Raw genomic sequence first — 55,280 nt, 5'->3', positions numbered from 1 at the left:
CGGCTTGCGCCGCCATGGCCTGGGCCGCCGTCAGCAGCAGGCCGCAGAAGACGAGGGAGAGTCGGTGGGGTGAAAGGGACATGGTGAGCTCCGTGGGTGTTGAGGGGGTTGAAACTGGAGGCGATGGTAGGAGTGCCAGGGCCGGCGCGGGGGTGGATTGCGACGGAACGGCCGGGCCGCGGCGCGAGATGCTGTTTCGGGCGGATGAGAGGTAACCGGGCGATGGGCTTGACTGCCGGTTTGCCGGTGAAGTCTGCCAGTCGCTCTTTTTTTGATAGCTGCCGGCGCCCGTCCTGATTGGACTACAGCCGTTTTTTGCATGAATGGTTCGCATGGACGCGGCTATTTGAAGGCCTGCAACAGGCCTGCAGGGGCTGAAACGCATAACATGCGCTTCAAGCTTCCCGACAAGACTCGACCCTGCCCATGGGTCCGGAAATACCAAGACATGAACCACGACCTCCCTTCCCTGACCCAGTCCCTGCGCGACTTTGCCCAGGCGCGCGACTGGGCGCAGTTTCATTCGCCCAAGAACCTGGCGTCGGCCCTGTCGGTGGAGGCGGCGGAGTTGCTGGAGCACTTCCAGTGGCTGACGGAAGAACAAAGCCGCCACCTGGCCGCACCCAAAAAAGCCGAGGTGGCCGCCGAGGCGGCCGATGTGCTGCTCTACCTGCTGCAGCTGTGCGACAAGCTGCAGATCGATTTGCTGGAAGCGGCGCGGCTGAAGCTGGCTGTCAATGCCGAAAAATACCCGGTGGACCGGGCGCGCGGCTCCAGCCGGAAATACACGGACCTCACCGACCCGGAGCAGGGCGGGTGAGGTCAGTAAATCGCTCTTGATTTGATAGCTGCTTGCGCAATACCAGTAAGGGCTATTGGCCAATTTGATTCAATAAAAACCATGCAAACCCTCCCCATCCGCCTGAACCCCGGCGAAGACTTGCGCAGCGCCATCGAGGCGGCCGTGCGCGGCGCCAACTGCCGCGCGGCGTTTGTGTTGTCTGGCATAGGCAGCCTGTCGAGCGCGGGCCTGCGCTTTGCGGGCGCGGAGCAGCCGCGGCGCCTGACGGGCGACATGGAAATCCTGAGCCTGTCGGGCACGGTGGCCTTCAACGGCACGGGGGAGGGCGCACGCAGCAGCTCGCACCTGCACATGGCGCTGTCCACCGCCACTGGCGACGTGCTGGGCGGCCACGTGGCGCCGGGCTGCACGGTGCGCACCACGGCAGAGGTCTTGCTGGCGCTGCTGCCGGAGTGGGAGTTCTCCCGCGAGCCGGATGCGGCGACGGGCTACCTTGAGCTTCAGATCACACAGGCTGGGCGCCAGGCCGGCGACCGGGACGGGCTCAGAACAGCCTGACCCACCACAGGCGCAGGCGCATGCCCAGCTCGGTGGTGTAGCCGGCGCTGGCGCTTCGCAGCTGGCCTTGCCCGTCGATCACCACAAAAGAGGGCACAGACTGAAAGCCGAAGGCGCGCGTCAGCTCACCGCGCGTATCGATGGCGGTTTGCCAGGGCAACTGGCGCTGCTGCAGCACCTGCCCGACCTTGGTGGCCGGGCCGGACTGCATGGCCACGGTGAGCACCGGCCAGTCCTGCGCCAGCCGGGTGACGCTGCTTTCCTCGGCGCGACAGATGGGGCACCACTCGGCCCAGAAGTGCAGGGCGACCGGCTGGCCGGGGTGGGCCTGGCGCCACTGGGCCAGCGTGGTGCTGTGCGTCGTGCCATCGGGCTGCAGCACGCTGATGGCCAAGTCAGGCGCCGGCCCGGCCGGCACATGCCGCGTCTGCCAGGCCTGCACCGCCACCACGATCGCCACCAGCAGGGCCAGTTGAACCAGATGGCTTTTCCAGTTTTTACGCAGGTGCGCGGCGAAGCGGGGGATCAAGGGTTTGAGCATGGGCCTTGAGTATCGTTCGGGCGCTGCCGGCCCGTACCGCCGCTGCGGGAAGCCCCGGCCGCGGCAAGGTGGTGCGCCGGCGGGGCTGCGGGCGGCGCGTGATTTGCTATTAAAGGCATAGCTGCTCGCGCCCGTATTTATTGGGCTGGAGCCCGATTTCAATCTCTGATTTCGTGTTGCGTGTGGTTTTTGCAGGTTTTGGGCTGCTGGGAACTTGTATTTCAATATGCATATTGCAGACAATCATGATTTTGTTGTTGAATTTTAAAATTATTCATGGCATATTCTGTATGCATATTGAATACAAGGTTTGTTGATGAGTTCATCCGGAATCAAATCCCGCCTTGGCCATGCGCAGTGGTCGCTGAAACCGCAAGACTTGGCCATGGCGTTCAAGCTGGTGTGTCTGGCGGGGCAAAAGCTGCCCTACACAGCACTGGCGCAAGCCATGCACATGTCGCAGTTTGAAGCCCATGCCTGCATGGCGCGGCTCAGTGGAGCGCGCCTGTTGGCTGAGGTAAATGACATCCCCACGCTGGTGCTGGCGGCTTTCAGGCCCATGGTGTTGCAGGGGGCGCCTTACTTTTTTCCGGCGGTAAGGGGCGAGATCACCATGGGTTTTCCTACGGCCTATGGTGTGGAGCCGCTCAAATCCAAAGTGCTGTTTGCTGATGAGACGCCGCCCGTGTGGCCCCATGCAGACGGCCCGGTGCGCGGCAGTGCGCTGCTGCCTCTGTACCCCAAGTTGCCTTTGGCCGCCGCGCAGGACCCGGCTTTGTACGAGTTGCTGGCCTTGTTTGACGCGCTGCGCATAGGTCAGGCGCGTGAACGTGAAATGGCCCGCAAGCTGCTGGAAGAAAGGTTGAGCTGATGGCGGCATTCAACAACCCCAATCTGGCTATTCTGGAACTGGTGGCCCATGCCTTGGGCCCCGTACGGGAGCGTGTGATCTTTGTGGGTGGTTGCGCTACGGGCCTGTTGCTGACGCAGGAGCGGCCCGACCGTATCCGCATCACCGAAGACGTTGACATCGTTGCGCAAGCGTTGACGGTGCATGACTACCACGCCATTGAGAAGCAAGTCCGCGCTCAGGGCTTCAGCAACGACATGCGGCCCAATGCACCCATTTGCCGGTGGGTTTATAAAAATGTCACGCTTGACTTGATGCCCACGGTCAAGGACATCTTGGGCTTTGCCAACCGCTGGTATCCATTGGCCCTGCAGACTGCAGACTTGGTCACATTGCCAAGCGGCATGAATATTCGGCTCATTAGCGCCCCGGTTTTCATTGGCACCAAGTTGGAGGCGTTCAAGGACCGGGGCAAAGACGCCGATGGCAGGCCAGACTTTCTGGGTAGCCATGATCTTGAAGACATCATCACCGTGGCAGACCGGCGGCCCGAACTGCTGGGCGAGTGCCGTGCCGCAGCGCCTGAACTGCGCGCCTACCTGGCGGCAGGATTCACAGCGCTGTTTGCCAATCCCGAGTTCGAACAAGCCCTGTCAGGCCATTTGCCGGGCGACACTTTCAGCCAGCAGCGCGCCAGACCGCTCGCAAATACATTGCGCGAACTGGCAACGCTTTCAGCATGAAATACATGGAGGTCACAGACCCGAATCCAGGGGGTAAAGGGTGCGATTTGCTCATTATTTGATAGCTACTTGCGCGCGTATTTATTGGACTATGGGCCGATTTGACATTAAAAAAGCCGCCGGCAGTTGCCGGCGGCTTTTCTTTATGGAGCAGTCGGCGAACCGGTCAGACCGAACCCCAGACCTCCTGCGCCGTCTCGATCACCAGGCGCAGCTTGGCGCGCTGGGCTTCCACCGCGATGTCGTTGCCGTGCACGGTGCTGCTGAAACCGCACTGCGGTGACAGGGCCAGCTGCTCCAGCGGCGCGTATTTCGCGGCTTCCTCGATGCGGCGCTTCAGGTCGTCCTTGCTTTCCAGCGTGCCGAACTTGGTGGTGACCAGGCCCAGCACCACGGTTTTGCCCTTGGGCAGGAAACGCAGGGGCTTGAAGTCGCCGGAGCGGTCGTCGTCGTACTCCATGAAGTAGGCGTCGAGGTTCATTTCCTTGAGCAGCGCCTCGGCCACGGGCTCGTAGTTGCCGGCGGCGGCGTGGGTGCTCTTGAAGTTGCCGCGGCACAGGTGCATGGCCAGCAGCATGCCTTCGGGCTTTTGCGCCACCACCTTGTTGATGAAGCCGGCATAGCGGTGCGGCAGCTCGTCGGGGTCGTCGCCGCGCTGGCGGGCGGCTTCGCGCATCTTGGTGTCGCACAGGTAGGCGAGGTTGGTGTCGTCCATCTGCACGTAGGTGCAGCCGGCGGCAGCCAGGCTGCGCAGCTCGTCGCCGTAAGCCTTGGCCACGTCGTCATAAAACTGCGGGTCGAGCTCGGGGTAGGCTTCGCGGCTGATGCCGGCGCGGCCGCCGCGGAAGTGCAGCATGGTGGGCGAGGGGATGGTCACCTTGGGCGTGTTGCCCGCGCTCACCTGGCTCTTGAGGTACTGGAAGTCGGCGAGCTGGATGTCCTTGACGTGGCGCACTTTGTCGATCACGCGCATCACCGGTGGGGCCAGCTCCTGCGTGCCGTCGGGCCGGATGATGGTGACCGGAATGTCGGTTTTCACGCCGCCGATCTGCTCGAGGAAGTCAATGTGGAAGTAGGTGCGGCGGAACTCGCCGTCGGTGATGCTTTTCAGGCCCACGTCTTCCTGGAACTTGACGATCTCGGTGATGGCCTTGTCTTCCACCTTGCGCAGCTGCTCGGGCGTGATCTCGCCCTTGGCCTTCTGCTCGCGGGCTTCCAGCAGGTATTTGGGGCGCAGAAAACTGCCAACGTGGTCGTAACGGGCGGGGAGCTGGGTCATGTCTCTTTTTCCTTTGAGGTCGTTGAAATCGGGCAGGGGAAGGTGAATGATATTAGGGCACAACCGTCGATGGCCGGTCTACAGGTCCAGCACCAGGGTTCTGCTTTTGGCGCGCGAGCAGCAGGGCGTGAACTGGTCGTTCTTCGCCTTCTCCTCGTCGGTGAAGTACATGTCGCGGTGGTCGGGCTCGCCTTCGAGCACACGCGTGATGCAGGTGCCGCAGACGCCCTGCTCGCAGGAGGTGAGGATCTCGATGCCGTTGTCCTTCAGCACCTGGATGATGTTCTGCTCCGCGCCCACGGTGTAGCTTTTGCCGGTGCTGGCGATCTTCACCTCGAAGCCGGTGTCGCCAGCGGTGTCCTGCGGCGCGGCGCCGAAATACTCGAGGTGGATTTGCTCGCTGCGCCAGCCGCCGGCCTTGGCGCTGTCCACCACGTGGGTGATGAAACCGGCAGGGCCGCAGACATACAGCTGGTGCTCGGGGGTGGCACCGGCCAGCACGGCTGGCAGGTCGAGTTTCTGCTCGGCCGGGCCGGCGTCGTAGTGGAAATACACCTTGCCGGCAAAGGCCGAGTCGCCGATCTCCTGGCGGAAAGCGGTGCGTTCGGCCGAGCGGGTGCAGTAGTGCAGGGTGAAGTCCGCATGGATGGCCGCCAGCCGCTGCGCCATGCACAGCAGCGGCGTCACGCCGATGCCACCGGCCAGCAGCAGTGTGCGCGGCGCGTGCTGCAGCGGAAAGTGGTTTTTCGGTGGGCTGATGCGGATCACGTCGCCTTCGTTCACCGCCTCGTGCATGGCGACGGAGCCGCCGCGCGAGGCCGGGTCGCGCAGCACGGCGATGCGGTAGCGGTGCTGCTCGGTGGCGTCGTTGCACAGCGAGTACTGGCGCGTCAGCCCGCCGGGAATCTGCACATCGACATGGGAGCCCGCGCTGAAGGCCGGCAGCGGCGCACCGTCGGCGCGGGCCAGCTCGAAGCTGGTGATGCCTTCGGCTTCCATGGTTTTTCGGATGACCTTGACGTCAAGACTGTCCATGGTCAGGCGGCCTGCTGTTGAGCTGGGGCTTGCGCGGGTGCCTGCTCCTGCGCGATGAGGCGGTCGATGATGCGGCGCGACTGCACGCCGCCGGCGTCGATGTTGAGCATCAGCAGCTTGCGCTGCGGGAACAGCGTAAGGTTGCGCTGCTGCGCTTCCAGCACGGCGGTGTCTTCGGCAAACACCTTGCCCTGGCCCTCGCGGATCTGCGCGGTGAGGGCCTTGTCTTTCGGGTTGAAGTTGCGTGCCATGCCCCAGAAGTACCACATCGAGGTTTCGGTTTCGGGCGTGATGAAGTCCACCACGATGCTGCTGACCTTGTCTTTCGGGTCAGCGTTGTAGCCGCCCTTGCCGGCGTGGGCCACGCCGACCTCGATCAGGACGTGGCTGGGCGGCGTGAAGCGGCAGACCTGCCAGCGGTCCACCGGCACGTCGTCGGCCAGGTTGTTGCCGCGCAGGTTGGCGCGCCAGAAAGGCGGTGCCATCACGTTTTCCATGAAGCGGCTGGTCACCACGCTCTCGCCCTCGGTTTTGGTGCTGACGGGCGTTTCGTCGATTTCCTTCTGGCCGATGCTGGTGGTGTGGACGTAGGTCTCGTGCGTCAGATCCATCAGGTTGTCGATCATCAGGCGGTAGTCGCAGTTGATGTGGTACAGGCCGCCGCCATAGGCCCACTCGGGGTTGTCGGCCCAGTCGAGCTGGGGAATCTTGCTGTCGTCGGCCAGTTTTTCGTCGCCGGTCCAGACCCAGATGAAGCCGTGGCGCTCCACCACCGGGAAGCTGCGGTTGCGCGGGAAACCCTGCACGCGCTGGCCGGGCATGGAGGCGACCTTGCCGTCGCATTCCATCACCAGGCCGTGGTAGCCGCAGACCAGCTTGCCTTCGCAGACCGTGCCCAGCGACAGGGCCGCGCCGCGGTGCGGGCAGAAGTCGTCCATCGCAACGACCTTGCCTTCGGGGCCGCGGTAGAAAACAATTTTTTCGCCGCAGATCTGCCGGCCCAGCGGCTTGTCGTCGATTTCGGTGGGAGTGCAGGCAACATACCAGGTGTTTTTGGGAAACATGACGCTTGTCCGTAGAGGAGGGGGAGGGTGGGTGTGGGGGAGGTTTTTTGGGTGGCCCAGGCCGATTTGGACGGCTGATGGCTCAGGCGGCGATTATGCAAAAAAACGAGATTGATGTATACATTGATATCATTAATTTATCAAAATATACGCTGAATAGGGCAAAATTCAATCTGAACAGGTCATTGCTGTATACATTAAGAGATCCAGATGAACGACAAAACCACTTCCCTGGCCGCCGCCGACGTGCAGGAGCCGGGCGCTTCCCAGACCGTCAAGGCGCAGCTGCGCCTGCGCGAAATGATTCTGGCCGGCGAGCTGCCCGGCGGCGCGCGTATTGCCGAGCTGGCCATTGTTGAAAAGCTCGGGGTGTCGCGCACGCCGATTCGCGCCGCGCTGATGAGGCTGGAGCAGGAGGGCCTGCTGGAGGGGCTGGTCAATGGCGGTTATGCGGTGCGCACGTTTTCGGAGCGCGATGTGTCCGAGGCGATTGAACTGCGCGGCACGCTCGAAGGGCTGTCAGCCCGGCTGGCGGCCGAACGCGGGGTGTCTGGCGCGCTGCTGGCCGAGGCACGCGCCTGTCTCGGCCAGATCGACGGCGTGCTGAGCCAGCCGGCCCTCGACGACGAGTCTTTCCTGCATTACGTCACGCTGAACCAGCGCTTTCACAACCTGCTCAGCGAGATGGCCGGCAGCACGGTGATTGCGCGTGAACTCGAACGCGTCGTGAACCTGCCGTTTGCCTCACCCTCGGGGTTTGTCGTGGCGCAGGCCAACTCGCCGCAGGCGCGTGACATGCTGATCGTGGCGCAGGACCAGCACCGCCAGGTGCTGGACGCCATCGAGCGGCGCGAAGGCGCGCGCGCCGAAGCCATCATGCGCGAGCACTCGCGCATCGCCCAGCGCAACCTGCTCCACGCGCTGTCGGGCCAGACCGGCTCGCAGATGCCTGAATCGATGCGGGCGATCAAACTCATTCGCCGCCGCGACTGATCACAACCTTGGTCAACAAGCTGAGCGGTCCTTCATGACGGTCGGTGAAGGAACGGTATGGCGCGGACGGGTATTGAGATATCCGGATATTTGATATATCAAAAGCATATAACTGATAGAGCCCTGTCCGCCGTTCCATTGGCGGTTTTGCGGGGCGACAATCCGCAATGACCCCATGGAAGACCTGCCAACGCAGCAGTACCCTCTGTTTTCAACACTATTACCGGAGACTGAAATGAACAAAAGAGCCCTTTTCAAAACCGCCGTGGCGGTTGCTGCCCTGTGCGCTGCCGGCGCCGGTTTTGCACAACAGGTCACTCTTCGCCTGCACCAGATGCTGCCGCCGCAGGCAACCATTCCGGCCAAGGCGCTGATTCCCTGGGCGCAGAAGGTGGAGAAGGAATCCGGCGGCAAGATCAAGGTGCAGCTGTTTCACGCCATGCAGCTGGGCGGCGCGCCCCCTCAATTGTTTGACCAGGCCCGGGACGGTATCGTGGACCTGACCTGGACCGTGCTGGGCTACACGCCTGGCCGTTTCCCGAAGTCTGAAGTGTTCGAACTGCCGTTCATGACCACCACGGCAGAAGCCGGTTCGCGTGCGTTCCAGGAGTACATGGAAAAATTCGCCGCGGACGAGTTCAAGGACGTCAAGGTCATTGCCGTGCATACCCACGGCCCCGGCCTGTTCCACACCAAGGAGCCGGTCACCGGCCTGGAGTCGCTGCGCGGCATGAAGATTCGCGGCGGTTCGCGCGTCATCAACAACATGTTGACCAAGCTCGGCGCCATCCCGGTGGGCATGCCTGTGCCGGCCGTGACGGAAGCGCTGTCCAAGGGCGTGATCAACGGCACCACCATTCCCTGGGAAGTGACGCCGGCACTGAAGGTGTCCCAGCTCGTGAAGAACCACACCACCTTCGCCGGCAAATACGGCCTGTACACGCAGACCTTTGTGTTTGCCATGAACAAGGGTTCCTACGAAAAACTGCCGGCTGACCTGAAGAAGGTGATCGACGCCAACTCCGGCATCGAGGCTGCGGCCATGCTGGGCCGGGCCATGGACGCCGGCGACGTGGCGGGCCGCGAGATTGCCGTCAAGGCGGGCAACAAGATCGTCGCGCTGGACGTGGTCGAGACGCAGCGCTGGCGCCGCACGGCGAGTGTGGTCGAGTCGGACTGGATTGCCGAAATGAAAGGCAAGGGCATTGACGGCACCAAGCTGGCCGCCGAAGCCCGGGCGCTGGTGGACAAATACTCCAAATAAGAGATTCCCGACATTCAACTTCATGCAGCGGGGCACCTAGGTGCCCCGCGCCACATACAACATGGTCAAATTTGTTTACCGCGCGGCTGAGTGGCTGGCCTACATCGGCGGGCTGCTTCTGTCGGCGCTGGCGCTGATGGTGGTTGTCAGCGTCACGGGCCGCGCGCTCATCAATGTCGGGCTGGGCCCTGTTCCCGGCGACTTTGAAATGGTTGAAATGGCCACCGCGGTGGTTGTTTTCTTTTTCCTGCCCTGGTGTTACCTGAAAAACGGGCACGCCATGGTGGACCTGGTGTACATGCACCTGCCTGGCTGGGCGCAGCGCGCCGTCACCATAGGAAGCGACTTGTTGATGCTCTTGACCTGGACCGTACTGACCTGGCGCCTCGGCGTCTCATTGTTTGACAAGTATGGGGAAGGCGAGACCACCTTCATCCTGCAAATACCGGTGTGGTGGGCATTGGTGCTGTGCATGTTCGGCGCCGTGATGGGTTGCCTGACCTACCTGGCCAAGACGCTGGTGGAAATGGGTGTGGCCCGCCCGCCCGAGGGCTGGTCGGCCGGACCCGCAGGGGGACACGTATGAGCAGCGCCGTGGTACACGATGTGGCGGGTGCAGGGGGCCGGGCATGAGCGGTATTGAACTCGCGCTGTGGTCGTTCCCTGTCCTGCTGGTGCTGATTTTCCTGCGCGTGCCCATCGGGCTGTCCATGCTGCTGTGTGGTTTTGCCGGGGCATGGGTGGTTTATGGCAGCATCGCGCCGATTCTCAACCAGCTCAAGCAGGTGACCTATGTCACCTTCTCAAGCTACTCCCTGTCGGTCATTCCGCTGTTTTTGCTGATGGGGCAGTTCGCCTCGATTGGCGGCATGTCGGCGTCGCTGTTCAAGGCGGCCGAGGCTTGGCTGGGCCACCGCCGCGGCGGCGTGGCGCTGGCCGCCATCGGCGCCTGCGCCGGTTTTGGCGCCATCTGCGGTTCGTCGGTAGCCACGGCTGCCACCATGGGCCAGGTGGCCTTGCCCGAACTGCGCAAGAGCGGCTACTCGGGCGCACTGGCGACCGGCTGCCTGGCTGCGGGCGGTACGCTGGGCATCCTGATTCCGCCTTCCATCGTGCTGGTGATCTACGCCATCCTGACGGAGCAAAACATCGCCAAGCTGTTCCTTGCCGCGTTTGTTCCGGGCATCCTGGCCATGATCAGCTACATGATCGTGGTGGCCCTTTATGTGCGCGTCAGCCCCGGCAGCGCCGGCAAGCTGGCGCCCATGCCTATGCCCGAGCGCTGGCGTGCCACGCGCAAGGTCTGGCCGGTGCTGACCATCTTCATCGTGGTGGTTGGGGGAATTTACGGCGGCCTTTTCACACCTACCGAGGGCGCGGCCATAGGGGCCGCCAGCACCGGCCTGATGGCATTGGTCAACGGCTCGCTGGGGCGCAAGCAATTGCGCGAAGCGCTGGTGGGCACCGCCATGGCCACCGGCATGATCTTCATGATTGTGCTGGGCGCCGGCGTGTACAACACCTTCCTGGCACTCTCGCAGTTGCCGCAGGAGGCCGCCTCGATGGTGGCTGCCTCGGGCATGAGCCCATGGATGGTCATGGCGGCCATTCTTCTGTTGTACCTCGTGATGGGCTGCTTCATGGACTCGCTGTCCATGATCCTGCTGACCATCCCGATCTTCTTTCCCATCGTCACGGCGCTCGACTACGGCCTGCAACCTGAAGAGTTTGCGATCTGGTTCGGCATTCTGGTGCTGATCGCGGTGGAGGTGGGCATGATCACGCCGCCGGTAGGCATGAACCTGTTTGTGATCAACTCGATCGCACGGGACATACCCATGAGCCAGACCTTCAAGGGGGCCATGCCGTTTGTGGCCAGCGACATGGTGCGCATCGTGATCCTGGCGGCCTTTCCGTCCATCACGCTGTTTGCGTTGAGGCTGTAAGCGCGACACGCATGGCCCTCGCGGTGCTATTGAATCAATAGCTGCCTGCGCCCGGCTGTGATGGGCCGGGGCCACTTTGGGCTCATTATTTTTACAAAGCCGGCTGCACCCTTCAGGCCTGTTTGTGATGGCTGCCAGAAGGCGGGGCCGCTTTCGGTGCAGCGCGGTATACGCCAAAATGCCCCGTTACCAGCGATACGACACACGGGACACCCACATGACTTTTCAACGCCTTGCCACCGGTCTTCTGGCCTCCCTGCTGCTGGCTTCGCTGGCCGCGGCACAAACCTTCCCGAGCAAACCCGTCCGGATCGTGGTGCCTTTCGGGGCCGGCGGCGTGGCCGACCTGACCGCGCGCACGGTGGCGCAAAAACTCAGCGAGTCGCTGGGCCAGCCGGTGCTGGTTGACAACAAGCCCGGTGCCGGCGGCGTGGTGGCCGGCGAGATGGTGGCGAGGGCGCAGCCCGACGGCCACACCCTGCTGCTGATGTCCAATGGCACGGCGGTCAGTGCGGGTTTGTTCAAGTCGCTGCCGTTTGATGCGGTGCGCGACTTCGCGCCGGTCTCCACGCTGGGCTTTTTTGACATCGCCGTGGTCACCCCCGCCGATTCGAAATTCAGGACCCTGGGCGAGCTGCTGGCTTTTGCCAAGGCCAACCCCGGCAAACTCAACCTTGGAAGCATCAACATCGGCAGCACGCAGAACCTCGCGGCCGAATTGTTCAAGATCAGCTCCGGCGCCGACGTGCAGATTGTTCCGTTCAACGGCACGCCGGCGGTGGTCACGGCCCTGCTTGGCGGCCAGATCGATGCTGCCGTGGAAATCCTCGGCCCCATCCTGCCGCAGATCCGGGCCGGTGCCCTGCGTGCGCTGGCTGTCACCGGCGACAGGCGTGCCGCGGTGCTGCCCGAGGTGCCGACGGCCAGGGAAAGCGGCCTGCCCACCTTTGTGGCCTCCAGCTGGAACGCGCTGGCCGCGCCGGCCAGGACGCCGCCCGCCGTGATCGCCCGGCTGAACCGCGAAGTGGTGGCCGCCGTCAACGCGCCGGAGGTCCGCAGGAAGCTGGCCGAGCTCAACGTCGAAGCGCGCGGCAGTTCGCCCGAACAGGCCGCCGAACTGCTGGCCGGTGAAACCAGGCGCTGGGGCGAGGTGATCCGGCGCGCCAGGATTCCGACTCAGTAATGACGTTCATGAAGCGACCGGTCGGCCGCAGGTGAAGCAGAAAAAGCAGGAGAAACATCCGTGAAGTTTGAACATATCGGCATGATCGGCTACGGCGAGGTCGGAAAAATTTTCACCGCCGGCCTCAAGGACAGGGTGGCGGGCATCAGCGCCTGGGACCTCACCTTCGAGGCACCGGCCCTGCGCGAGGCGCAGCGTGCCCATGCGGCGCAGGCCGGTGTGGCGGCGTGCGCGTCCATGGCGGCGCTGTGCGGGCGGGCTGACCTGATCATCTCTGCGGTCACGGCGTCCAACACGCTGGCGGTCGCGCAGGCCGCCGCCGCCCATGTCCGGCGCGGCACGGTTTTTCTGGACCTCAATTCCGCCTCACCCGGTACCAAGCAGCAGGCCGCGGCCCTGATTGATGCGGCGGGTGGGCACTATGTCGAAGCCGGTGTGATGACCTCGGTGCCGCCTTATGGCATCCAGGTGCCCATGCTGCTGGGCGGCACGCGTGCGGCTGAACTGGCCGGCGTGTTCATGGCCTGGGGCATGGATGCGAAGGCGGTCAGCGAAAAGCTGGGCGTGGCCAGCGCCATCAAGATGTGCCGCAGCGTGATGATCAAGGGCCTGGAGGCGCTGGTGATCGAGAGTTACACCACGGCCCGTGCCTACGGCGTGGAGGACCACGTGTTGCCGACGCTGGCCGAAACCTTCCCCAGCATCGACTGGGAGAAGCAGGGCGCCTACTTTTTCAGCCGGGTGGTGCAGCACGGCCAGCGCCGTGCCGAGGAAATGCGCGAGGCGGCCAACACCGTGCGCGAGGCCGGCGGCGGCTTCGAGCCTTTCATGGCGTCGGCGATTGCCGACAAGCAGCAGTGGGTGGCCGACCAGGCCCGGGCCGGTGTGTTTGCCGGTCTGGGCAAGGACGCCCGCTGGCAGGACTACGCGGACCGGCTGTTGCAGTAACCGGGTCAGGCATAAGGCTTGATGGCCTCGACCACCACCGACTTGACCACCTCGACCGCCATTTTCTGCGTGTCGGTACTGGCGCGGCGTGAGGAGCGCGCGAGCATCAGCTCGCTCATGATGCGCGGCGAGTGGATGCTGCGCAGCAGGAAGGGTTCGGGATCATCGACGTTGCTCAGCGTGTAGCTTGGCAACACGGCATGTCCCATGCCTTCCTTGACCAGGCTCAGGATGGCGTTCAGGCCGTCCACCTCCAGCGTGATCTGCGGCTTGCGACCTATCGTGATCATTTCGCTCTCGATCAGGATGCGGAAGGCATTGGGGCGGCTGGGCAGGATCAGCGGCAGCTCGGCCACCTCGGCGAGGCTGATGGGCTGCCGCTTGCCGGCCCGGCCTTTTTTCGCGGCACCGGCCTTGACGCTGGTCTTGGGGGAAATCAGCACCAGCTCTTCGGAGTGCAGCGTGGTGATTTCCAGCTCGGGTGAACGCTCGGAGTTGTAGAGCACGGCCATGTCGAGGTTGCCCACACGCAGGCCCTCGTGCATCAGCACGGAAAAGCCTTCGGTCAGCGTCAGCTGGGCGTGCGGCAGCTGCTGGCGGAAAGCCCGGGTGAGCGGCACCGTGATGAGTTTGGACAGGCTGGGCGGCAGGCCGATGGACACGCGCCCGGCCAGGGCGCCGCGCGCAGCACCCAGTTCTTCGCGGGCCACCTCTACCTGGTGCAGGATGCCCCGTCCGTGCTTGAGCAGCAGCTTGCCCGCTTCCGTCGGGAGGGCGCCGCGCCCGTTGCGGGTCAGCAGGTTCTGCCGCAGCTCCACCTCCAGCAGGCGGATCTGGCGGCTCAGCGCCGGCTGGGCAATGTCCAGCGCAATGGAAGCGCGCGTGAAGCTGCCGAGTTCGGCCACGCGTACGAAATATTCAAGCTGCTTGAGGTCCATGACGGGGAAGGGTGGCGGGTTGTCCTGTAGTTGTCCTGAATGGATATAACAGGCGTCGATCAATGCCGGTATGTTATATCAGCTAGAAACCGCGCTGCCTTGGCGGGAGGCAGGGCCGTCGTCACAATCAATCGCATGACCCTCCACGCTGACCGACTGCCATGACGACCGACCTCAAGGGCATTTCCTCCATGGCCACCCGCCTGGTGCTGGCCGACCTGGTGACGGCTTTCGAGCAGCAATCGGACTGCCGCGTGGCCATCGAATCGGTCGGCGGCGTCGATGCGGCCAGGCGCGTGCAGGCCGGCGAGGCCTTTGATGTCGTGATCCTGGCATCCGACGCGATCGACAGGCTGATCGCTTCCGGCCATGTGCTGGCCGGCAGCAGGGTGGACCTGGTCCGCTCGGGTGTGGCCGTTGCCGTGCGCGCCGGCGCGCCCAGGCCCGACATCTCGACGGAAGACGCATTGCGCGAGGCGGTGCGCGCCGCGCGCAGCATCAGCTACTCGACCGGGCCCAGCGGCGTGGCGCTGGCCGGCTTGTTCGAGCGCTGGGGCATCGCCGGCGAGATCCAGAACCGCATCGTGACTCCGCCGCCGGGCATTCCGGTCGGTTCGCTGGTGGCGTGCGGCGAGGTCGAGCTGGGTTTTCAGCAACTGAGCGAACTGATGCACCTGCAGGGCATCACCGTGCTGGGCCCCTTGCCGCCGGCCATCCAGATCATCACCACTTTTTCTGCCGGCGTGTGCACCGGCACCCGCAACGCAGAAGCGGTGCGCGCCATGCTCGCATCCATGAACACGCCGCAGGCCGCCGAGGCCAAGCGCCGCCAGGGCATGGACCCCGCCGCCTGACCGACACCCCCTTGCATTTCCAGGAGACCTGTATGAAAAAATCATTGATCATCGACTGCCACGGCCACTACACCACGGCCCCCAAGGCGCTGGAAGAGTGGCGCAACCGGCAGATCGCCGGCATCAAGGACCCGGCCATGATGCCCAGGGTGGCTGAGCTGAAGATCAGCGACGACGAGCTGCGCGAGTCGATCGAGACCAACCAGCTGCGCCTGATGAAAGAGCGCGGCAGCGACATCACGCTGTTTTCGCCGCGTGCCAGCTTCATGGCTCATCACATCGGTGACTTCAATGTCTCGTCCACCTGGGCGGCCATCTGCAACGAACTCTGCTACCGCGTCAGCCAGCTGTTTCCCGACAACTTCGTGCCGGTGGCGATGCTGCCGCAGTCGCCCGGCGTCGATCCGGCCACCTGCATCCCCGAGCTGGAAAAGTGCGTGAAGGACTACGGCAACGTCGGCATCAACCTGAATCCCGATCCTTCGGGCGGCCACTGGACCTCGCCGCCGCTGTCCGACAGACACTGGTACCCGATCTACGAGAAGATGGTGGAGTACGACATCCCCGCGATGATCCACGTCTCGACCTCCTGCAACGCGTGTTTTCACACCACCGGTGCGCACTACCTGAACGCCGACACCACGGCCTTCATGCAGTGCCTGACCTCGGACCTGTTCAAGGACTTTCCGACCTTGCGCTTCCTGATTCCACACGGCGGCGGCGCCGTGCCCTACCACTGGGGGCGCTTCCGCGGCCTGGCGCAGGAGCTGAAAAAGCCGCTGCTGTCCGAGCACCTGCTCAACAACATTTACTTCGACACCTGCGTCTACCACCAGCCGGGCATTGACCTGCTGAACACGGTGATCCCGGTGAAAAACGTGTTGTTTGCCTCCGAGATGATTGGCGCGGTGCGCGGCATCGACCCCGAAACCGGCAACTACTACGACGACACCAAGCGCTACATCGAAGCCAGCAAGATCCTCAGCGCCGATGACCGCCACCAGATCTACGAGGCCAATGTGCGCCGTGTGTTTCCGCGCCTCGATGCGCGCCTCAAGGCCAAAAGCCTTTAATTGACGGAGATACGAATCATGACCACTCTGGGCATTGTCAAACGCAACATCGTGCGCGCCGACCAGGCCGCCGTCGACCGGCTGACCCGCCTGGGCGCCGCCACCGTGCACGAGGCCATGGGCCGCGTCGGGCTGATGAAGCCCTACATGCGCCCCATCTACCGCGGCGCGCAGGTGTCGGGCACCGCGGTGACCGTGCTGCTGCACCCCGGCGACAACTGGATGATGCATGTGGTGGCCGAACAGATCCAGCCCGGCGACATCGTGGTGGCGGCCCTCACCGCCGACAACTGTGACGGCTTCTTCGGCGACCTGCTGGCCACGTCCTTCATGGCGCGCGGTGCGCGGGCGCTGGTGATCGACGCCGGTGTGCGTGACGTCAAGACGCTCGAGGAAATCGGCTTCCCGGTGTGGAGCAAGGGCATCAGCGCCAAGGGCACGATCAAGGCCACGCTGGGTTCGGTGAACATCCCGGTGGTGTGCGCGGGCGTGAGTGTCAACCCGGGCGATGCGGTGGTGGCCGACGACGACGGCGTGGTGGTGGTGCCGGCCGAGTGGGTCAAGAAGGTGGCCGACGCCGCCGAAGCCCGCGAAGCCAACGAAGGCGAAAAACGCGCCAAACTGGCCTCTGGCATTCTGGGCCTGGACATGTACAACATGCGGGAGCCGCTGGCCAAGGCCGGCCTCAAGTACATCGACTGACACACTGACTGAAAAACCGACTGAATGCTGACCATGGAAAAAACTGCGACGGGCGATTTCACCAAAACGCCAGGCTGGCTCGACTGGTACGACGGCCCCGCCAAACCCCGCTTCAAGCTGCCCGCCGGCGCGGTGGACGCGCATTGCCATGTGTTCGGCCCGGGCGCGCAGTTCCCCTATGCGCCCGAGCGCAAGTACACGCCGTGCGACGCCTCCAAAGACCAGCTGTTCGCGCTGCGCGACCACCTGGGTTTCGATAAAAACGTGATCGTGCAGGCCACCTGCCACGGCAGCGACAACCGTGCGCTGGTCGATGCGCTGCGGCACTCGAACAACAAGGCGCGCGGTGTCGCTACCGTCAACCGCAACGTCACCGATGCCGAGCTCCAGGAGATGCATGAAGCCGGCGTGCGCGGCACGCGTTTCAACTTTGTCCGGCGCCTGGCCGACTTCACGCCGCGCGAGGTGTTGCTGGAGATTGCCAACCGCATTGCGCCCCTGGGCTGGCATGTGGTGGTTTATTTCGAGGCACAGGACCTGCCCGAGCTGTACGACTTTTTCACCGCGCTGCCGACCACGGTGGTGGTGGACCACATGGGCCGGCCCGACGTGAGCAAGCCGGTGGACGGCCCCGAGTTCGAGCTGTTCGTCAAGATGATGCGCGAGCACGACAACATCTGGAGCAAGGTCAGCTGTCCCGAGCGCCTCAGCGTGAGCGGCCCGCCGGCGCTGAACGGCGAGCAGAACGCCTACCGCGACGTGGTGCCTTTTGCCCGGCGCCTGGTCGAGACCTTTCCCGACCGTGTGCTCTGGGGCACCGACTGGCCGCACCCCAACCTGAAAAACCACATGCCCGACGATGGCCTGCTGGTGGACTACATTCCCCATATCGCCACCACGCCCGAATTGCAGCGCAAGCTGCTCGTCGACAACCCGACCCGGCTTTACTGGAGCTGACTGCGTCAGGTTCAACCACTGGTCAAAGAGAAACCATCATGTCACTCGAAAAACCTTACCTCGATGTCCCCGGCACCACGATTTTTGACGCCGAGCAATCCCGCCTGGGCTACCACCTGAACCAGTTCTGCATGTCGCTGATGAAGGCCGCCAACCGCGAACGCTTCAAGGCCAATGAGCGCGCCTACCTCGATGAGTGGCCCATGACCGAAGAGCAGAAGCAGGCGGTGCTGGCGCGCGACCTGAACCGCTGCATCAAGGCCGGCGGCAACATCTACTTCCTGGCCAAAATCGGCGCGACCGACGGCAAGAGCTTTCAGCAGATGGCAGGCAGCATGACCGGCATGACCGAAGAGGAGTACCGCGACATGATGATCGGTGGCGGCCGCTCCGTCGAGGGAAACCGCGTGGTCGGCGAAGACGGCACTGCGCAGGCCCAGCACCAACCCCAAGGCAAAGCCGGCCAGAAAGCGAGTGCCTGAACATGGCCAAAATCACCGCATCCGTTTACACCTCGCACGTGCCCGCCATCGGCGCGGCCCTCGACCTGGGCAAAAGCGGCGAGCCTTACTGGCAACCCGTGTTCAAGGGTTACGACTACTCCAAACAGTGGCTCAAGGACAACCCGCCCGACGTGATTTTCCTGGTCTACAACGACCACGCCACGGCGTTCAGCCTGGAGATGATTCCGACCTTCGCCATCGGCACCGCGGCCGAGTTCACGCCGGCCGACGAGGGCTGGGGTCCGCGCCCTGTGCCCAAGGTCATCGGCCACCCCGAACTGGCCGCGCACATTGCGCAGTCGGTGATCCAGCAGGACTTCGACCTCACCATCGTCAACAAAATGGACGTGGACCACGGCCTGACCGTGCCGCTGTCGCTGATGTGCGGCCAGCCGCAAGCCTGGCCCTGCCCGGTGATTCCGTTTGCCGTCAACGTGGTGCAGTACCCCGTGCCGTCGGGCCGGCGTTGCTTCGAGCTGGGCAAGGCCATCCGAAAGGCAGTGGAGAGTTTTGACAAGCCGCTGAAGGTGCAGATCTGGGGCACAGGCGGCATGAGCCACCAGCTGCAGGGCCCGCGTGCCGGCCTGATCAACAAGGAGTTCGACAACGCCTTCCTCGACCAGCTGATCACCGACCCGGCAGGCCTGGCCGGCAAGCCGCACATCGACTATGTGCGCGAAGCCGGCTCGGAGGGCATCGAACTCGTGATGTGGCTAATCGCCCGCGGCGCCATGTCCGACGTGGCCGGTGGCCCCGCGCCCAAGGTCGCCCACCGCTTTTACCATGTGCCCGCCAGCAATACGGCGGTGGGCCACCTGATTCTGGAGAACAAGTAAATGAGCAAAACCATCAAAGTCGCATTGGCTGGTGCAGGCGCCTTCGGCATCAAACACCTCGACGGCATCAAGAACATCGATGGCGTGGAAGTCATCTCGCTGATCAGCCGCGATCTGGAGAAGACGAAAGAAGTCGCTGCCAAATACGGCATCGGCCATGTCACCACCGACCTGGCCGACAGCCTGGCGCTCAAGGAGGTGGACGCCGTGATCCTGTGCACGCCGACGCAGATGCATGCCGAGCAAAGCATTGCCTGCATGAAGGCGGGCAAACATGTGCAGGTGGAGATCCCGCTGGCCGACACCCTGAAGGGCGCCCAGGAGGTGGTGGCCCTGCAGAAGCAGACCGGGCTGGTCGCCATGTGCGGCCACACCCGCCGCTTCAACCCCAGCCACCAGTACGTGCACAAGGAAATTGCGGCGGGCCGCTTCAACATCCAGCAGATGGACGTGCAGACCTATTTCTTCCGCCGCAGCAACATGAACGCGCTGGGCCAGCCGCGCAGCTGGACCGACCACCTGCTGTGGCACCACGCGGCCCACACGGTGGACCTGTTCGCCTACCAGTGCGGCAGCCCCATCGTGAAGGCTAACGCCATCCAGGGGCCGATTCACCCGGCGCTGGGCATTGCGATGGACATGAGCATCCAGCTCAAGGCCGCCAACGGCGCGATCTGCACCTTGAGCCTGTCCTTCAACAACGACGGGCCGCTGGGCACCTTCTTCCGCTACATCGGCGACAGCGCCACCTACATTGCGCGTTACGACGACCTGTTCAACGGCAAGGAAGAAAAAATCGACGTGAGCAAGGTGGACGTGTCCATGAACGGCATCGAGCTGCAGGACCGCGAATTTTTCGCCGCCATCCGCGCGGGCCGCGAGCCCAATTCCAGCGTCGCCAAAGTGCTGCCGTGTTACCAGGTGCTGCACGACCTGGAGCAGCAACTGAACTAGGGCCTGTTAACAGGCCCTCGGGCCTTTATAATTGCGGCTCAGGCGCTGAGGGGCGCCTGCCCGCACAAGAGGCTCTCACCCTCCTTCATTTTTTATCAACCTGACAGATCACGGGTTCGCTGGCCAAGCGCGGGATTGGCATGTAGCGCACCCAGGAGTCTTGTCATGGCATCAACCCTTTCTTTTCCCCCTGTTCCCGCGCCGGCTTCTGCCGGCCGCACGCGCAGCGAGCTGAAAAAGCAGTACCGGGAAACCCCGCCGCCCATGGGCGTCTACGCCATCCGCAGCCTGTCCAGCGGCCGCGTGATTGTGGAAGCCAGCACCAACGTGCACGCGGCGATGAACCGCGCCCGCTTCGAACTGGACCGCAAGTCCTACCGCGACAAACACCTGCAACAGGACTGGCTGGCCTTCGGGCCGGACAACTGCCGCTTCGAAGTCATCGACCTCGTCAAGCGACGAGACGACCCGGCCTTCGACTACAAGGCGGAGCTGGCCGGGCTGCTGGCGATGTGGCGCGAGGAACTGGGTGTATGAAAGCCAATGCACTTGACGATTGCCTGCAGGTCAGCCTGGCGCATGCAAGCCTCACGCTGAAACTGGACGACGTTCTGGGCCTCTTCCATGGCCTGAGCCTGGGCGAGTTCATTCTGCTGCGCCTCCTGGCACAGGCAGAAGGCGGGCGCCTCCCGCTGGCCGGCCTGGTGCGACCCCTGGGGGTACGCATGTCGGCCGTGGTCCGGCAGCTTGCGCCCCTCGAAAAGACCGGCTATCTCCAGCGGGAGCCCGGGCGCATGGTGGCACTGCGGCCGGCCGGACGGGCGCGCGTGACCGAGGCTGCAGTGACCGCCGAGGCTGTTTGCTCGGAAGCGCTGGCGGGCATGGATGATGCGGCGCGGGAGCGTTTGAGGGCCATGCTGTCACAGCTTTGCCGCAGCACCGTGCTGGAGCTCACGTGAGCGCGCTGCTCGATGAATTGAAGACACGTGCGCGGCTTGGTCTCAACGCCGCCCGGCGGGGAGAGACGGGGCCTGGCGAGCTACGCCTGCGTCATTGCCTGAACCAGGTGGCGCGCGAGGTGGGCTTTGTCCACTGGGAACACGCGCGGGTCGTGCTGGGAGGCCTGGCGACGCGGGAGGATGACATGGGGACGTTCTGGCACGCGCCGCAGACCGGCATGTTGCTCAATCTGTGGCTGGCCAGGTACGAGGACGCGCAAACGGCTCTGAAAGCTGATCCGCGGGCGTTCCTGTTGCCGTACCGGCGCCAGTTCATGGTTGTTCAGGCAGATTTCATTGAGGAGTTGGGCATGGACGCCAGCCATCCCGCATGGGCCGAGACCGCCCATGACCTGGTGGCCGCCTATGGCGGCAGCGCCTGGCTGACATTGGCGGGCCGGCGGCTGAAGGCGCCACGATCCAGCTTCGTTTCCAGTAAGCTTGAGTGATGCAAGAACGAACCATAGGCCCCTTCCACGTTACAGCCATCGGCCTGGGCTGCATGAACCTGAGCCACGCCTACGGTGCGCCGCCATCGGCGGAGCAGGGCGAACGTGTGCTGCTGGCCGCTCTCGATGCCGGCGTCACGCTTTTCGACACGGCGGCGCTGTACGGCTTCGGTGCCAACGAGACGCTGGTGGGCAAGGTGCTGTCAAAGCACCGCAGCCGTTTCACACTGGCCAGCAAGGGCGGCATGGCGGGTGTGCAGTTCGAGGACGGCGTCAAACGCGTGATCGACGGCCGGCCCGAGACCCTTCGCAAGAACTGCGAAGACAGCCTGCAGCGCCTGCAGACCGACGTGATCGACCTTTACTACCTGCACCGCTGGGACAAGAAGGTGCCGATCGAGGACAGCGTGGGTGCCATGGCGGATCTGGTGCGCGCGGGCAAGGTGCGGGCCATCGGCCTGTCCGAAGTGTCGGCCGCCACGCTGCGCAAGGCCCATGCGGTGCACCCGATTGCGGCCGTGCAGACCGAGTATTCGCTGTGGACGCGCAACCCCGAGATCGCGGTGCTGGAGGCCTGCCGCGAGCTGGGCGCGACGTTTGTCGCCTTCAGTCCGGTTGCCAGAGGCTTCCTCTGCGATGCGCTGCACGACGTGAGCAGGTTGGACGCCAAGGACATCCGCAAGGCCATGCCGCGCTTCTCGCCGGAGAACTACGCGGCCAACCTTCAGCTGCTGCCGCCCTACAAGGCGCTGGCGCAGGAGGCGGGCTGCACGCCGGCCCAGCTCGCGCTGGCCTGGCTGCTGCACAAGGCACCGCATATCGTGCCGATTCCCGGCACCACCAGCATCGAGCATCTGCACGACAACCTCGGCGCGATGAACGTCCGGCTGGACGCGGGCCTGCTGGCCAGGCTGGAAGCGCTGGTCAACCAGGACACCGTCACCGGACACCGCTACAGCGCACAGAGTGTCAGCGAAGTGGACACCGAGGAATTTGCCGCTTGATCGGATTCCGGCGGAATGCTATTGTATTGATAGCTCCCTGCGGTTTATCCATAAGGGCTAGCGGCCTGTTTTACTGAAAATCTAGCCCGGTGCGGCGTCGGCCAGCGCCGGGCCCACCACGGCATCCAGCTGTTCGCGCAGCCAGCGGTGCGCCGGATCCTGCTGGTAGCGCAGGTGCCAGATCGCGTACATGGGCATGGAGGGGCAAGGCACAGGCGGCTGGCAACTGGCCAGGCCCTGGAAGCTGTGGTGCGCCAGCAGCCCCGGCACAGTGGCCAGCAACGGCGTGCCGCGCAGAAAGGCCGGCAGTGCGCTGAAGGACGGCACCATCACCGTGAAATGCCGCTTCAGGCCGCGCGCCGCCAGCACCTGGTCCAGCTCCAGGCTGCGGCGCGGCTCGTACACCACGGTGGCGTGGCTGGCGGCCAGGTAGTCGGCCTCGGTACGCGGCGCCTCGCGTTCCGCCGGGTCATAAAAGACCCGGTACTGGTCTTCGAACAGGCGTTTTTGCACGATGTCGCTGCCTTCGGGCGGGCGCGGGCTGATGGCCAGCTGGCAGTCGTCGCTGCGCAGTGTTTCCAGCCGCGGCACTGCGGAAGGGATCACGCGCAGCACCACGCCCGGTGCCTGCATGCGCAGGCGCGCGGCCAGCGCAGGCAGCAGCAGGTCGCGCTGGAAGTCATTGGCGGCGATCGTGAAGGTGGTTTGCCAGCGCGCGGGGTCGAAGCTGCCGAGCCGCGCAAAACGCTCCAGTGCGCCCAGCAGTTCGCGCGCCGGCAGGGCCAGGGCCTCGGCGCGTGCGGTGGCCACGATGCCGCGGCCGGCCTTCACGAACAGCGGGTCGCCGGTGATGGCGCGCAACCGGTCCAGGCCGTGGCTCACGGCGGACTGCGTCACGCCCAGGCGCTGCGCCGCCGCAGTCACACTGCCGGTGTCGAGCACGGTCAGCAGCAACTGCAGCAACCTGGCGTCCAGCCCGGATCCATCGGATTCATTCATGGGTTCCATCAGCATTCATCGGTTTATCTTTTGTAATCGGGCGGCAATACTGGGGTACTGATACAGGTCAACCCGAGGAGATTTCCGTGTCCCATTCCCCGCCAAAGCCGATTCCCGGCACCACGCTGTTTGACGGCGAGCAGGCCCAAAAAGGCTATGCGCTCAACAAGATGTGTTTCTCGTTCAACAACGCGGACAACCGTGCTGCCTTCAAGACCGATGAGGTGGGCTACATGCTTCGTTATGGCCTGAACGGGCAGCAGGCCCAAGCCATACGCACGCGCAACGTGCTGGGCCTGCTGGCGGCGGGCGGCAACGTGTACTACCTGGCCAAGTTCGCCGGCATCCTGGGGCTGGACGTGCAGGACCTGGGTGCCGCGCAGACCGGCCTGAGCAAGGAGGCCTTCAAGGCGCGGCTGCTCGCGCAGAACGATCAACCCGCCACACTGTTGGCCTGAGGAAAAGCAGCATGGCAAAAATCATCGGTGGCCTGACCACTTCCCACGTGCCCGCCATTGGCGGTGCGATCGCCCGGGGCGCCCAGCAGGAGCCCTACTGGAAACCCTTCTTTGACGGCTTTCTGCCGGTGCGGGCCTGGCTCGACGAGGTCAAGCCCGACATTGCGGTGGTGTTCTACAACGACCACGGCCTGAACTTCTTCCTCGACAAGATGCCGACCTTTGCCGTGGGTGCCGCGCCCGAGTACCGCAATGCCGACGAAGGCTGGGGCATTCCCACGCTGCCGCCGTTCCGGGGTGTGCCCGAGCTCTCCTGGCACATCATCAATGAACTGGTGGACAAGGAGTTCGACATCACGACCTGCCAGGAAATGCTGGTGGACCACGCCTTCACGCTGCCGCTCAAGCTGTTCTGGCCCGAGGGCCCGTGCCCGGTGCTGACGGTGCCGATCTGCATCAACACCGTGCAGTTTCCGCTGCCCAGCGCCAAACGCTGCCTGGCCCTGGGCAAGGCGGTGGGCGAGGCGATCGCGTCGTGGGACAGCGACAGGAAGGTGGTGGTGATAGGCACCGGCGGCCTGAGCCACCAGCTCGACGGCGAACGCGCCGGTTTCATCAACAAGGCCTTTGACCTGAAGTTCATGGACAGCCTGATCAGCGAGCCCGAGTGGGCCGCGCAATACAGCATCCATGAACTCGTCGAAAAAACCGGCACCCAGGGTGTGGAGCTGCTGATGTGGCTGGCCACGCGCGCCGCCGTGCCGGGCCGCGTGCGCAAGGTGCACACCAACTACCACATCCCGATTTCCAACACGGCCGCCGGCATGATGGCGCTGGCCGCGCTGGACTGAGCGAGGGTCAGGCCGCCGCAGCGCTCAGTCGGGACGGGCTGAGCATGGCGGCCGTGAGGCCGAAGGCGGCGATGCGTTCGGGAACGGGCAGGCCGCGCGCGAGTGCGGCGCAGGTCTCGCCCATCGCGGCCGAGGTCTGGATGCCGTAGCCGCCCTGGGCCGCGACCCAAAAGAAGCCCGGCGCGTGGACATCGAAGCCGCCCACCAGGTCACCGTCGGCAACGAAGGAGCGCAGCCCGGCCCAGGTGCGCGTGGGCCGGCGGATGGACAGCGTGGTCATCTCCTCGATGCGGTGGATGGCTAGGGCGATGTCCATTTCCTCCGGCTGCACGTCATGCGGCGCCACCGGGTCGGCATTGGCCGGCGAGCCCAGCAGCATGCCGGCGTCGGGCTTGAAGTACCAGTCTTCGGCTACGCCGCCGGTCAGCGGCCAGCCGCCCGTGTTCACGTCTTCCGGGGACGCAAAGATGAAGGCCGAGCGCCGCCGCGGCTCCAGGCCGATGCCGGGCAGGCCGGCGAGGGCGGCGACCACGTCGGCCCAGGCGCCAGCGGCATTGAGGACCACGGGCGCTTCGTACACTTGGCCGCCCGCCTTCGCCCGCCAGACGCCACTGGCGCGCTCAAGTGCCGTGACTTCTGCGTTGCACACCACCACGCCGCCTGCGCGGCGCAACCCGCGCAGATAACCCTGGTGGATGGCATGCACGTCCATGTCGGCGGCCTCGGGTTCGTACACCGCGCCCAGCACCTTGCCGGGGCGAAGCGCGGGCACCCTGGCGCAGGCGCCTGCGCCGTCCAGCAGCTGCGCATGCGGCGTCATGGCGCGCAGGATGTCCCAGTGTTCGGCGAGCAGCGCATCCTGTCCGTGGGTCGCCACCATCATGGCGCCGCGCGGGCCCAGCAGCGGGTGTTCGGCAAAACCCTCGGGCGGCGACTGCAGGAAGGCCCGGCTGGCCATGGTGAGGGCGCGCACCTGGGGCGTGCCATAACTTTCCATGAACAGCGCAGCCGAGCGGCCGGTGGAATGGTAGCCCGGCTGCGGCTCGCGCTCGAGCAGGGTGACACGGCCGTGCGGTGCCAGCCAGTAGCCGACGGAGGCAGCGGCGATGCCGCCGCCGATGATGAGGAAGTCGGTGGATTCAGACATGTCGTGCAGCGCTCATGGCAGTTTGGTGGACGAGTTCGGTGAACGCCAAGTGTAGGGTGGCGCAGGCGAAGGCCGCTTGCGCGGCACAGTTTGCTATCTTTTATGAAGCGCCCCAGGTCCAACCCATGAGGGCTGCAGCTCGTTCCATGCACAAAAAACAACGCCCCGGACCGCTGTGGGCGGGCCGGGGCGTTGGGCTGCCGTGCCGCTTGCGCGGCAAGGGGGCCGGGTGCTTACAGCGTGTCGATGAAGCTGCGCAGCTTGTCCGAACGCGAAGGGTGCTTGAGTTTGCGCAGCGCCTTGGCCTCGATCTGGCGGATGCGTTCACGCGTCACGTCGAACTGCTTGCCAACTTCTTCCAGCGTGTGGTCGGTGCTCATCTCGATGCCGAAACGCATGCGCAACACCTTGGCTTCGCGCGGTGTCAGGCTGTCGAGGATGTCCTTGACCACATCGCGCAGGCCGGCCTGCATCGCGGCTTCCAGCGGTGCGGTGTTGGCGCTGTCCTCGATGAAGTCGCCGAGGTGCGAATCGTCGTCGTCGCCGATTGGTGTTTCCATCGAGATCGGCTCTTTCGCGATCTTCATGATCTTGCGGATCTTGTCTTCCGGAATCTCCATCTTTTCGGCCAGGATGCTGGCGTCGGGCTCGAAGCCGAACTCCTGCAAGTGCTGGCGCGACAGGCGGTTCATCTTGTTGATGGTCTCGATCATGTGCACCGGGATGCGGATGGTGCGGGCCTGGTCGGCGATGGAACGCGTGATCGCCTGGCGAATCCACCAGGTGGCATAAGTCGAGAACTTGTAGCCGCGGCGGTATTCGAACTTGTCGACTGCCTTCATCAAACCGATGTTGCCCTCCTGGATCAGGTCCAGGAACTGCAGGCCGCGGTTGGTGTATTTCTTCGCGATCGAGATCACCAGGCGCAAGTTGGCCTCGATCATCTCTTTCTTGGCGTCACGCGAGTTGGTCTCGCCTTCGTTCATGCGCTTGTTGATGTCCTTGAGCTGGGCCAGCGGCACGACCACGCGGGCCTGCAGTTCGCCGAGCTTGGTCTGCAGTTCCTGGATGGGCGGAATGTTGCGCGCCATGATGACCGACCAGGGCTTGCCGGAAGCCACCTGTTTCTCGACCCATTTCAGGTTCAGCAGGTTGGGCGGGAAGTCCTTGATGAAGACTTCCTGCGGCATGCCGCACTTCTCGACGATGATGCGGCGCAGCTCACGCTCTTTCTTGCGCACGTCCAGCACCTGGCCGCGCAGCAGGTCGCACAGTTTTTCAATCGTCTTGGCGGTGAAACGCACGGTCATGAGCTCGTCGCTCAGGGCTTTTTGCGCTTTGGTATAGGTGGGCGTGCCCCAGCCTTCCTTGTCGTAGGTCTTGTGGACTTTCTCGAACAGGGAGGCGATGGTGTCGAAGCGGCTCAGCGCTTCCTTCTTCAGCTCTTCGAGCTTCTTGGTCAGCGCCTTGGAGCCGCCCTTGCCGTCGTCGTCGTCTTCCTCGTCGAACTCGTCAAAGTCTTCCTCGGCCACGTAATCGTCGGCTTCGTTGGGGTTGGAAAAACCGTCGACCACGGTGGAGATGACCACCTTGCCTTCGCGGATGTCTTCACCCAGGCGCAGGATCTCGGCAATCGTGGCCGGGCTTTCGGAGATGGCTTCCATCATCTTCATCAGGCCGCCCTCGATGCGCTTGGCGATCTCGATCTCGCCTTCGCGCGTCAGCAGCTCGACCGTGCCCATTTCACGCATGTACATGCGGACCGGGTCGGTGGTGCGGCCGAACTCGCTGTCCACCGTGGACAGGGCGGCTTCAGCGGCTTCCTCGGCTTCCTCTTCGGTGGAGCCGGCGGGCGCGTTGGCGGTGATCAGCAGGGTTTCCGCGTCAGGCGTCTGCTCGTACACGGCCACACCCAGGTCGTTCAGGGTGACGATGACCGCGTCCAGGGTTTCGGCGTCGATCAGCTTGTCGGGCAGGTGATCGGAAATTTCGCCGTGGGTCAGGTAGCCGCGGGTCTTGCCGAGCTTGATCAGTGCCTTCAGGCGTGCACGGCGCTTGGCCATGTCTTCTTCGGACAGGACGGTCTCGTCCAAGCCGAACTCTTTCATCAAGGCGCGTTCCTTCGCCTTGCTGATTTTCATGCGCAGCGGTTTGACCTTTTCGGTCGTTTCCACCACCGGTTCGCCGACCAGATCGTCCTCGATGTCGGACATGTCCTCGTCGCCGTCACCCTTGATGGCCACCTTGGGCTTGCGGCCGCGCTTGGCGCCGCCGGCTTCCACCGCGGCAGCGGGGTTTTTCGGCGGGCGACCGGGTTTCTTTTTCACAGGCACGTCGGTGCCGGCTGCGGTCGGGGTGACCTTCAGCTCGGCTTCTTTTTTGGCAGCAGGTTTGGCGGTGGAGGCAGGAGACTTGGTCGGCACAGGGGGCACTTTCTTGACAGGCTTTTCAGATTTCAGGGGCGCTTTGCTGGCTGCATCTTTTTTGCCAGGAACTGGTCTGGATATGGCGGTTTTTCCGGGTTTTTCAAGCTTGTTGCTGGCGGCTTTCCTGACCGGCGGTCGGGCGGCAGCCTTGGCTGCCGCTTTGGGCTTGGTCACGGTTTTGGCAGTCTTGCTGGACTTTTGAGCAGGCATGGCGAACTCCCCCGGTGTGAAACTTTCCTCAACAGACTTGGGTTCCTGACACCCGACAGCGGTCGGGCTACAGGCACAAAAAATGCCCGCGCCGGATGGCTGGGCATTCAGGAGTCTGTCGGACTTGAGAGGTGTCTCAAGCCCGTCAGGCTCCACAGCAAGTTGTTTGGGCGAACATTTGGTGTGCAGTCCTTGCGGGGAGGTGGCCCTTCAACCTGTGAGGTCCCGTTCTTGCGGGGGGCTGGTACCGGAGGTGCTGCTGTCGCGCTTGCCGTAGCGGAAAATCGGATTATACCCTGTTGCCTCATTTTTGGGCAACAAAAAAGGGCCAAATCAGCTATTTTTCAGCAGGGCGGACAACTCTTCGTAACGCTGCCTGGCCGCCGGGTCGGCCAGCACCCGGGGCAGCAAATCGACCATTTCCTGCTGGCGTTTGAGCTTGAGGAGCTGGTCCAGGATGGCGCGGACCTCGTTCCAGTCGCACTCGATGCCCTCGTGAAGCTGGGCGATCTGGTCCACCGCGTATTTTTCCTGGGGGTGTTCGCGCAGCCCTTCGCGCAGGGCTGCCCAGGGCTGCGGCCCGTGTTCGTGCAGCTGGCTCTCCAGCCAGACAAACAGCGGCCCGTGCGGCGCCGGCAGTTCCGACAGCAGCACGTGTTCTTCCCCGCTGAGCTTGTCCCAGCTTTGCGGGTCGGTCAGCATCAGCCGCAGCACCCGGTCTTCGCGGCCGGCCGGCAACACCCGCCCCGCGATGCGCCGCGGCGGGCGGCTGGCACCTGGCTTGGCGCCGAAGCTGCGGCCGGCAGACCCGCCCGCCGACGACGGGGCGGGCAGCGACGCGGCATAAGCGCCTTCATCGTGCAAGTCGGCAAAGTTGCCGGAAAACTCCTCGAAATGCGGAACGGCGTCGGCATATTCAGGCGCTTTTGGCCGCTGGCCCTTTCCCTGTGTTCGCGAGTTGCTACTGTTTTTATAGTGCGGCGCGGCCGGTTGCCAGATCTGCAGCAGTTCGCGGCTGTCGATCAGCACGGTGTCGGCGATCTCGGCGAGCAACTGGTGCTTGAGTGTGCCGTCGGGCAGCAGGCTCCACAGCGGACGCGCATTGCTGGCCATGTGGGCGCGGCCTTCGGCGGTATCCAGGTCGCAGCCTTCGCCGGCGGCGTCGAGCATGAATTTGCTCAGCGGCACGGCCTTGGCGACATAGGCCGCAAAGCCTTCCTGGCCGTGTTCGCGGATGTAGCTGTCGGGGTCGTGTTCGGCCGGCAGGAACAGGAACTTGACGGTGCGCACGTCGGTGGCAAAGGGCAGGGCGGCGTCCAGCGCCTTGCGCGCGGCCCGGCGGCCGGCGCTGTCGCCGTCAAAGCTGAAGACCACCGACTCGGTGAAGCGGAACAGCTTTTGCACATGGTCGGCGGTGCAGGCCGTGCCCAGGGTGGCCACGGCGTTGGCAAAACCGAGCTGGGCCAGCGCCACCACGTCCATGTAGCCTTCGGTGACCAGCGCGTAGCCGTGTTCGCGCAGCGCGGTGCGCGCCTCGAACAGGCCGTAGAGCTCGCGGCCCTTGCTGAACACCGGGGTTTCGGGCGAGTTCAGGTACTTGGGTTTTTCGTCGCCCAGCACACGCCCGCCGAAACCTATGCATTCGCCCTTGACGTTGCGGATCGGAAACATGATGCGGTCGCGGAAGCGGTCGTAACGCTTGGCTTCGCCTTGGGCATTTTCCTCGCCAGGCTCACCGGTGATGACCAGGCCGCTTTCCACCAGCAGCGGGTCGTTGTAGTCGGGGAACACACTGGCCAGCGCGCGCCAGCCTTCGGGCGCGTAGCCGAGGCCGAAGGTTTTGGCGATTTCGCCCGACAGGCCGCGACCCTTGAGGTAGTCGATGGCGCGCGGCGCGTTGCGCAGGTGCTTGATGTAGGCGATGCCGGCTTTTTCGAGCACGCTGGTGAGGGTGGCCTGCTGCTCGCGCGCCTGGGCGGCACGGGCGCGCTCCTGCGGCGAGACGTCGTCTTCGGGCACCTGCAGGCCGTATTGCTGGGCCAGGTCCTTCACGGCCTCAACGAAGGTCATGCCGCCGTGCTCCATCAGAAAGCTGATGGCATTGCCGTTTTTGCCGCAGCCGAAGCAGTGGTAGAACTGCTTGGACGGGCTGACGCTGAAGGAGGGCGATTTTTCGCCGTGGAAGGGGCACAGCCCCATGAAATTGGCGCCGCCTTTTTTGAGCTGGACGTAACGCCCGACGATGTCCACCACGTCGGCGCGCGCCAGCAGTTCCTGGATGAATGATTGGGGAATGGCCACGGCTGTATTGTGCCCCGAGGCCATCGCGTTCCGCTGCCGAGCCGGTGCGGCTACCATGGCTGCACAGACCGCCCAACCCCGAGGAGACTTTGATGCCCAGCATTTTTGACCAGGACTTAGCGCCCAACGAGGCGAATTACGCTGCGCTGTCGCCGCTGTCGTTCATTGAGCGCACCGCCGAGGTTTATCCGGACCGGCTGGCGGTGGTGCATGGCGGCCTGCGCCGCAACTGGGCCGAGGTCTTCACGCGCTGCCGCCAACTGGCCAGTGCGCTGCAGCAGCGCGGCATAGTCAAAGGCGACACCGTCGCCGTGATGCTGCCCAACACCCCGCCCATGGTGGAGGCGCACTTCGGCATTCCGGTGACCGGGGCAGTGCTCAATGCGCTGAACACCCGGCTCGACCCCGAAACCATTGCCTTCATGCTGGACCACGGCGAGGCGAAAGTGGTCATCGTCGATGCCGAGTTCGCCGGCGTCATGAAAAAGGCGCTGGCCCTGCGCCAGTCGAGCGCGCCGCTGCTGGTCATCGACGTGGAAGACGCGCTGTACACCGGGCCGGTCGAGCGCATCGGCAGCATCCGTTACGACGAGTTCCTGGCCAGCGGTGACGCGGGGTTTGCCTGGCGCCAGCCCGACGACGAATGGGATGCGATTGCGCTGAACTACACCAGCGGCACCACCGGCAACCCCAAGGGCGTGGTGTACCACCACCGCGGCGCGGCGCTCAACGCGGTGTCCAACATCCTCGAATGGGACATGCCCAAACACGCGGTGTACCTGTGGACGCTGCCGATGTTTCACTGCAACGGCTGGTGTTTCCCGTGGACGGTGGCGGCACGCGCCGGGGTCAATGTCTGCCTGCGCCGGGTCGAGCCACAGGCGATTTTCGACGCGATCCGCCAGCATGGCGTGACGCACTACTGCGGCGCGCCCATCGTGCACGGCCTGCTGGTCAACTCGCCGGCCAGCATGAAGCAGGGCCTGCCGCGCGGCGTCAAGGCCATGGTGGCCGGTGCGGCGCCGCCGGCGTCCATGATCGAGGGCATGGAGGCACTCGGGTTTGACCTGACCCATGTTTACGGCCTGACCGAGGTCTACGGCCCGGCGACCGTGTGCGCCGCGCAGGACGGCTGGGAAAAACTCGACATCGGCGAGCGCGCCCGCCTCAATGCGCGCCAGGGCGTGCGTTACCACCTGGAGCGTGATGTGCGCGTGCTCGATTCGCAGACCCTGCAGCCGGTGCCGCAAGACGGCGAGACCATGGGCGAGATCATGTTCCGGGGCAACATCGCGATGAAGGGCTATCTGAAAAATCCGAAAGCGACCGAAGAGGCTTTTCTAGGGGGCTGGTTCCACAGCGGCGACCTGGCCGTGATGTACCCCGACGGCTACATCAAGATCAAGGACCGCAGCAAGGACGTGATCATCTCCGGCGGCGAAAACATCTCCTCGATCGAGGTCGAAGACGTGCTGTACCGCCACCCCGACGTGCTGGCCGCCGCCGTGGTGGCCAAGCCCGACGAACGCTGGGGTGAAACCCCCTGCGCCTTTGTCGAGCTCAAGGTCGGGGCGACGGCGACCAAGGAGGACATCGTGGCGCACTGCAAGAAACACCTGGCCGGCTTCAAGGTGCCGCGCGCGGTGGTGTTCGGCGAGCTGCCCAAGACCAGCACCGGCAAGATCCAGAAGTTCGAGCTGCGCAAGCTGGCCGGCTCGGCCGCCGCGATCGACGTATGACGCCAGGCGGGTTTGCTATCAAGAAGATAGCTGCTTGCGCATGTCTGGCAAGGGATTGAGGCTTATTTGATCTTGAACAGGCCGCAGCCATGACCCCCGGACCCCAGGCCGCTTATGTGATCCGGCACCCTGGCGCGTTTGCGCTGCGCGTGTTGCTGGGCTTTCGGGCCAACCAGGGCCTGCTGCTGGCGGGGGCGGTGGCTTATTACGCCTTGCTGTCGATTGTTCCGCTGCTGATCCTGATGGCGATTGCGCTGTCGCATGTGATCGACCAGTCGGCGCTGCTGGAGGCGCTGGGCCGCTACATCGGCTGGCTGGCGCCGGGCCAGGCCGACTTCATCGTGGGCGAGCTGGAAAACTTTCTCGCCCATCGCGAGCTCATGGGCTGGGTGCTGCTGGCCACCATGCTGTTTTTCAGCTCCCTGGCCTTCACCGTGCTGGAAAACGCGATGTCGGTGATTTTCCTGCACCGCGTGGCGATCCGGCGCCGCCGCTTCCTGGTGTCCGCGCTGCTGCCTTACGTCTACATCCTGTGCCTGGGCGTGGGCCTGCTGCTGGTGACGCTGGTCTCCGGCAGCTTCCAGGCCCTGGGCGACCAGAGCCTGGAGTTTCTGGGCTACAGCTGGTCGCTCAGCGGTTTCTCGGGCGTGTTGCTCTACCTGCTGGGCCTGGCCGGCGAGATCTTTGTGCTGACCTCGGTCTACATGGTGATGCCGGTCGGCAAGCTCTCGCTGCGCCACGCGCTGATAGGCGGCATCACGGCGGCGCTGCTGTGGGAAGTGACGCGCCATCTGCTGGTCTGGTACTTCGACACGCTGTCGCAGGTCGGCCTGGTGTACGGCTCGCTGACCACGGCCATCATCGTCCTGCTGAGCCTGGAGCTGGCCGCGACGCTGCTGCTGCTGGGCGCGCAGGTGATTTCGGAATACGAACGTTTAGGCACCGGCAAGCAGGACGCGCCGGCCGAGCCGATGCGAACCAGCGCGCTACCAAAAAAATAGCTGCTTGTGCCCGCTAGAGAAGGGCTGCAGCCACTTTTTATACTCAATCTCCCATGACCACGCCTTCGCGGCGCGGGTCGGCGCCGGCCAGCCACAGCGGCTTGCCGTGCGCTTGGCCGCGGGTGATCGCCTGCAGGCCGCTGGTCATGGTCATCTCGCGCACTTCATGGCCGCGGGCTTTCAGCGCCTCGACGGTGGGCGGTGCAAAGCGTTTTTCTTCCAGCAGGGTCGGGCCGTTGAGCGAGCCGAAGTTGGGCAGGTTGATGGCCTGCTGCGGCATCATTCCCCAGTTCAGCACGCCATAGATCGTCTTGGCGGTGTAGTGGATGATCAGCGCGCCGCCCGGGCTGCCGCCGCTCATCACGAGCTGGCCGGAGGCCTTGTCGAACACCAGGGTGGGCGCCATCGACGAGCGCGGCCGTTTGCCCGGCTGCACGCGGTTGGCCACGGGCTTGCCATCGGCATCGGTGGGCGCAAAGCTGAAATCGGTCAGCTCGTTGTTCAGCAGGAAACCCCTGACCATCTGGCGCGCGCCGAAAGCGTCCTCGATCGTGGTGGTCATCGCAATCGCGTTGCCATACGCATCGACGATGCTGATGTGCGAGGTGCCGTATTCGGGCTGCTCGGGCATGGGGGCATAAGCCAGGCGCGTGCCGCCTGGTGTGCCCGGTTTGGCGACCTTCATGCTTTGTCCGCCGGGCTGCGTGGCGATCAGCTTCGCGCGTTCGGCCAGGTAGGCCGGGTCCAGCAGGCTCATCCAGTTGCCGCCCGGCGCTTGCACGAAGTCGGGGTCGCCCAGGTACTGCGCGCGGTCGGCAAAGGCCAGGCGCGAGGCTTCGGTGTACAAGTGCAGCCAGTCGGCCGACGGTGCCGCGCCTGTGGTCCCGGGCGTGCCGCCCATGCCGGTGTCCAGGGCCAGCGTTGCCGCAGGCGTGTGGTTCAGGATGCCCAGGATCTGCCCGACCGCAATCGCGCCCGAACTGGGCGGCGGCATGCCGCAGATGCGGTAGTCGCGTGCCTGCGCGCGGTAGTCGTGGCAGATCGGCTCGCGTTTTTTGGCCTGGTAGCCGGCCAGGTCGGCCAGGCTCAGCTTGCCGGGGTTGGTCGGGTGGCCTTGCACCTTGGTCACGATGGCCTGGGCGACGTCGCCCTCGAGCAGTGCTTTGGAGCCGCCCGCAGCGATTTTTTTCAGGACATCGGCCAACGGCTGGTTGCGCAGCAGGTTGCCGGCGGCCAGCGGCTCGCCATTGGGCTGGTAAAAGTAGGCGGCGGCGACCGGGTCTTTTTTCAGGTGTTGCTCGGTTTTCAGCAGGGTGGCCAGGCGGGCGCTGACCTTGAAGCCGCCCTCGGCCAGCGTGATGGCCGGCACGAACAGCTGCGCCCAGGGCAGCTTGCCGTGCTGCTTGTGCGCCATCTCCAGCATGCGCACCGTGCCCGGCACGCCAACCGACCGGCCGCCGACCACACCGTCGATGAAGGCCATGGGCTTGCCGTCGGCGCCGACAAAGAGTTTTTCGTCAGCGGCCGCCGGCGCGGTTTCGCGGCCGTCAAAAGCCTCGACCTTGCTGCCGCTGGCATGCAGCAGGAAAGCGCCGCCGCCTATGCCGCTCGATTGCGGCTCGACGAGCGCGAGCACCATCTGCACGGCAATCGCCGCGTCGATCGCCGAGCCGCCGGCCTTGAGCACCTGGTAGCCGGCATCGGTGGCCAGCGGGTTGGCCGCGGCGACGGCAAAACTCGCGTTCGCCCAGCCGGGTTTTTCGGTGTAGCCCGACGTGCCTTCGGGCTGCGCCGGCACGCTGTAGGCGAAGGGCGGGGCCGTGGCGCAGCCGGCCACCAGCAGGGCGGCGGCCAGAGCCAAGCCGGACAGGGGAGACAGGACAGCGGCTCGCTTGAACATGAACGCAGGGGCGATGGTTTTCATGGCTTCTCCAGAAGGGATGGGCCATGGTAAACCCAAGCCCGGCGCAGCGCTGCAGGGTCAGGCCGGGTGGGGCGGGCGATTTTGTAAGCAGCGGAAAAAAGGCCGAGCTGGCTGGGTTTTCAGTCAGATCGGCCTTCAGCCCAGGCGGAGTGGGCGCAAGTAGCTATCAATACGATAGCGTTGGAGAGGTGTTTAGCGCGGTGCCAGGCGGATCGCGCCGTCCAGGCGGATCACTTCGCCGTTGAGCATGTCGTTTTCAAAGATGTGCTGCGCGAGTTTGGCGTAGTCCTGCGGCGTGCCCAGGCGGCTGGGGAAGGGCACGGAGGCGGCCAGCGAGTCCTGCACTTCCTGGGGCATGCCGAACATCATCGGTGTGCCGAAGATGCCGGGCGCAATCGTCATGTTGCGGATGCCGTTGCGAGCCAGGTCGCGCGCGATCGGCAAGGTCATGCCGACAATGCCGCCCTTGGACGCGCTGTAGGCGGCCTGACCGATCTGGCCGTCGTAGGCCGCGACGGAAGCGGTGGAGATCATCACGCCGCGTTCGCCGGTGGCTTCGGGTTCGTTCTTGCACATCGCGTCAGCGGCCAGGCGGATCATGTTGAAGCTGCCGATCAGGTTGACCGTGATGGTCTTGCTGAACACGCCGAGGTTGTGCGCGCCGTTTTTGCCGACGGTTTTTTCGGCCGGTGCAATGCCGGCGCAGTTGACCAGGCCCATCAGTTTGCCCATGGACACGGCCTTGGCGACCACGGCCTGACCGTCGGCTTCCTGGCTCACGTCGCACTTGACGAAGGCGCCGCCGATGTCTTTCGCGATGGCTTCGCCTTTTTCGACCTGCATGTCGGCAATCACGACCTTGCCGCCCTTGGCCGCCAGCATGCGTGCCGTGCCTTCGCCGAGACCCGATGCGCCGCCGGTGACGATGAATACTTTGCCTGCGATGTCCATGAGATGTTCCTTGGGGAAATGATGAGGGGGAGGGTGTTGCGGAGTTGACGTTAACGTCAACGTCAATGGCAATTATCACGCATAAAAATCACCCATAAAAAAGCCCGGCGAACCGGGCTTTTCGATGAACGGGGTGCTCTCTTTTCAAGCGGGGGCCGCGGGTCCGGCTCTGCCGGCCCGCAGGCGCAGCGCCCCCTCGGGGGGCAGAAAGCTACGCGAAGCGAGCGAACGTGGGGGCGTTATTTGTACCCGACGCGGTCCAGCATCTGCTGCACCTTCACCTGGTTGGCGCCGACGGTGCTGATCGGGATGGTCTCGGACTTGAAGCTGCCGCCCGACATGGCCTGCAGGGCCGCATTGCTGACTTTCACGCCGGCGACGGCGGGCCACTCGTTGTTGCCGTTGGCAAAGTAGTTCTGCGCATCGGGGCTGGCTAGGTACTCCATGAATTTCACCGCGTTGCCGATGTTCTTGGCGTTTTTGGCGACGGCCGCACCGGCGATGTTCACATGGGTGCCCCAGGACTGCTGGTTGGGAAACACCACACCGACCTTGTCGGCGATGGCCTTGTCTTCCGGCGCGGATGACCGCAGGATGCGCGCGAGGTAGTAGCTGTTGGTGATCGCGATGCCGCATTCGCCGCTGGCCACGCCCTTGATCTGGTCGGTGTCGCCGCCCTTGGGCGGACGGGCCATGTTGGCCACCATGCCCTTGAGCCATTCTTCGGCCCTGGCGGCGCCAAGATGCTCGGTCACCGCGCCGAACAGCGACAGATTGTAGGGGTGCGAGCCCGAGCGGGTGCACAGCAGGCCCTTGTTTTTCGGGTCGGCGAGTTCTTCGTAGGTGTCGACGTCTGCTTTCTTGACCTTGAGCTTGTCATAAACGATGAGACGGGCGCGGGTGGAAAAACCGAACCAGGTCGTGCCTTCGGGCGTGGCCTGGGCGCGCAGCTGCGCGGGAATCGCCTTTTCCAGCAGGGGCGACTTGATGGGCTGGAACAGGCCTTCGCTGTCGCCTTTGGCCAGCCGCGCTGCATCGACCAGCAGAATCACGTCGGCGGGGGAGGCTGCGCCTTCGGCTTTCAGGCGCGCGAGAATGCCGGCATCGTCCGCGTCCACGCGGTTGATCCGGATGCCCGTGGTTTTGGTGAAATTGCTGTAAAGCGCCTCATCGGTCTGGTAGTGGCGGGCAGAATACAGGTTGACCACCTGTTCCTGCGCGCTGACGCCGCCAGCGCCGCCCATCAGGGTGGCAGCCACGGCCAGGGTGGCCAGAATCGGGAATTTTTTCAACATGGTGCGAACTGTGAAGGTTGGAATGGCAATCAGTGTAATACAAACACGAATTATTCTCAATAGCTTTGCGGTCGTGACGGCTGCCCTGGGTTGGGCGGGCGGCTCGCTGGGTCGCGGGGCAGCACGTGCGGTCGCCGTGGCCGGGCTGGTCATACTGGCCGGCTGCGCCGGCCTGCCGGCCGGCACGGTGGCGCCCGTTGTCGGTCCGGTCGTCGAGACCCCGGCCCAGCGCGCGCCGCGTATCGGCCTGGCGCTGGGCGGCGGGGCGGCGCGCGGTTTTGCCCATGTGGGCGTGATTGCGGTGCTGGAAGAAGCCGGCATCCGGCCCTCCGTGGTGGTGGGTACCTCGGCCGGCAGCCTGGTCGCAGCGCTGTATGCCAGCGGCAAAAGCAGTGCGCAGCTGCAGCAGACGGCCCTGAACATGGAAGAGGTCGCGATCACCGACTGGATGCTGCCGATTTTCGGCCGCGGCATGTTTCGCGGCGAGGCTCTTGGCCGTTACGTGAACGATCTGGTGGCCGGCCGTCTGATGGAAAACATGGCCATTCCGCTGGGCATCGTGGCGACCGACCTGGGCAGCGGCCAGCCGGTGCTGTTCCAGCGCGGTGACACCGGCATGGCGGTGCGCGCATCCAGCGCCGTGCCGGCGGTGTTTGTGCCGGTCAAAATCAACGGCCGCGAGTATGTGGACGGCGGCCTGGTCTCGCCGGTGCCGGTGCGATTTGCGCGGCAGATGGGTGCCGAGCTGGTGATTGCCGTCGACATCTCCAATCCGCCCGAAGCCAACACGGCCGACGGCACCTTGCAGATCCTGCTGCAGACCTTTGCCATCATGGGGAAAAGCATCAACCAGTACGAGTTGAAGGATGCCGATGTAGTGGTGCAGCCCTCGCAGGCAGGCCTGAAAAGCGCCGACTTCTCGGCCCGGCAACGTGCCATCGATGCGGGACGGGCGGCGATGCGGGCGGCGCTGCCCGCACTCAGGGCGAAGATGGCCACCGTGCGCACGGCAGCGCGCTGACGCTCTGTTTTTGATAGCTGCGTACGGACGACCAGCAAGGGCTCAAGGCCTTTTTTGGCCAAAAAAAAGCCCGATCTTGCGATCAGGCTTTGAAGGGGTCCGTGAAACTTGATTTCTGGAAGGACCCGAGGAGACAACCGGCTGGAACTTGCGCTCCGATACTTGTTTAACGGCAGCAGGCTCCGGAATCTACAGGATTTGAGTTTCTCAAACCCGACCTGAATCAGTTGGTGGCTCGGCCCGCTAATTCAAGCCCTGTTCATCAACGCTTTTTGGAAGCGGTTTTGGTGGCGTTCACGGCGGTGTTGGTCACCGCGGTGAGGTTGGCTTCGGCCATGTCGCTGGCTTGTTTGACGGCTTTCTGGACCGACTCGAAAGCGTTGGTGGCGGCAGCCACGGCGCTTTTCATCACGGCCACAGCGGACTCGGAACCGGCCGGTGCGTTTTTGGCGGCGCTGTCAACCAGGCCCATGAATTTAGCCTGGGCTTCGGCAGCCTGGCCTTCGAAGGCCTTGCCGACTTCAGCACCGGTGCCGGTGGCGATGTCGTACAGGTGGCGGCTGTAAGCAGCGGTTTTTTCAGCCAGGGGCTGCATCAGGCTGGCTTGCAGGGCCAGCAGTTCCTGGGCGTCTTTGGCGCCGAGCAGGGTCTGGGTGTGGTTGGCGGTTTCAGCCAGGGCAGCCTTGGAAGCCTGGACATTGAGTTCAACCAGTTTCTCGACGCCTTCGAAAGCCTTGCTGGTCAGACCAAACAGGGTTTCAACGGTTGCTTTGTGGGAAGCCATGATTTGTTCAGCGGTCAACATATTTAAATCTCCAATAAGTGGGTTAAGAATTCAATTAGTTGCGCTGCCGGACAATCTGCTGTTGGGCTTGTCTTGTCGATTGCTGCACTGCAACATAACTCAAGTATAGGGATCAGGCGCACGATTGCAAGCGATTTTTGTTGCAGTGCAGCATTTTAGAGATCAAGCTCTAGCGCCCGCCCTGTTGAGAGGCGGGAGGCGCAGAGGCGCCTGCCGGAGGGCCAGGCGCTGTCAAGGGGAGGGGCCTGGAACCCCGCCGGACTCAGTAGCGCAGCTGCCCCTCGTTGTCGATGATGGCCATCTCCACATAGGTGGACCCGTTGTGTGACTGCGGCGAGTACTTCGCCACAAAACGGCCGAAGCTGATTTCGCCGGCCCCCTCCATGGCCTTGATGAACGAGTCCGTGCTCAGTGGCCGGCCGGCCCTGCGCAGACCCTCGACCAGCAGTTTGGCGTGGACAAACCCCTCGAACTGCGAGGCCGAAGGGCGCGCGTCCGGCGATTTTTCGCGCAGGAGCTTCAGGTACTCGGCCACGGCCGGGATGGTCGTGTTGCGCAGCGACGGCATGATCTGGGTCAGGATGATCCCGCGCGCATCCTGCTTCAGCTCGCGGTTGATCACGTCCACACTCGCGACGGAAAAACCATAGAAGCTCGGCTTGACGGAAGTCTGCAGGACGGCCTTGACGTAATTTGTGAACGTGGTCCCTGCCGTGCCCAGTATCACGGCCTGCGGCTGAGCCTTTTCGGTGGCGGTAGCGGCTGCCTTGAAGTCGGGTTGGGCTGGATCGATCTTTGTTTCGACGACGAAGCTCATTTTTTCGAGGGTTGCGGCCTGGCGCAATTCGGCGAGGAGGGTTTTGCCGAGGCCGTCGTCCTGGTAGAACACCGCAATGCGCGAAATGCCCATCTGCTTCAATTGGGAAATGATGCGCCGCGCTTCATTGGCGTAGCTGGCGCGCACATGAAAAAGGTAGGGGTTGAACTTGTCCCTGAAAGCGGAGGCGCCCGTCACCGGCCCGAAGGCGATGGTCCGGGTTTCCTGCAGCAGCGGCAGGATCGCGCCCGTCTGCGCGGTACCGGTGCTGTTGTAGATCAAGAACACGCCGTCTTCCTCGATCAGCTTGCGGGTGTTGTCCACCGCGCGCTTGACGTCGAAGCCATCATCCAGCGTGGTGTAGCTGATCTTGCGTCCGTGCACACCGCCGGCCGCATTCACCGCGTCGAAGTACAGGCGCGAACCCACGCCGTATTCCTTGGTCTGGGCCCCCAATGGACCGCTGAGCACGGCCGACGCGCCAAGTCGTATTTCTGTGGGCGTCACGCCCTTGTCGCCTGCAATCGCCTGGGCGCCTGCAAACACCATCAATGCCATGAGTGTTGAACGAAACATGTGTTTCTCCCTTTAAAACTTGTTATTTGAAGTTGTTGAAGCCTTCGTGAAGCTCCCTTGCCAGCCTGGATCCCGTTCCCGAACCGGCTTGATGGCCCAGACCTGATGCCAGGCCCTCGGGCAACAGGTCGCGGAACATGCCAGTGACCAGCCGCAGCGTCTCGCCCGCGCGGGCCTCCCCCTGGGCGCTTCCCAGGGCTTTCATGAGTTCGCTTCGCAGGTCCCACATGCGCTGCGCGTCACCTGCGAACCGGATCCGGGTTTTCAGCCCCAGGAATCTGTCGTCACCGCTTTCATCCAGAGCCGCGAGCATGGCTTCGCGCACCTGCTCCATCCTGGCCTCTCGGGCAGGGTTTGGTAGCCGGCGAGCCCGAAGGCCTTCCAGGCGGACCGCCAGGCTGGATGCGAGCCAGGACATTGTTCGTTCCTCGATGTGGTTGAGAGGGGGGTCTCCCGTAAAAGCACCGCCGATGTAGTTGTTTTGTGTAAATATGGTTATTGACTGTAGTTATTTTGTATAACTAGTTCAAGTGCCAGGAACGCCATTTTTCCTAGGAGTTACCCTTGGCGCTCCGGGACTTCTCTTTGTTTTCTGGCTGTCATGCAAGCTTTCTATGCTGATCACTTTGTCCTGCCCTTGCCGGCCGGGCACCGCTTTCCGATGGCCAAATACCAGCGCCTGCGTGATCGCGTGGCCGGCGAGTTGCCGCAGGTGCGCATGGGCGTGGCACCGCGGGCCAGCGACGGCGAGCTGGCGCTGGTGCACGCACCGGCCTACATCCAGGCCGTGGCCGACGGCACGCTGGATGCCGCGGCCATGCGCGAGATCGGCTTCCCCTGGAGCACGGAGATGGTCGAGCGTTCACGCCGGTCGGTGGGTGCCACGGTGGCGGCGGCACGTGCTGCCCTGGGGCTGCAGGGTCGTGCCGAAGGCGTGGCCGCCAACATGGCCGGCGGCACCCACCATGCATCTGCAGGCAAGGGTGGGGGCTTTTGTGTGTTCAACGATGCGGCCGTCGCGGCTCGCCAGATGCAGATGGAGTGGGCACGCAGCCAATACACGCCGCTGCGGGTGGTGATCATCGACCTGGACGTGCACCAGGGCAACGGGACGGCCAGCATTTTCAGAAGCGATCCGGGTGTATTTACGCTGTCGCTGCATGGGCAAAAGAATTTCCCCTTTCGCAAGGAGGCGAGCGACCTCGACGTGGACCTGCCGGACGGCTGCACCGATGCGCCCTACCTGCAGGCGCTGGAACACGCGCTCGACGAGCTGGAACGGCGCTTCGAGCCAGGCCTGGTGATCTATCTGGCTGGCGCCGACCCGTTCGAAGGGGACCGGCTGGGGCGGCTCAAGCTCAGTTATGACGGCCTGGAGGCCAGGGACCGACGCGTGTTTGACTGGGCCTGGCAACGCCGCATTCCGCTGGCCTTCGCCATGGCCGGCGGTTACGGCATCAACATCGACGAGACGGTGCAGGTGCAGATGAATACCTACAGCGTCGCGATCGAGTACTGGAAACGCTGGAAGATGGCCCCCACGGTCGCTCACTGCGTGTAGCTTCCTTCCCCCCAAGGGGGCCGCTGCGCCTGCGGGCTGGCGAAGCCAGACCCGCGGCCCCGACTCGACGGAAGAATGCCGCTGGCCTGCTGGCAAAATAGCTCTCCATGACGTCCCCGACACGCCCCCAGGCCGAACCCCGCAGCGCTTACAAGGTTTTTCGTCCGATCGGCACGCGCTGGTCCGACAACGATGTGTACGGCCATGTCAACAATGTCGTGTACTACAGCTGGTTCGACACCGCGGTCAACGGCTACCTGATCGAGCGCGGCGCCATCGACATCCACGCCGGCGCCGTGATCGGTTTGGTGATCGAGACACAGTGCAATTATTTTGCGCCGCTGTCCTTTCCCGAGCCGGTGCTCGCCGGCATCCGCGTGGCGCATGTCGGCTCGTCCAGCGTGCGCTACGAGGTCGGGCTGTTCCCTGGCCAGGATGGCGCTGCCCTGAGCGCCGCCAGGGGCCATTTCATCCATGTGTACGTGGACCGTCACACCCGCCGGCCCGTGCCCTTGCCGCCCCAACTTCTGACCACCCTGGAGACCCTGAAGTGACCGAACCCCTCAATGCTGTGGATGCAGCCATCCACAGTCGCATGTCCGTGCGCGCCTTCCTGCCTAAAGCCGTGCCCCGCGAAACGCTGGAACAGCTGCTGGCGATCGCCAGCCGCGCGCCCTCGGGCACCAACACCCAGCCGTGGAAGGTGTATGTGCTGCAGGGCGACAGCCGTGACAGTCTGGTCGGCAAGGTCTGCGCCGCGCACGACGCGATCCGAGCCAACCCGGAGCTGGCCGCGCAGTACAAGGAGGAATATGACTACTACCCGGAAAAGTGGGTTTCGCCCTACATCGACCGGCGCCGCGAAAACGGCTGGGGCCTTTACGGCCTGCTGGGCATAGGCAAGGGTGACAAGGACAAGATGCATGCGCAGCACCAGCGCAACTACCGGTTTTTTGACGCACCCGTGGGCCTGATGTTCACGCTGGACCGCGTCATGGGCCGCGGCAGCCTGGTGGACTACGGCATGTTCATGCAGAACATCATGGTGGCTGCGCGCGGCCACGGCCTGCACACCTGTCCGCAGGCGGCCTGGAACGGTTTTGCCAAAATCATCCTGCCGCACATCGGCGCTGGGGGCGACGAAATGCTGGTCTGTGGCATGGCACTGGGTTATGCCGACGAATCCGCGCTGGTCAACACCTTCCGCACGCCGCGCGTCGGTGTGCAGGCCTTCACGACCTGGCTGGATTGAATGGCCCCCACGGTCGCTCACTGCGTGTAGCTCCCTGCCCCCCGAGGGGGCCGCTGCGCCTGCGGACTGGCAGAGCCAGATCCGCGGCCCCTGCTTGTATGGGAAGGCTCCACGCCAGCGTCCTTAACCCGCCTCTGGGTTGCTACTTGCGGGTAAAGTCAGGGGTTGGCGCCAAACAGCGCAGTTTCCATTTTTTTTACAGAAAGAGCCCTATGAACACCACTCCCTCCGGCCTGCAGTATGAAGACACCGTGTTGGGCACAGGCGCGATCGCCAAGGCCGGCCAGAACGTCAAGGTGCATTACACCGGCTGGCTCTACAACGACGGCGTGCAGGGCGCCAAGTTCGACTCCAGCAAGGACCGTGGCCAGCCTTTCGAGTTTTCGCTCGGCGCCGGCCAGGTCATCAAGGGCTGGGATGAAGGCGTGCAGGGCATGTCGGTGGGCGGCACGCGCCGCCTCGTCATTCCGGCCGACCTCGGCTACGGTGCACGCGGCGCGGGTGGTGTGATCCCACCGAACGCCACGCTGCTGTTCGAAGTCGATTTTCTGGGCTGAGTATTCTGTGATTCCTCGCGTCCTGGGCACTTCCAGAAATTCAGTTTTTTGGGATGAAGTGCAAGGCGCGCGGCGCGGAGGATACCGGAATGCACTTGGGTGCATGAGGATTCCGAGCACCGCGCAACGAAGCAATTCGCCCAAAAAATGGATTTATGGAGGTGCCCGACCATGATCATCACCAGCCTGCTGGACACCGATCTCTACAAGTTCACGATGATGCAGGTGGTGCTGCACCAGTTTCCCGGTGCGCAGGTCGAGTACCGCTTCAAGTGCCGCAACGCCGGTGCCACCGGCGTGAGCGATCTCGCGCCCTATGTCAGTGAAATCCGGGAGGAAATCCGCGCCCTGTGCAGCCTGCATTTCCAGGATGCCGAACTCGCCTACCTGCGCGGCATGCGTTTCATCAAAAGCGATTTTGTCGATTTCCTGGGGCTGTTTCACCTCAACGAAAAATACGTCAGCGTCAAGGCCTTGCCCTCGGGCGAAATCGAAGTCGTGATTGAGGGGCCGTGGCTGCACACCATCCTGTTCGAGATCCCGGTGCTGGCCATCATCAACGAGGTCTATTTCCGCAACACGCAAAAGCTCGCCGATGTGATGGAAGGGCGCAAACGGCTCGACGCCAAGATCGGGCTGCTGAAGGGCGAAGGCCTGGCCACCCTGAAGATCGCCGACTACGGGACGCGCCGCCGCTTTGGCCAGGCCTGGCACGAAGAAGTGCTGCGCACCCTGATTGCACGCCTGGGCGCCGGCAGTGCCGGCCAGTTTGCCGGTACCAGCAACGTGCTGTTTGCCATGAAGCTGGGCCTGACGCCGCTGGGCACCATGGCGCACGAGTACCTGCAGGCCTGCCAGGCCCTGGGTCCGCGGTTGCGCGACAGCCAGGTGTTCGGCTTCGAGTCCTGGGCCAAGGAGTACCGCGGCGATCTGGGCATTGCGCTCAGCGATGTGTATGGCATGAGCGCCTTCCTGCGCGACTTCGACCTCTATTTCTGCAAGCTGTTCGACGGCGCGCGTCACGACAGCGGCGACCCGTTTGCCTGGGGCGAGCGCCTGATCGAGCACTACCGCAAGAACCGGGTGGACCCCCGGACCAAAACGCTGATTTTCAGCGATGCGCTGACGGTGCCGCGCACCATTGAGCTCTACCAGCAGTTCAGGGACCGCTGTCAGCTTGCTTTCGGCATAGGCACCAACCTGACCAATGACCTCGGCTACGAACCGCTGCAAATTGTCATCAAGATGGTGCGCTGCAACGGTCAGCCGGTGGCCAAGCTGTCCGACACGCCGTCAAAAAACATGTGTGATGACGAGAAATACCTGGCTTACCTGCGTCAGGTTTTTGACATTGCATGACACGGACAATAAGAGGCAGGAGGCAACTGCCCTGCCTTACATAAAAACGACAGGAGACCTCATGAAAAAATTTCGCTGGATCACGCTCGCGGCCTTGTTGTCCTTTCTGCCTGGCTGGGCCACGGCGGCCGGCTTTGATGGCAGCCAGCTCTCGCCGCTCTGGGGTATTCCGTTTGCGGGGCTGCTGTTGTCGATCGCCTTGATGCCGCTGCTGCTTCCCTCGTTCTGGCACCACCATTTCGGCAAGGTGTCAGCGGCCTGGACCCTGGCGTTTTTCCTGCCGTTTGCCGTGCTGTTCGGCCCGGCACTGGCGGGCACCAGCCTCGTGCACGCGCTGGTTGCCGAATACATTCCCTTCATCATCCTGCTGACGGCGCTGTTCACGGTGGCCGGCGGCATCTTCATACGCGGCAACCTGCATGGCAGCCCCGGGCTCAATGCCGGCCTGCTGCTGATCGGCGCCGTGCTGGCGAGCTTCATGGGAACCACCGGCGCCTCCATGCTGATGATCCGTCCGCTGATCCGCGCCAATGACAACCGCAAACACGCCGCCCACATCGTGGTGTTCTTCATCTTCATCGTCTCCAATGCCGGCGGTTCGCTGACGCCGCTGGGGGATCCGCCGCTGTTTCTGGGCTTCCTCAAAGGCGTCGACTTCTTCTGGACGGTCAAGCACATTTTCCCGGAGACCCTGTTCCTGATCGGCAGCCTGCTGGTGATTTTTTACCTGCTGGACAGCTGGTACTACCGCCGGGAGGGCGTGCAGCCGGTGGACCCGACGCCGGATACCGGCCGCCTGGGTTTCGACGGCGCCTTCAATTTCGCGCTGCTGGCCGGCGTCGCCGGCCTGGTGCTGCTCAGCGGTTTCTGGAAGTCGTCGGTGGTGTTCGATGTTTTCGGCACCGAGGTCGGCCTGCCCGGCCTGGTACGTGACGCCGGCCTGATCGCCATCACCTTGCTGTCGCTGAAGATGACGGCCGACAAGGTGCACGAGGACAACCAGTTTTCCTGGGGCCCCATGGCCGAGGTTGCCAAGCTGTTTGCGGGCATTTTCCTGACCATCATCCCGGTCATTGCGATGCTCAAGGCCGGGACCGCCGGACCCTTTGGCGCGGTAGTGTCGGCTGTCACCCGGCCCGACGGCCAGCCGGACCCGGCCATGTATTTCTGGGCCACCGGCGCGCTGAGTTCCTTCCTCGACAACGCGCCGACCTACCTGGTATTTTTCAACACGGCCGGTGGGGATCCCGCCACCCTGATGACCACGCTGGCGCCGACGCTGGCCGCCATCTCGGCCGGCGCGGTGTTCATGGGCGCCAACACCTATATCGGCAACGCGCCCAACCTGATGGTCAAGGCCATTGCCGAGGACCGTGGCATGAAGATGCCGAGTTTCTTCGGCTACATGGCCTGGTCGGGCGCGGTGCTGATTCCGCTATTCATCGTCATGACCTTCATCTGGTTCCGGTAAATTCCTTTCAACGCATTGAAGAAGTCCCATGAGCAAACCCAACATCCTCGTCGCCCGCGCCGTCTTTCCTGAAGTCATCACGCATCTGCAGCAGCACTTCGAGGTGCATGCCAACCAGGCAGACGAAACCTGGTCCAAAGCCGAGCTGATCGAAAAACTGCGGGGCATGGATGGTGCCTTCACCACCGGTGGCGATCGCATCGACGCCGAGGTGTTGGCGGCCTGTCCGACACTGAAGATCTGCGCCAACATGGCCGTGGGTTACAACAACTTCGACATCGATGCCATGACGGCGGCCGGTGTACTGGCCACCAACGCACCCGATGTGCTGACCGAAACCACCGCCGATTTCGGTTTTGCGCTGCTGATGGCCACGGCCCGACGCATCACCGAGAGCGAACATTACCTGCGGGCCGGCAAGTGGAGCAAGTGGAGCTACGACATGTTTGCCGGCTCCGACATCCACGGCAGCACCCTGGGCGTACTGGGCATGGGCCGCATCGGGCAGGGCATTGCCAGGCGCGGTGCGCACGGCTTCGGCATGAAGGTGATTTACCACAACCGCTCGCGCCTGGACGCTGCGCTGGAAGCCGAGTGCAAGGCGAGTTACGTCAGCAAGGAAGAACTGCTCCGGACCGCCGACCATGTGGTGCTGGTGTTGCCGTATTCGCCCGCCTCGCACCACACGATAGGCGCTGCCGAGCTGGCGCTGATGAAACCGACGGCGACCCTGGTCAACATAGCGCGCGGCGGCATTGTGGACGATGCCGCGCTGGCTGCGGCGCTGCGCGACAGGCGTATAGCCGCGGCGGGCCTCGATGTGTTTGAAGGCGAACCCCAGGTGCATCCCGACCTGTTGACGGTGCCCAACGTCGTGCTGACGCCTCACATTGCCAGTGCCACGGTGCCCACCCGCATGGCCATGGCCATGCTGGCGGCTGACAACCTGATCGGGTTCTTCAAGGAAAAAAGGCCGCTGACGCCCTTGAATCCTGCGGTCCTTGCTGCGAAATAAATAGCACCGATGAACCCCTTGCAAGCCTGGCTGGTCTTCGCAGCGCTGCTGCTTGTCCTGCTCCTTCTGCTCTGGCTGTTGCTGCGCAAGCCGGCCGAGAGTGGCCGCGAAGAGCTGCTCGCCGGCCTGGCCTCCGGCAACGACAAGCTCGAGCGTGAGCTGCGGCGGGAAATCGGCGACAGCTCGCGCGCCAGCCGCCAGGAACTGGCGACGAGTTTTGCCACCTTCCAGCAAACCCTGGTGCAGCAAAGCGCCGAGGCCATCCGCACGCAGAATGCGCAGATCGACGCTTTTTCCCAGCAATTGACGCTGCTGCAGAAAACCCTGTCCGACACGCTGACCACGCAGCTCCAGTCGGTCAGCGAATCGAATGCGCGGCGTATGGGCGAAGTCCGGGAAACGCTGGAGAAACAGCTCGCGCAACTGCAGCAGACCAACTCGGCCAAGCTTGACGAGATGCGCCAGACGGTGGATGAAAAGCTCCAGACCACGCTGGAAACCCGCCTGGGCGAAAGTTTCAAACAGGTCGCCGACCGGCTCGAGCAGGTGCACAAGGGCCTGGGCGAAATGCAGACGCTGGCCCAGGGCGTGGGCGACCTCAAGCATCTGCTGACCAACGTCAAGGCGCGCGGCATTTTTGGCGAGGCCCAGCTCTCGGCGCTGCTCGAGCAGGTGTTCACGGTCGACCAGTACGCCGCGCAAGTCATCACGCGCCGCGGCGGCAAGAACCCGGTGGACTTTGCGATCCGGCTGCCGGGCCGTTCGGACAATGGCGATCCGGTCTGGCTGCCGATCGACGCGAAGTTTCCCAACGAAGACTACGAGCGCCTGCTCGATGCCCAGCAGCGCGCCGACGTGCTTGGCGCCGAAGTGGCGGGCAAGGCGCTGGAAGTGCGCATCCGCATGGAGGCCAGGTCGATCTCGGAAAAATACATCGAGCCGCCGTACACGACGGACTTTGCCATCCTGTTTTTGCCGACCGAGGGCCTGTATGCGGAAGTCCTGCGCCGGCCCGGCCTGATGGAGGTGCTGCAGCGCGAGCACCGCGTCACGCTGGCCGGCCCGACCACCTTGCTGGCGATGCTGAACTCGCTGCAGATGGGCTTTCGGACCCTGGCACTCGAAAAGCGTTCCAGCGAAGTCTGGCAGGTCCTGGGTGCCGTCAAGACCGAATTCGGCAAGTTCGGCGACGTGCTGGCCAAGGTCAAGTCGCAGACTGAAACCGTGCTCAATACGCTGAGCAGTGCGGAGCAGCGTAGCCGGGTCATGGGCAAGGCCCTGCGCAACGTCGAGGCCTTGCCAGAGCTTGACTCGGCGCGGCTGATTCCCATGGACAAGGACCCGGACGAGGGTTGAGCGCCATCCTGGCGACGCATGACACCTGAACTTGCCCGCCTGATCCTGGCCCAGATCTGCCTGCACGCCTGCATGGCCGGCACCCGCATGGCCGCGCCCTTGCTGGCGCTGCGCGAGGGTTACAGCCCGGCCGCGGTCGGCGTGTTGCTGGCCTTGTTTGCCCTGACCCAGGTGTTTCTGGCACTGCCCGCCGGACGTTTTGCCGACCGGCACGGTCTGCGCCGGCCCATGGGGTACAGCGTCGCGGCGGCCGTGCTGGGGGCCGGGGTGGCGGTGGCATTCCCGGTGTTTCCGGTGCTCTGCCTGGCGGCGCTGCTCACCGGCGGGGCCACGGGCGCCGCCGTGATTTCGCTGCAGCGCCACGTCGGCCGGGCCGCGACGGGAGGTTTGCAGTTGCGGCAGGTGTTCAGCTGGCTGTCGATCGGCCCGGCGATTTCCAATTTTGTCGGCCCGTTCTCGGCCGGTCTGCTGATCGACCATGCCGGTGCCATGCCCAACAGCACCTCAGGCTACCGTGCCGCTTTTTTCCTGATGGCGGTGCTGCCGCTGGCCAGCTGGTTTCTGGTGCGCAAGACGCGCGAGCTGCCGCCCGTGATCGCCGCGCACGGCGCCAGGCAGGGCAGCGCCTGGGACCTGCTGCGCGACACCACCTTTCGCCGCCTGATGCTGGTCAACTGGTTTCTGTCTTCCTGCTGGGACGTGCACACCTTTGTCGTGCCGGTGCTGGGCTTTGAACGAGGCATCAGCGCCTCGGTGATCGGTTCCATCCTGGGTGCCTTTGCCGTGGCCGCAGCCGCCATCCGCATGGTGATGCCGCTGGTGGCGGCGCACCTGTGCGAGTGGCGGGTGCTGGCGGTCGCCATGCTGGTGACCGCGGTGCTGTTCGCTGTCTACCCCTTCATGCAGACGGCGCTGGGCATGGGCCTGTGTTCAGTGCTGCTGGGTTTGGCGCTCGGCACGGTGCAACCCATGATCATGAGCATGCTGCACCAGATCACACCCGAGGCCAGGCACGGCGAGGCATTGGGCCTGCGCCTGATGGCGATCAACGCCTCGAGTGTGGTCATGCCCATGCTGTTCGGCACCCTGGGCGCCGTGATCGGCATCGCCGGCGTGTTCTGGGCTACCGGCGCGGTGGTGGGCGCGGGCAGCCGCGCCGCCTGGCTGCTGCGGCCGGCTACAGCTGATAAAAAGTCCTGATCGCGTCCCAAGCCACCTGCGGGTCATCGACGTACTGGAAGAGCTTGAGGTCGTCGGGTGAAATCGCGCCTTCATCGATCATCACGTCGAAGTTGATCAGGCGTTGCCAGTACTCCGAGCCGAACAGGATGATGGGCACCGGTTTGGCCTTGCGCGTCTGCACCAGCGTGATGACCTCGAACAGCTCGTCGAGCGTGCCAAAACCGCCCGGAAACGCCACCAGCGCCTTGGCGCGCATCATGAAGTGCATCTTGCGCAGCGCGAAGTAGTGGAACTTGAAGCTCAGCGACGGCGTCACGTAGGGGTTGGAGTTCTGCTCGTGCGGCAGCGCGATGTTCAGGCCCACCGTCGGCACGCCCATTTCCTGCGCGCCCCGGTTGGCCGCTTCCATGATGCCGGGACCGCCCCCGGTGCAGATGAACAGCTGCTCTTCGGGTGACCGGGTTTTGCTGTGGGCGCCGACCAGGCGCGAGAACAGGCGGGCCTGGTCGTAGTAGGCGGCGTTGCGCACCTGCCGTTCGGCCAGTGCCAGGGCCTGCGCGTCACCGGAGGCGTGGGCGAGTTTGAGTGCCTGCTCGGCCTGTTCCGGCGCCGGGAAACGCGCACTGCCAAATACCACGATGGTGTTTTCAATGCCCTGGGCCTGTTGCTCCATGTCCGGCTTGAGCATCTCCAGCTGGAAACGGATGCCGCGGGTCTCGCGCCGCAGCAGGAACTCGGGGTCGGCGAAGGCCAGCCGGTAGGCATTGGCCTCCAGCGGGATGCCCCTGTCGGAGTGGGCCTGCAGTTCCGCCCATGCGTCTGCAAGTCGGCTGCCGGATAAGTCGTCTGTTTGTTCCATACGTCGCTCTGAAAGTTTTCGGGATGCAAAAAGGCTCCGTCAGGAGCCTTTTTTCCAGGATGCCGGGAAGGGGCAGGTCAGACGCGTTTGCGGTATTCGCCGGTACGCGTGTCGATTTCAACCACATCGCCTTGCGCCACAAAAATCGGCACGCCGATTTCAAAGCCGGTGGCCAGTTTGGCCGGCTTGAGCACTTTGCCGGACGTGTCGCCCTTGACGGCAGGCTCGGTCCAGGTGATTTCGCGGTTGACGCTGGTGGGGAGTTCGACCGAGATGGCCTTGCCGTCGTAAAACACGACTTCGAGTTCCATGCCGTCCTGCAGGTAGTTCAGCGAGTCGCCCATGTTTTCGGCTTCGACTTCGTATTGGTTGTAGTCGGCGTCCATGCAGATGTACATCGGGTCGGCGAAGTAGGAGTAGGTGCAGTCCTTCTTGTCCAGGATGACCTGGTCGATCTTGTCGTCGGCCTTGAACACCTGCTCGGTGTTGAAGTTGGCGATCAGGCTTTTGAGCTTCATGCGCACGGTGGCCGAGTTGCGGCCGCCGCGGCTGTATTCGGTCTTGAGGACGACCATGGGGTCCTTGCCGTGCATGATGACATTGCCAGCGCGTATTTCTTGAGCGATTTTCATAACAGTTTCTAGTAAAGTGTTGGCCGCCAAATGCGTCTGGGGTGATGCGGGTCTGCGGCGGGAGTGCGGCATCGGCCCGATGCCGGGCCATGCAAAGCCCTGTATTTTAACGTTTTTTTCCGGCAGCCACCCAAAAGCGCCGCGGCCGTTCCGGGCCGCCCCTGCCGTGCAGCAGCTGGTTTAAGGGCGGGTTAAGGGTCAAGGCTGCAAGCTCCAGGCTTCCCTGACTCCAGGGTGCCCGCCGCCCGGTCACCCACCAACCCCGATGATGACCGTTTCTTCCACCGGCGCCCTGGTGCCGGCCTCCGCCTTGCCCCGCAAATCGTGGTTGCAGCGACCGTCCCTGCAGGTCGAAACGCTGGTGTTGCTGTGCGTCGGCTTTCTGCTGCTCAGCGGCAACGGGCCGTTCTGGCGCGCCGCGCTGGCCGGCCGGGGCTGGGAACTGCTTGCGACCTGGGGTTTTGCAACTGCCCTGTTTACTGCCTTTTCGGCGTTCTACTTCGCCTTCCTGGCACTGCTCGCGACACGCCTGACCGTCAGGCCGCTGCTGAGTCTGCTGGTGCTGTGCACGGCTTTCGCCGCGTGGTACATGGACCATTACGCCATCTACATGGACCGCGCGATGCTGCGCAATGTGCTGGCCACCAATGTCAACGAAGCCAGGGAACTGCTGGTCTGGGGCATGGTACCGCGCGTTGTGCTGCTGGGCGCGCTGCCGGCGGCGCTGGTCTGGTGGCCGCAGTTGAAGCGGCGCAGCCTGGGCCGCGCGCTGGTCGTCCGCCTGGGCTGGATTGCGGCCGCGCTGGCGGTGGGCGCGGCCAGCCTGCTGCTGGTGTTTGCCGACTTTGCCTCGCTGATGCGCAACCACAAGGAGGTGCGTTATCTGCTGACCCCGGGCAATGTGGTGGCCGCCCTGGCCGGCAATGCGCTGGGCGGCGTGCAGCGGCCGTCGCAGCCCAAACTGCCGGTCGGCGAGGATGCCCGGCTGGGCGCCAGCTGGAGCGGCCGGCCCCGGCCGGTGATGTTCGTGCTGATCGTTGGCGAGACGGCGCGCGCGCAGAATTTCTCGCTCAACGGTTATGCGCGCCAGACCAACCCCTTGCTGGCCCGGCAGGACGTGATCAGCTTCCCGCATGCGACCGCCTGCGGCACCTCGACCGAAGTGTCATTGCCCTGCATGTTTTCCCCTTACGGCCGGATTCATTACGACGAGGGGAAGATACGGTCCCATGAGTCGGTGCTGCATGTGCTGGCCCGCGCCGGTTTCAAGGTGCTCTGGCGCGACAACCAGTCGGGCTGCAAGGGCGTTTGCGAGGGACTGCCCGCCGAGCAACTGGACCATGCGAAGGTGGAGGCCCTCTGCGCCGAAGGGCAATGCCTGGACGAGGTGCTGCTGCAGGGCATGGAAGGCATTGCGCGCGACACCCAGGGCAACCTGCTGGTCGTCATGCACCAGCTCGGCAGTCACGGGCCGGCTTACTTCAAGCGTTATCCGGCGGTGTTCAGGCAGTTTGCCCCGGCTTGCCAGAACGAGGACCTGAGCGCCTGCACGGCCGCGGAAATTGTCAATGCCTATGACAACTCGCTGCTCTACACCGACTTCTTTGTTTCCAGGGTGATTGATTTCCTCGCGGGTGCGCAGCAGCATTACGACACGGCCATGGTGTATGTGTCGGATCACGGCGAGTCGCTGGGGGACGGCGGCCTGTACCTGCATGGCATGCCTTACCCGATCGCGCCCGAGGTCCAGAAACGCGTGCCGCTGGTGATGTGGCTGTCACCCGGGTTTCGTCAAAGCTTCAACATCGACCAGGAATGCCTGCGCAAGAATGCGGGCGCCGAGGTCGGCCACGACAACCTGTTTCACTCCCTGCTGGGTGTGCTCGATGTCCAGACGCTGTCCTATGACAAGTCGCTGGACCTGTTTGCGCCGTGTCGCCCGGTGCCGGCACCGGTGGTGGCCGTCAACGGGCTGGAAAGCGCACACTGACCCGCAAGCCGGTGCCGCCGGGCGCTTCGTCCAGCGTGATGTCGGTGCCGTGGCGCTCGGCCACCGCCCTGGCAATGGCCAGTCCGAGGCCGCTGCCATGCGTCGCATGGCCGTCGGCACTGACGTTGCTGCCGCGGTAGAAGCGGTCGAACACCCGCTCCCGTTCCGCGGCGCTGATGCCGGGGCCGCTGTCGGTCACGCTCAGGCTGGGCCGGCCGTTGTCGACCTGCGCAGCCACGTCGATGCGACCGCCTGCGGGCGTGTGGCGCAGTGCGTTGTCGACCAGGTTGTTCAGCAGGATGGCCAGCTGCTGCACATCGGCGTGGACGGTTGGCGAACCCTCGGTCACGGCGCCCAGGTCGATTTTCCTGTCGTCGGCGCGCGCGCTGAAACGCCCCACGGTGGCCCGGGCCAGTTCTGCCAGATCCACCGGCTCCCGGCGCAGGGCCGGCGTCTCGGGCGCCAGCCGCGACAACTGCAGCAACTGCTCGACCAGATGCTGGGCCCGGTCGATGCCGGCGCGCAGTTGCACCAGTGCCGCCTCGCGCTGGGCCTCGTCGCTGGCGCGCTCAAGTAACTGCAGTTGCAGCCGCAGCGCCGTGATCGGCGTACGCAGTTCGTGGGCGGCGTCGGCCAGGAACAGCCTTTGCAGCGACAGCGCACCACCCAGCCGGGCCATCAGGTCGTTGATCGCCCCTATCAGCAGGTGCAATTCCGGCGGGTGGGCCGACAGTGCGATGGGGTGCAAGGCTTCGACGCTGCGCGTCGTGACCTCGCTGGCCGCCAGCGCCAGCGGCGACAGGCCGCGGCGCAGCGCCAGCGTCAGCAGGATCGCCAGCAGAGCCAGCATCAGCAGCGCCGGCAGGATCAGCTTGGTGGTGGTTTCCTTGGCCAGTGCCTCGCGTTCGCTGTCGCGCTGGGCGGCCTGGACAATGCCGTCGTCGAGCACGATGGTGTAAAGATGCCATTTCTCATGGCCGATGCTGACCACGCTCAACCCGCTGCGCGAGAGGAAGGGCAGCGCCGCAGAGGGGTCGGATGCGTGCAGCAA

The 55,280-nt window shown here is 64.2% G+C and carries 56 protein-coding genes (2 of these 56 cut by a window edge); 37 read left to right on the top strand and 19 right to left on the bottom strand.

Going from position 1 to position 55,280, the window contains the following annotated elements; translation table 11 throughout:
* Nucleotides 1-82 carry the 5' portion of an alpha/beta fold hydrolase gene (locus B7X65_RS02440; RefSeq protein WP_293592389.1) on the bottom strand. 947 nt of this gene lie to the left of the window's left edge, so only the first 82 of its 1,029 coding nucleotides appear in the window; the start codon lies at nt 80-82; the stop codon falls past the left edge of the window.
* Nucleotides 83-448: 366 nt separating this feature from the next.
* On the opposite strand from B7X65_RS02440, the gene B7X65_RS02435 reads away from it, so the two are divergent.
* Together B7X65_RS02435 and B7X65_RS02430 are read left to right on the top strand one after the other, a co-directional pair.
* Nucleotides 449-820: a nucleotide pyrophosphohydrolase gene (locus tag B7X65_RS02435; RefSeq protein WP_293592388.1), complete on the top strand. Its 372-nt coding sequence runs from the start codon at nt 449-451 to the stop codon at nt 818-820.
* Nucleotides 821-901: 81 nt separating this feature from the next.
* Complete coding sequence (locus B7X65_RS02430; RefSeq protein ID WP_293592387.1) at nt 902-1,360, top strand: PPC domain-containing DNA-binding protein; 459 nt, start codon at nt 902-904, stop codon at nt 1,358-1,360.
* On the opposite strand, the gene B7X65_RS02425 is transcribed toward B7X65_RS02430, so the two are convergent.
* Nucleotides 1,347-1,901, bottom strand: a complete 555-nt coding sequence (locus tag B7X65_RS02425) for a redoxin domain-containing protein (RefSeq protein ID WP_293592386.1) — start codon at nt 1,899-1,901, stop codon at nt 1,347-1,349. The two genes, B7X65_RS02430 and B7X65_RS02425, sit on opposite strands and share 14 nt — an antisense overlap.
* A 316-nt stretch (nt 1,902-2,217) precedes the next feature.
* On the opposite strand from B7X65_RS02425, the gene B7X65_RS02420 reads away from it, so the two are divergent.
* Both B7X65_RS02420 and B7X65_RS02415 read left to right on the top strand, forming a co-directional pair.
* Nucleotides 2,218-2,772: a hypothetical protein gene (locus tag B7X65_RS02420; protein WP_293592385.1), complete on the top strand. Its 555-nt coding sequence runs from the start codon at nt 2,218-2,220 to the stop codon at nt 2,770-2,772.
* Nucleotides 2,772-3,494, top strand: coding sequence for a hypothetical protein (locus B7X65_RS02415; RefSeq protein ID WP_293592384.1), 723 nt, complete (start codon nt 2,772-2,774; stop codon nt 3,492-3,494). The genes B7X65_RS02420 and B7X65_RS02415 overlap by 1 nt, the downstream gene beginning before the upstream one ends.
* A gap of 166 nt (nt 3,495-3,660) precedes the next feature.
* Here the strand turns inward: B7X65_RS02415 and B7X65_RS02410 are convergent, their stop codons facing one another.
* The 3 genes from B7X65_RS02410 to B7X65_RS02400 all read right to left on the bottom strand — a co-directional run bounded on the left by B7X65_RS02410 (nt 3,661) and on the right by B7X65_RS02400 (nt 6,872).
* Complete coding sequence (locus B7X65_RS02410) at nt 3,661-4,773, bottom strand: 5-methyltetrahydropteroyltriglutamate--homocysteine S-methyltransferase (RefSeq protein WP_293592383.1); 1,113 nt, start codon at nt 4,771-4,773, stop codon at nt 3,661-3,663.
* Nucleotides 4,774-4,851: 78 nt separating this feature from the next.
* Nucleotides 4,852-5,808 (bottom strand): PDR/VanB family oxidoreductase, encoded by a 957-nt coding sequence (locus B7X65_RS02405; protein ID WP_293592382.1) that lies wholly within the window; start codon nt 5,806-5,808, stop codon nt 4,852-4,854.
* Nucleotides 5,809-5,810: 2 nt separating this feature from the next.
* Nucleotides 5,811-6,872 (bottom strand): aromatic ring-hydroxylating dioxygenase subunit alpha, encoded by a 1,062-nt coding sequence (locus B7X65_RS02400; protein WP_293592381.1) that lies wholly within the window; start codon nt 6,870-6,872, stop codon nt 5,811-5,813.
* Nucleotides 6,873-7,082: 210 nt separating this feature from the next.
* Between B7X65_RS02400 and B7X65_RS02395 the strand changes: the two genes are divergently transcribed.
* The 6 genes from B7X65_RS02395 to B7X65_RS02370 all read left to right on the top strand — a co-directional run bounded on the left by B7X65_RS02395 (nt 7,083) and on the right by B7X65_RS02370 (nt 13,206).
* Nucleotides 7,083-7,865, top strand: coding sequence for a GntR family transcriptional regulator (locus B7X65_RS02395; protein ID WP_293592380.1), 783 nt, complete (start codon nt 7,083-7,085; stop codon nt 7,863-7,865).
* 235 nt (nt 7,866-8,100) lie between these two features.
* On the top strand, nt 8,101-9,129 hold the full coding sequence (locus tag B7X65_RS02390) for a TRAP transporter substrate-binding protein (RefSeq protein WP_293592379.1): 1,029 nt from the start codon (nt 8,101-8,103) through the stop codon (nt 9,127-9,129).
* Between the two features lie 61 nt (nt 9,130-9,190).
* Nucleotides 9,191-9,715: a TRAP transporter small permease gene (locus B7X65_RS02385; protein ID WP_293592378.1), complete on the top strand. Its 525-nt coding sequence runs from the start codon at nt 9,191-9,193 to the stop codon at nt 9,713-9,715.
* A 43-nt stretch (nt 9,716-9,758) separates the two neighbouring features.
* A complete protein-coding gene (locus B7X65_RS02380; protein ID WP_293592377.1) occupies nt 9,759-11,075 on the top strand; it encodes a TRAP transporter large permease in 1,317 nt (438 codons plus the stop codon).
* Nucleotides 11,076-11,292: 217 nt separating this feature from the next.
* Nucleotides 11,293-12,258, top strand: a complete 966-nt coding sequence (locus B7X65_RS02375; RefSeq protein ID WP_293592376.1) for a tripartite tricarboxylate transporter substrate binding protein — start codon at nt 11,293-11,295, stop codon at nt 12,256-12,258.
* A 60-nt stretch (nt 12,259-12,318) separates the two neighbouring features.
* The gene (locus B7X65_RS02370) at nt 12,319-13,206 is read left to right on the top strand and encodes an NAD(P)-dependent oxidoreductase (protein ID WP_293592375.1); all 888 of its coding nucleotides are present in this window, start codon (nt 12,319-12,321) and stop codon (nt 13,204-13,206) included.
* Nucleotides 13,207-13,211: 5 nt separating this feature from the next.
* Here B7X65_RS02370 and B7X65_RS02365 read toward each other — a convergent pair whose 3' ends face one another.
* Nucleotides 13,212-14,144 carry a LysR substrate-binding domain-containing protein gene (locus B7X65_RS02365; RefSeq protein WP_293592374.1) on the bottom strand — a complete coding sequence of 311 codons (933 nt, stop codon included), beginning with the start codon at nt 14,142-14,144 and terminating at the stop codon, nt 13,212-13,214.
* A 161-nt stretch (nt 14,145-14,305) separates the two neighbouring features.
* On the opposite strand from B7X65_RS02365, the gene B7X65_RS02360 reads away from it, so the two are divergent.
* The 11 genes from B7X65_RS02360 (at nt 14,306) to B7X65_RS02310 (ending at nt 22,474) form a co-directional block, all read left to right on the top strand.
* Complete coding sequence (locus B7X65_RS02360) at nt 14,306-14,998, top strand: substrate-binding domain-containing protein (RefSeq protein ID WP_293592373.1); 693 nt, start codon at nt 14,306-14,308, stop codon at nt 14,996-14,998.
* A 44-nt stretch (nt 14,999-15,042) separates the two neighbouring features.
* Entirely contained in the window at nt 15,043-16,071 is a 1,029-nt protein-coding gene (locus tag B7X65_RS02355) for an amidohydrolase family protein (protein WP_293592453.1), read from the top strand.
* An 18-nt stretch (nt 16,072-16,089) separates the two neighbouring features.
* Entirely contained in the window at nt 16,090-16,773 is a 684-nt protein-coding gene (gene ligK / locus B7X65_RS02350) for a 4-carboxy-4-hydroxy-2-oxoadipate aldolase/oxaloacetate decarboxylase (RefSeq protein ID WP_293592372.1), read from the top strand.
* 33 nt (nt 16,774-16,806) lie between these two features.
* Nucleotides 16,807-17,730: an amidohydrolase family protein gene (locus B7X65_RS02345; RefSeq protein WP_293592371.1), complete on the top strand. Its 924-nt coding sequence runs from the start codon at nt 16,807-16,809 to the stop codon at nt 17,728-17,730.
* A 38-nt stretch (nt 17,731-17,768) separates the two neighbouring features.
* Complete coding sequence (gene ligA, locus B7X65_RS02340) at nt 17,769-18,212, top strand: protocatechuate 4,5-dioxygenase subunit alpha (protein WP_293592370.1); 444 nt, start codon at nt 17,769-17,771, stop codon at nt 18,210-18,212.
* 2 nt (nt 18,213-18,214) lie between these two features.
* Nucleotides 18,215-19,069 carry a class III extradiol dioxygenase subunit beta gene (locus B7X65_RS02335; protein ID WP_293592369.1) on the top strand — a complete coding sequence of 285 codons (855 nt, stop codon included), beginning with the start codon at nt 18,215-18,217 and terminating at the stop codon, nt 19,067-19,069.
* Entirely contained in the window at nt 19,070-20,023 is a 954-nt protein-coding gene (locus tag B7X65_RS02330) for a Gfo/Idh/MocA family oxidoreductase (RefSeq protein WP_293592368.1), read from the top strand.
* 165 nt (nt 20,024-20,188) lie between these two features.
* Nucleotides 20,189-20,560, top strand: coding sequence for a GIY-YIG nuclease family protein (locus B7X65_RS02325; RefSeq protein WP_293592367.1), 372 nt, complete (start codon nt 20,189-20,191; stop codon nt 20,558-20,560).
* Nucleotides 20,557-20,982, top strand: a complete 426-nt coding sequence (locus B7X65_RS02320) for an AsnC family transcriptional regulator (protein ID WP_293592366.1) — start codon at nt 20,557-20,559, stop codon at nt 20,980-20,982. The genes B7X65_RS02325 and B7X65_RS02320 overlap by 4 nt, the downstream gene beginning before the upstream one ends.
* Nucleotides 20,979-21,470, top strand: a complete 492-nt coding sequence (locus B7X65_RS02315) for a hypothetical protein (RefSeq protein ID WP_293592365.1) — start codon at nt 20,979-20,981, stop codon at nt 21,468-21,470. The genes B7X65_RS02320 and B7X65_RS02315 overlap by 4 nt, the downstream gene beginning before the upstream one ends.
* Nucleotides 21,470-22,474, top strand: a complete 1,005-nt coding sequence (locus B7X65_RS02310; RefSeq protein WP_293592364.1) for an aldo/keto reductase — start codon at nt 21,470-21,472, stop codon at nt 22,472-22,474. The genes B7X65_RS02315 and B7X65_RS02310 overlap by 1 nt, the downstream gene beginning before the upstream one ends.
* 81 nt (nt 22,475-22,555) lie before the next feature.
* Here the strand turns inward: B7X65_RS02310 and B7X65_RS02305 are convergent, their stop codons facing one another.
* Complete coding sequence (locus B7X65_RS02305) at nt 22,556-23,482, bottom strand: LysR family transcriptional regulator (RefSeq protein WP_293592363.1); 927 nt, start codon at nt 23,480-23,482, stop codon at nt 22,556-22,558.
* 77 nt (nt 23,483-23,559) lie between these two features.
* On the opposite strand from B7X65_RS02305, the gene B7X65_RS02300 reads away from it, so the two are divergent.
* On the top strand, nt 23,560-23,931 hold the full coding sequence (locus tag B7X65_RS02300) for a protocatechuate 4,5-dioxygenase subunit alpha (RefSeq protein WP_293592362.1): 372 nt from the start codon (nt 23,560-23,562) through the stop codon (nt 23,929-23,931).
* A gap of 11 nt (nt 23,932-23,942) precedes the next feature.
* A complete protein-coding gene (locus B7X65_RS02295) occupies nt 23,943-24,782 on the top strand; it encodes a class III extradiol dioxygenase family protein (protein WP_293592361.1) in 840 nt (279 codons plus the stop codon).
* A 7-nt stretch (nt 24,783-24,789) separates the two neighbouring features.
* Here the strand turns inward: B7X65_RS02295 and B7X65_RS02290 are convergent, their stop codons facing one another.
* Together B7X65_RS02290 and rpoD are read right to left on the bottom strand one after the other, a co-directional pair.
* Nucleotides 24,790-25,929 carry an FAD-dependent oxidoreductase gene (locus tag B7X65_RS02290; protein WP_293592360.1) on the bottom strand — a complete coding sequence of 380 codons (1,140 nt, stop codon included), beginning with the start codon at nt 25,927-25,929 and terminating at the stop codon, nt 24,790-24,792.
* 233 nt (nt 25,930-26,162) lie between these two features.
* Nucleotides 26,163-28,352, bottom strand: a complete 2,190-nt coding sequence (gene rpoD, locus B7X65_RS02285) for an RNA polymerase sigma factor RpoD (RefSeq protein WP_293592359.1) — start codon at nt 28,350-28,352, stop codon at nt 26,163-26,165.
* Between the two features lie 13 nt (nt 28,353-28,365).
* Between rpoD and B7X65_RS02280 the strand changes: the two genes are divergently transcribed.
* Nucleotides 28,366-28,557 (top strand): hypothetical protein, encoded by a 192-nt coding sequence (locus B7X65_RS02280; RefSeq protein WP_293592358.1) that lies wholly within the window; start codon nt 28,366-28,368, stop codon nt 28,555-28,557.
* 341 nt (nt 28,558-28,898) lie between these two features.
* On the opposite strand, the gene dnaG is transcribed toward B7X65_RS02280, so the two are convergent.
* A complete protein-coding gene (gene dnaG, locus B7X65_RS02275) occupies nt 28,899-30,866 on the bottom strand; it encodes a DNA primase (protein ID WP_293592357.1) in 1,968 nt (655 codons plus the stop codon).
* A gap of 92 nt (nt 30,867-30,958) precedes the next feature.
* Here dnaG and B7X65_RS02270 point away from each other — a divergent pair, with 92 nt between their 5' ends.
* Both B7X65_RS02270 and B7X65_RS02265 read left to right on the top strand, forming a co-directional pair.
* Nucleotides 30,959-32,605: an acyl-CoA synthetase gene (locus B7X65_RS02270; RefSeq protein ID WP_293592356.1), complete on the top strand. Its 1,647-nt coding sequence runs from the start codon at nt 30,959-30,961 to the stop codon at nt 32,603-32,605.
* Between the two features lie 89 nt (nt 32,606-32,694).
* Nucleotides 32,695-33,606, top strand: a complete 912-nt coding sequence (locus B7X65_RS02265; RefSeq protein WP_293592355.1) for a YihY/virulence factor BrkB family protein — start codon at nt 32,695-32,697, stop codon at nt 33,604-33,606.
* Nucleotides 33,607-33,649: 43 nt separating this feature from the next.
* Here the strand turns inward: B7X65_RS02265 and ggt are convergent, their stop codons facing one another.
* From ggt to B7X65_RS02250, 3 genes are all read right to left on the bottom strand, one after another.
* Nucleotides 33,650-35,506, bottom strand: a complete 1,857-nt coding sequence (gene ggt, locus B7X65_RS02260; protein ID WP_293592452.1) for a gamma-glutamyltransferase — start codon at nt 35,504-35,506, stop codon at nt 33,650-33,652.
* A gap of 216 nt (nt 35,507-35,722) precedes the next feature.
* A complete protein-coding gene (locus B7X65_RS02255; protein WP_293592354.1) occupies nt 35,723-36,481 on the bottom strand; it encodes a 3-hydroxyacyl-CoA dehydrogenase in 759 nt (252 codons plus the stop codon).
* A 239-nt stretch (nt 36,482-36,720) separates the two neighbouring features.
* Complete coding sequence (locus tag B7X65_RS02250; protein WP_293592353.1) at nt 36,721-37,776, bottom strand: extracellular solute-binding protein; 1,056 nt, start codon at nt 37,774-37,776, stop codon at nt 36,721-36,723.
* A gap of 22 nt (nt 37,777-37,798) precedes the next feature.
* On the opposite strand from B7X65_RS02250, the gene B7X65_RS02245 reads away from it, so the two are divergent.
* Nucleotides 37,799-38,797, top strand: coding sequence for a patatin-like phospholipase family protein (locus B7X65_RS02245; RefSeq protein ID WP_293592352.1), 999 nt, complete (start codon nt 37,799-37,801; stop codon nt 38,795-38,797).
* A 262-nt stretch (nt 38,798-39,059) separates the two neighbouring features.
* Here B7X65_RS02245 and phaP read toward each other — a convergent pair whose 3' ends face one another.
* From phaP to B7X65_RS02230, 3 genes are all read right to left on the bottom strand, one after another.
* Nucleotides 39,060-39,602 (bottom strand): TIGR01841 family phasin, encoded by a 543-nt coding sequence (phaP, locus tag B7X65_RS02240; RefSeq protein WP_293592351.1) that lies wholly within the window; start codon nt 39,600-39,602, stop codon nt 39,060-39,062.
* Between the two features lie 262 nt (nt 39,603-39,864).
* The gene (locus B7X65_RS02235; protein ID WP_293592350.1) at nt 39,865-40,995 is read right to left on the bottom strand and encodes an ABC transporter substrate-binding protein; all 1,131 of its coding nucleotides are present in this window, start codon (nt 40,993-40,995) and stop codon (nt 39,865-39,867) included.
* Nucleotides 40,996-41,017: 22 nt separating this feature from the next.
* Nucleotides 41,018-41,329, bottom strand: coding sequence for a hypothetical protein (locus B7X65_RS02230; RefSeq protein ID WP_293592349.1), 312 nt, complete (start codon nt 41,327-41,329; stop codon nt 41,018-41,020).
* Between the two features lie 267 nt (nt 41,330-41,596).
* On the opposite strand from B7X65_RS02230, the gene B7X65_RS02225 reads away from it, so the two are divergent.
* The 9 genes from B7X65_RS02225 (at nt 41,597) to B7X65_RS02185 (ending at nt 50,766) form a co-directional block, all read left to right on the top strand.
* On the top strand, nt 41,597-42,556 hold the full coding sequence (locus B7X65_RS02225; protein WP_293592348.1) for a histone deacetylase: 960 nt from the start codon (nt 41,597-41,599) through the stop codon (nt 42,554-42,556).
* Nucleotides 42,557-42,663: 107 nt separating this feature from the next.
* Nucleotides 42,664-43,110, top strand: coding sequence for a thioesterase family protein (locus tag B7X65_RS02220; protein WP_293592347.1), 447 nt, complete (start codon nt 42,664-42,666; stop codon nt 43,108-43,110).
* 41 nt (nt 43,111-43,151) lie between these two features.
* The gene (locus B7X65_RS02215; RefSeq protein WP_293592451.1) at nt 43,152-43,808 is read left to right on the top strand and encodes a nitroreductase; all 657 of its coding nucleotides are present in this window, start codon (nt 43,152-43,154) and stop codon (nt 43,806-43,808) included.
* Nucleotides 43,809-44,020: 212 nt separating this feature from the next.
* A complete protein-coding gene (locus B7X65_RS02210) occupies nt 44,021-44,365 on the top strand; it encodes an FKBP-type peptidyl-prolyl cis-trans isomerase (RefSeq protein WP_293592346.1) in 345 nt (114 codons plus the stop codon).
* A gap of 171 nt (nt 44,366-44,536) precedes the next feature.
* Nucleotides 44,537-45,724 (top strand): nicotinate phosphoribosyltransferase, encoded by a 1,188-nt coding sequence (gene pncB, locus B7X65_RS02205; protein WP_293592345.1) that lies wholly within the window; start codon nt 44,537-44,539, stop codon nt 45,722-45,724.
* 61 nt (nt 45,725-45,785) lie between these two features.
* Nucleotides 45,786-47,195 (top strand): sodium:proton antiporter, encoded by a 1,410-nt coding sequence (locus B7X65_RS02200; protein ID WP_293592344.1) that lies wholly within the window; start codon nt 45,786-45,788, stop codon nt 47,193-47,195.
* Nucleotides 47,196-47,223: 28 nt separating this feature from the next.
* On the top strand, nt 47,224-48,210 hold the full coding sequence (locus tag B7X65_RS02195) for a D-glycerate dehydrogenase (protein WP_293592343.1): 987 nt from the start codon (nt 47,224-47,226) through the stop codon (nt 48,208-48,210).
* A gap of 9 nt (nt 48,211-48,219) precedes the next feature.
* Nucleotides 48,220-49,566 carry a DNA recombination protein RmuC gene (gene rmuC, locus B7X65_RS02190; protein WP_293592342.1) on the top strand — a complete coding sequence of 449 codons (1,347 nt, stop codon included), beginning with the start codon at nt 48,220-48,222 and terminating at the stop codon, nt 49,564-49,566.
* Between the two features lie 18 nt (nt 49,567-49,584).
* Nucleotides 49,585-50,766: an MFS transporter gene (locus B7X65_RS02185; RefSeq protein WP_293592341.1), complete on the top strand. Its 1,182-nt coding sequence runs from the start codon at nt 49,585-49,587 to the stop codon at nt 50,764-50,766.
* Here B7X65_RS02185 and B7X65_RS02180 read toward each other — a convergent pair.
* Nucleotides 50,744-51,607, bottom strand: a complete 864-nt coding sequence (locus B7X65_RS02180; protein WP_293592340.1) for a TIGR00730 family Rossman fold protein — start codon at nt 51,605-51,607, stop codon at nt 50,744-50,746. The two genes, B7X65_RS02185 and B7X65_RS02180, sit on opposite strands and share 23 nt — an antisense overlap.
* Nucleotides 51,608-51,684: 77 nt before the next feature.
* On the bottom strand, nt 51,685-52,239 hold the full coding sequence (gene efp / locus B7X65_RS02175; protein ID WP_096667885.1) for an elongation factor P: 555 nt from the start codon (nt 52,237-52,239) through the stop codon (nt 51,685-51,687).
* A gap of 268 nt (nt 52,240-52,507) precedes the next feature.
* Here efp and B7X65_RS02170 point away from each other — a divergent pair, with 268 nt between their 5' ends.
* Nucleotides 52,508-54,229 carry a phosphoethanolamine transferase gene (locus tag B7X65_RS02170; protein WP_293592339.1) on the top strand — a complete coding sequence of 574 codons (1,722 nt, stop codon included), beginning with the start codon at nt 52,508-52,510 and terminating at the stop codon, nt 54,227-54,229.
* Here B7X65_RS02170 and B7X65_RS02165 read toward each other — a convergent pair.
* Nucleotides 54,204-55,280 carry the 3' portion of a HAMP domain-containing sensor histidine kinase gene (locus tag B7X65_RS02165; RefSeq protein WP_293592338.1) on the bottom strand. The gene runs 288 nt beyond the window's last position, so 1,077 of the gene's 1,365 nt are visible here — the last part of the coding sequence; its start codon lies off the right edge, out of view — the gene reads right to left on this strand; it ends in the stop codon at nt 54,204-54,206. The two genes, B7X65_RS02170 and B7X65_RS02165, sit on opposite strands and share 26 nt — an antisense overlap.

Origin of the sequence: Polaromonas sp. 39-63-25 (assembly GCF_002278925.1) — a bacterium.
GTDB lineage: Bacteria > Pseudomonadota > Gammaproteobacteria > Burkholderiales > Burkholderiaceae_C > Polaromonas.
The sequence above is the reverse complement of the archived record's forward strand: the minus strand, read 5'-3'. Positions and strand labels throughout refer to the sequence as shown.

Bases quoted from the DNA above. Each gene is read 5' to 3' on its own strand.
- B7X65_RS02435 (WP_293592388.1), top strand. From the start codon at position 449: ATGAACCACGACCTCCCTTCCCTGACCCAGTCCCTGCGCGACTTTGCC.
- B7X65_RS02430 (WP_293592387.1), top strand. From the start codon at position 902: ATGCAAACCCTCCCCATCCGCCTGAACCCCGGCGAAGACTTGCGCAGC.
- B7X65_RS02425 (WP_293592386.1), bottom strand. From the start codon at position 1,901: ATGCTCAAACCCTTGATCCCCCGCTTCGCCGCGCACCTGCGTAAAAAC.
- B7X65_RS02420 (WP_293592385.1), top strand. From the start codon at position 2,218: ATGAGTTCATCCGGAATCAAATCCCGCCTTGGCCATGCGCAGTGGTCG.
- B7X65_RS02415 (WP_293592384.1), top strand. From the start codon at position 2,772: ATGGCGGCATTCAACAACCCCAATCTGGCTATTCTGGAACTGGTGGCC.
- B7X65_RS02410 (WP_293592383.1), bottom strand. From the start codon at position 4,773: ATGACCCAGCTCCCCGCCCGTTACGACCACGTTGGCAGTTTTCTGCGC.
- B7X65_RS02405 (WP_293592382.1), bottom strand. From the start codon at position 5,808: ATGGACAGTCTTGACGTCAAGGTCATCCGAAAAACCATGGAAGCCGAA.
- B7X65_RS02400 (WP_293592381.1), bottom strand. From the start codon at position 6,872: ATGTTTCCCAAAAACACCTGGTATGTTGCCTGCACTCCCACCGAAATC.
- B7X65_RS02395 (WP_293592380.1), top strand. From the start codon at position 7,083: ATGAACGACAAAACCACTTCCCTGGCCGCCGCCGACGTGCAGGAGCCG.
- B7X65_RS02390 (WP_293592379.1), top strand. From the start codon at position 8,101: ATGAACAAAAGAGCCCTTTTCAAAACCGCCGTGGCGGTTGCTGCCCTG.
- B7X65_RS02385 (WP_293592378.1), top strand. From the start codon at position 9,191: ATGGTCAAATTTGTTTACCGCGCGGCTGAGTGGCTGGCCTACATCGGC.
- B7X65_RS02380 (WP_293592377.1), top strand. From the start codon at position 9,759: ATGAGCGGTATTGAACTCGCGCTGTGGTCGTTCCCTGTCCTGCTGGTG.
- B7X65_RS02375 (WP_293592376.1), top strand. From the start codon at position 11,293: ATGACTTTTCAACGCCTTGCCACCGGTCTTCTGGCCTCCCTGCTGCTG.
- B7X65_RS02365 (WP_293592374.1), bottom strand. From the start codon at position 14,144: ATGGACCTCAAGCAGCTTGAATATTTCGTACGCGTGGCCGAACTCGGC.
- B7X65_RS02360 (WP_293592373.1), top strand. From the start codon at position 14,306: ATGACGACCGACCTCAAGGGCATTTCCTCCATGGCCACCCGCCTGGTG.
- ligK (WP_293592372.1), top strand. From the start codon at position 16,090: ATGACCACTCTGGGCATTGTCAAACGCAACATCGTGCGCGCCGACCAG.
- B7X65_RS02345 (WP_293592371.1), top strand. From the start codon at position 16,807: ATGGAAAAAACTGCGACGGGCGATTTCACCAAAACGCCAGGCTGGCTC.
- ligA (WP_293592370.1), top strand. From the start codon at position 17,769: ATGTCACTCGAAAAACCTTACCTCGATGTCCCCGGCACCACGATTTTT.
- B7X65_RS02335 (WP_293592369.1), top strand. From the start codon at position 18,215: ATGGCCAAAATCACCGCATCCGTTTACACCTCGCACGTGCCCGCCATC.
- B7X65_RS02330 (WP_293592368.1), top strand. From the start codon at position 19,070: ATGAGCAAAACCATCAAAGTCGCATTGGCTGGTGCAGGCGCCTTCGGC.
- B7X65_RS02325 (WP_293592367.1), top strand. From the start codon at position 20,189: ATGGCATCAACCCTTTCTTTTCCCCCTGTTCCCGCGCCGGCTTCTGCC.
- B7X65_RS02320 (WP_293592366.1), top strand. From the start codon at position 20,557: ATGAAAGCCAATGCACTTGACGATTGCCTGCAGGTCAGCCTGGCGCAT.
- B7X65_RS02310 (WP_293592364.1), top strand. From the start codon at position 21,470: ATGCAAGAACGAACCATAGGCCCCTTCCACGTTACAGCCATCGGCCTG.
- B7X65_RS02305 (WP_293592363.1), bottom strand. From the start codon at position 23,482: ATGGAACCCATGAATGAATCCGATGGATCCGGGCTGGACGCCAGGTTG.
- B7X65_RS02295 (WP_293592361.1), top strand. From the start codon at position 23,943: ATGGCAAAAATCATCGGTGGCCTGACCACTTCCCACGTGCCCGCCATT.
- B7X65_RS02290 (WP_293592360.1), bottom strand. From the start codon at position 25,929: ATGTCTGAATCCACCGACTTCCTCATCATCGGCGGCGGCATCGCCGCT.
- B7X65_RS02270 (WP_293592356.1), top strand. From the start codon at position 30,959: ATGCCCAGCATTTTTGACCAGGACTTAGCGCCCAACGAGGCGAATTAC.
- B7X65_RS02265 (WP_293592355.1), top strand. From the start codon at position 32,695: ATGACCCCCGGACCCCAGGCCGCTTATGTGATCCGGCACCCTGGCGCG.
- ggt (WP_293592452.1), bottom strand. From the start codon at position 35,506: ATGTTCAAGCGAGCCGCTGTCCTGTCTCCCCTGTCCGGCTTGGCTCTG.
- B7X65_RS02255 (WP_293592354.1), bottom strand. From the start codon at position 36,481: ATGGACATCGCAGGCAAAGTATTCATCGTCACCGGCGGCGCATCGGGT.
- B7X65_RS02250 (WP_293592353.1), bottom strand. From the start codon at position 37,776: ATGTTGAAAAAATTCCCGATTCTGGCCACCCTGGCCGTGGCTGCCACC.
- B7X65_RS02245 (WP_293592352.1), top strand. From the start codon at position 37,799: ATGGCAATCAGTGTAATACAAACACGAATTATTCTCAATAGCTTTGCG.
- phaP (WP_293592351.1), bottom strand. From the start codon at position 39,602: ATGTTGACCGCTGAACAAATCATGGCTTCCCACAAAGCAACCGTTGAA.
- B7X65_RS02235 (WP_293592350.1), bottom strand. From the start codon at position 40,995: ATGTTTCGTTCAACACTCATGGCATTGATGGTGTTTGCAGGCGCCCAG.
- B7X65_RS02230 (WP_293592349.1), bottom strand. From the start codon at position 41,329: ATGGAGCAGGTGCGCGAAGCCATGCTCGCGGCTCTGGATGAAAGCGGT.
- B7X65_RS02225 (WP_293592348.1), top strand. From the start codon at position 41,597: ATGCAAGCTTTCTATGCTGATCACTTTGTCCTGCCCTTGCCGGCCGGG.
- B7X65_RS02220 (WP_293592347.1), top strand. From the start codon at position 42,664: ATGACGTCCCCGACACGCCCCCAGGCCGAACCCCGCAGCGCTTACAAG.
- B7X65_RS02215 (WP_293592451.1), top strand. From the start codon at position 43,152: ATGTCCGTGCGCGCCTTCCTGCCTAAAGCCGTGCCCCGCGAAACGCTG.
- B7X65_RS02210 (WP_293592346.1), top strand. From the start codon at position 44,021: ATGAACACCACTCCCTCCGGCCTGCAGTATGAAGACACCGTGTTGGGC.
- pncB (WP_293592345.1), top strand. From the start codon at position 44,537: ATGATCATCACCAGCCTGCTGGACACCGATCTCTACAAGTTCACGATG.
- B7X65_RS02200 (WP_293592344.1), top strand. From the start codon at position 45,786: ATGAAAAAATTTCGCTGGATCACGCTCGCGGCCTTGTTGTCCTTTCTG.
- B7X65_RS02195 (WP_293592343.1), top strand. From the start codon at position 47,224: ATGAGCAAACCCAACATCCTCGTCGCCCGCGCCGTCTTTCCTGAAGTC.
- rmuC (WP_293592342.1), top strand. From the start codon at position 48,220: ATGAACCCCTTGCAAGCCTGGCTGGTCTTCGCAGCGCTGCTGCTTGTC.
- B7X65_RS02185 (WP_293592341.1), top strand. From the start codon at position 49,585: ATGACACCTGAACTTGCCCGCCTGATCCTGGCCCAGATCTGCCTGCAC.
- B7X65_RS02180 (WP_293592340.1), bottom strand. From the start codon at position 51,607: ATGGAACAAACAGACGACTTATCCGGCAGCCGACTTGCAGACGCATGG.
- efp (WP_096667885.1), bottom strand. From the start codon at position 52,239: ATGAAAATCGCTCAAGAAATACGCGCTGGCAATGTCATCATGCACGGC.
- B7X65_RS02170 (WP_293592339.1), top strand. From the start codon at position 52,508: ATGACCGTTTCTTCCACCGGCGCCCTGGTGCCGGCCTCCGCCTTGCCC.